Genomic DNA, 57,671 nt, shown 5'->3' with positions numbered 1-57,671 from the left:
TATTCCGAAAGATGTGAAGGTTCCTGATGTGGCTGGTATGAAATATACGACAGCTGTAAATACATTAGTTGAAAAAGGGTTTGAAGTTACTGAACCTAATCTTGTATATACAGATGATGTTGAAGCCGGAAAAGTGATAAAAACAGATCCTATAGCAGGAAGAGTAGTAAAAGAAAACTCTAAAATTACTATCTATCAATCAGGTGGAAAAAAGAAAAGTAAGATGCGTGATTTGACAGGAAAAGATTTCGAGAGTATAAGAGCTGAGTTAGAAGAAAAATATAAACAAGTTACAATAAATTATATTGAAAATGATAAGCGGAAAGGTGAAATTGTAGAGCAAATACCAACGCCTGATCAAATGGTTATAGAGGCGGAACAAGAACTGAAGGTTTGGGTAAGTAAAGGACCTTATCAAATAAGACCAAGTGATTTTTCAGGATGGACTGAAAATAGTGTAAAAGGTTATTTAAATGAAAGAAAGCTCGTTTCTGATATAAAAAGAGAGTATTCAGATACGGTTGATAAAGGCCTTGTTATTTCACAGTTACCAAAGCCTGGGACACCTTTAAAAGAAGGAGATAAAGTATCGATTGTTATCTCCGATGGTCCGAAGCCTAAAGTGACGAAAACGGTAAAAGTGGATAACATTTCTATCCCATATGAAGCTTCTGCAACAGGTGATAAAAAGCCGCAAACAATAGAAATTTATAAAGAAGATATGCAGCAAAAAATGGATAAACCAGTTGAAACGAGAACAATTACTGAGTCAGCGATTATTTCTTTAGAATTTGTAATTCAAGAAGGTGCAAAGGGACACTATAAGATTGTCCGAGATGGAGTAACGATTATGGACAAAGAAGTACCATATCCAGCTCAATAATAGTGAATTCCATCGTCCTTATATAGAAGATGGAATTCACTACTCTTGCCTGTTATGCTGTCTACATCGTGGACTGTATAACAGGCAAAAATATATGATTCAAAAAGCTGTAAAAGTGATACTGTTGTAAATAATATTTCAAATTTGATGGTAGATTAAATATATGAACCTGGATATATATTTGGTGGGTTTTGAAATAATTGTTTAAAGAACTCTAGTCTATTCATATTTAATTGCAGTTTCATTTTATACAAAATAAAGGAGAATTATATGCCAGAAGGAAAAATTGTAAAAGCTCTAAGTGGGTTTTATTATGTGCAGAATGAGGAAGGGATTACACAATGTCGCGGGCGTGGTGTATTTAGAAAGAATAAAATTACACCACTTGTAGGAGACCAAGTTGTTTTTCAAGCGGATAATCCGAATGAAGGTTATGTGTTAGAAGTATTTGATCGAAAAAATGAACTTGTTAGACCTCCTATTGCTAATGTTGATCAAGCTATTCTTGTTTTCTCTGCAGTAGAACCAGATTTTAATCCAGGACTGTTAGATCGATTTTTAGTATTGATTGAATATCATAACATTAAACCGATTATTTGTATTAGTAAGATGGATTTAGTAGATGAAAAAATGAGAGAAACTGTTGAATCTTATGCAAATGATTATCGTGAAATGGGTTATGATGTGTTGTTTACTTCTATAAATACATCGGAAAGTATTGATATTCTGAAACCATTCTTAGAAGGTTGTATTTCCGTCGTTGCAGGCCAATCTGGTGTTGGGAAATCTTCAATGCTAAACGTATTACGTCCAGATTTAGAATTGAAAACTAATGATATTTCTTCACATTTAGGACGTGGAAAGCATACGACAAGACACGTGGAATTAATTACAGTTGGAAGCGGACTTGTTGCGGATACACCTGGTTTTAGTTCGCTTGATTTCATAGATATAGAGGTAGAAGATCTTACATATTGTTTTCCAGAGTTGAAAGAAGCGAGCCAATACTGTAAATTTAGAGGGTGTACACACCTTGCTGAACCGAAATGCGCGGTGAAAGCTGCGATTGAAGAAGGAAAGATTACCGAATATCGTTATAAGAATTACAAACAATTCGTAGAAGAAATTAGAGAGAGAAAGCCGAGGTATTAGTCATGATTAAAATTGCACCATCGATTTTATCAGCAGATTTTTCAAGATTAGGGGAAGAGATTAAAGATGTAGAAAAAGGTGGAGCTGACTACATTCACGTCGATGTAATGGATGGACATTTCGTACCAAATATTACGATTGGACCATTAATTGTAGAAGCAATCCGTCCGATTACATCATTACCGTTAGATGTACATTTAATGATTGAAAATCCTGATAACTATATCCCAACTTTCGCAAAAGCAGGAGCTGATATTATTACTGTCCATGTAGAAGCTTGTCCACATCTACATCGTACAATTCAGTTAATTAAATCTCATGACATTAAAGCGGGAGTTGTATTAAATCCACATACTCCAGTTTCAACGATTGAGCATGTATTAGAAGATATAGACATGGTATTACTTATGACAGTAAATCCTGGATTTGGCGGACAGAAATTTATTCATTCTGTATTACCGAAAATCAAACAAGTTGCAGAAATGGTTAAAGAGCGAAATCTACAAGTGGAAATTGAAGTTGATGGTGGTGTCAACGCTGAAACAGCAAGACTTTGTATTGAAGCAGGAGCGAATGTTCTTGTAGCGGGATCAGCAGTATACAATCAAAAAGACCGCGGTGAAGCAATTCGTGTAATTCGCGGATAAAGAATGAACCGTTATCCTAGTGAAGCTTCTAGTTCATTAAGACTTCACTATTTATACATGTTAGAGTGGCAAATAAGGAGAAAGGCAATCTACCGAATGGCAGATTGCCTTTTTACAATAGAAGGGGAAGGAAAAATGATTATTCATATTTTAGCGGGAGGACCTGCAGAATACTGCGCAGATTTTTCTCGGTATGAAAATGAAGAAGTAGTTTGGGCGGCCGTTGATAGAGGAGTGTACCGTTTGTTGAAAAGGGGAATCACTCCGGCTGTTGCGTTTGGGGATTATGATTCAGTTACTGATGAGGAATTAGCATGGATGGGACAGCAGACAAATGAATTACATATTGTCCCGCGAGAAAAAGATCAAACAGATTTAGAAATTGCAATTAGCTGGGCTTTAGAACAGAAACCAAAGTTAATTCGTATTTTTGGTGCTACTGGTGGAAGACTTGATCATGGTTTAGCGAATATTCAGATGCTTTTAAAGGGATTAGAAGTAAACATAGAAATGTGTATTGTGGACAATAAAAATGAAATAATGGTGAAAAAGTTTGGTATGCATATAATTGAAGGAAACGAACATTTTCCATACGTATCATTTGTACCAGTTACTGAAAGGGTAGAAGGTATTACACTTCACGGTTTTAAGTACCCTCTTACTAATAAAACAATAGAGTGGGGATCGACACTTTGTATTAGTAATGAACTCATTGAGGAAAAAGGTAATTTTTCATTTACTTCTGGCATATTAATGATGATAAGAAGCACTGATTGAAGAAACAATTTTGCTCCTTGCATCATATAGTGAACAAGTGGAGTAATGGGGATTAGGAGGGAAACCATGAGATTTTATACAATTAAGTTACCTAAATTTCTTGGTGGAATTGTTCGTGCGATGTTAAATACCTTCAAAAAAGACTAAAAAAAGCACCTATTACCGGTGCTTTTTCCATTGGTATAATAAAAAAAGAGCCTAGCGGCTCTTTTTTTTATTATTAAACACGTTCGATTTTGCCAGATTTTAATGCTCTAGCAGAAACGTAAACACGTTGAACTTTTCCGTCGATGCGTACGCGAACTTTTTGAAGGTTAGCGCCCCATTTACGTTTTGTAGCGTTCATTGCGTGAGAACGAGAGTTACCAGAACGAGCTTTTCTTCCAGTGATAGCACAAACACGAGCCATTTATATTTCCCTCCCTTAACTACCGTAACATACGTAATTTTTCAATGTTAGCCTTTTATGCGATGCTAAAAACACTACTATAATTTAACACAACTAAAAAGAGAATGCAACACCGTAGGAAAAAGAAATCAAGAAAAAATACTTGACACTATATGTCAATGAAGAAAAGGTGAAATCAAGAAAAATTGCTTGACATATTATAGTGGTACATGTTGTATAATAACAATGGACTATTTTGCTCATCATAAAAAAATGTAATTTAAAACATAAAATATGAGAGTGAAAAAGAAAGAACGATGGAATTTTCTTTGAAAAGATTATATGATAGTAACTAAAGTAGTCTAGCTCACTTTCACCATTTATGAAGGGGGAAACGAGATGTCAATTGAAATTAAAACGAAGTACGGTCAAATTGATATTAGTACAGATGTAATTGCAACAATTGCTGGAGGTGCCGCAGTAGATTGCTACGGTATCGTAGGTATGGCATCAAAAAATCAGTTAAAAGATGGATTAACAGACATTTTACGAAAAGAAAACTTCACTAGAGGCGTTATTGTTCGTAAAGATGAAGATGAAGTACATATTGATATGTATATTATTGTGAGCTATGGTACGAAAATTTCAGAAGTAGCACATAACGTGCAGACTAAAGTGAAATATACATTAGATCAAACTGTAGGACTAGCAGTAGATTCTGTAAACATCTACGTACAAGGAGTTAAAGTAATAAACTTGTAATGTGCATTAAGGAGGAAAATCTGTGTCAATTCAAAAAATTGATGGAAAACGTTTATCACAAATGATCATTCAAGGAGCCAATAATTTAACAAATAATGTTCAGCTTGTTGATGCATTAAACGTATTTCCAGTTCCAGATGGCGATACCGGTACAAACATGAACTTATCAATGACTTCAGGCGCACGTGAAGTGAAAGCAAATCTTTCACAGCATGCTGGTAAAGTCGGCGTAAGTTTAGCCAAAGGATTATTAATGGGGGCTCGTGGTAACTCTGGGGTTATTTTATCTCAGTTATTCCGTGGTTTCTCTAAATCCATTGAACAAAAAGAAGAATTAACGACAGTTGATTTTGCTGCAGCTTTAGAAGCTGGAGTAGAGGCAGCTTACAAAGCGGTTATGAAACCAATTGAAGGAACGATTTTAACGGTTGCAAGAGAAACGGGTAAATATGCAGTGACAGTTGCGAAAAAACAGCGCGACTTTGTTTTGTTTATGGAAGACGTTGTAAAAGAAGCAAACGCATCGTTAAATCGTACGCCAGATTTATTACCTGTATTAAAACAAGTTGGCGTTGTAGATAGCGGTGGTAAAGGTCTTGTTGTTGTGTATGAAGGATTTTTAGCTGACTTAAAAGGAGAAACGATTTCTTCTAATATGCCTGCCCAACCATCTATGAATGACATGGTACGCGCAGAACATCACCGTAGTGTACAAAGCCAATTGAGTACAGAAGATATTAAGTATGGATATTGTACGGAATTCATGGTGAAATTAGAGCCTGAAAAAATGAAGGAACATAATTTCTCTGAACAAAAATTCCGTGAAGATATTAGTGTGTACGGAGATTCACTACTTGTTGTATCGGATGATGAGGTTGTAAAGGTTCATATTCATGCGGAACATCCTGGAGAACCTATGAACTATGGACAACGTTACGGTAGTCTAATTAAGATCAAAGTAGAAAATATGCGTGAACAGCATACTGCTTTATTAGATGAACCTACCATGGTGCCTGAACAAACGAATCAGCCAATAGAGAAACAACCGTATGGTATTGTAACTGTAGCTATGGGATCGGGTATTAAAACTTTATTTGAGAGCATTGGCGCAACGAAAGTTATCGAAGGTGGCCAAACGATGAATCCGAGTACGGAGGATATTGTGAAGGCGATTGAAGAGGCGAATGCTGAAAAAATCATCATCTTACCAAATAACGGGAATATCGTGATGGCAGCAGAACAAGCAGCGTCAGTTGTAGAACAAGAAGTTATTGTTATTCGTTCAAAAACAGTTCCTCAAGGTATGGCTGCAATGTTAGCATTTAATCCAGTTGGAACGCTAGAAGAGAATGAAGAAAACATGAAAGAAGCTTTAGCTCATGTGAAAACAGGTCAGATTACGTATGCTGTTCGTGATACGGAAATTGACGGTGTAGCGATTCAAAAAGATGATTTCATGTGTCTTGCAGATGGGAAAATTGTATCTACAAATGCTGAGAAAGTAGGAGCTGCAAAGCAATTACTAGAAGCGCTAATTGATGAGGATTCTGAAATCGTAACGATCCTACAAGGTGAAGATGCAACAGATGAAGAAGTGGCTGAATTAGTTGCATTTGTAGAAGAGAACTTTGAAGATGCAGAAGTAGAAGTACATGCAGGGAACCAACCGGTGTATTCTTTCATCTTCTCTGTAGAATAAGATTTGATTTGAAAATAAATGGGTTACTTACTTGCTAATGGATAAGAAATAGTGATATGAAATTTATTACTAGTTTTTATTCAAAAGGCTAGCATATTGATGATAGAAAAGAGCCTTGCTGCTAATAGTGAGGCTCTTTTCTTACGTATTGTACCACTTTGTTTTATCCCGCTATTTGTGGGCAGTAAAACTTCCACCCCTAAATTCGGCTGGGGCAAAGAAGTTAGGTGGGAGATAAACTGCCCGTAAACGCCCGATTGGTGAAGGCTAATAATCAGTGGGGGATGAACAAAACCCCCACTGATTATAGTTTCACTTTATACAGAGGGATTAGAGTAGTTTCTCTTAGAATGCCTATGATAGAATATATAAGGTGAAAGAGAGCAATTACAGATGTCAATGATATTAATGGATAATCAATAGAATGAATCAAAGAAAATAATGTGACGGAGCGTGAGAATCTTGAATGAAGTTGTACAAGTTCCTGTTACGGATGTAAAGGGAATCGGAGGAGAAACATCTGAGTTGTTACACGAGATGGGAATTTATACAGTTTCTCATCTATTAGAACATTTTCCGTACCGCTATGAAGACTATGCGATGAAAGATCTTGCTGAAGTAAAGCATGACGAGCGTGTAACAGTTGAGGGAAAAGTTCATAGTGCTCCTTTACTGCAATATTATGGGAAGAAGAAGTCACGTCTTACAGTTCGTGTTCTCGTCGGTCGTTATTTAATTACAGCTGTATGTTTTAATAGACCATACTATAAACAAAAGTTAAATCTAGATGAAACGGTAACGATTACTGGTAAATGGGATCAGCATCGCCAAACAATTGCTGTATCAGAACTGAATTTTGGACCGGTTGTACGACAACAAGAAGTAGAACCTGTATATTCAGTGAAAGGAAAACTGACAGTAAAACAGATGCGCCGTTTTGTTGCACAAGCATTTAAGGAGTATGGAGATTCTATAGTCGAAGTGTTACCAGGTGGTTTGTTAAGTCGATATAAATTATTATCACGCTATGAAGCGCTCAGAGGGTTACATTTTCCAGTGGGACAGGAAGACTTAAAGCAAGCGCGTCGCCGTTTTGTATATGAGGAGTTTTTCTTGTTTCAGTTGAAAATGCAAACATTACGGAAAATGGAAAGGGAAAACTCGAAAGGGACGAAAAAAGAAATTTCATTAGTAGAATTGCAAGAGTTTACTGATGCACTTCCGTTTCCGTTAACTGGTGCACAACGCCGGGTTGTAGATGAAATAATGAAAGATATGACATCTCCGTACCGAATGAATCGATTATTGCAAGGGGATGTAGGTTCTGGGAAAACAGTTGTTGCTGCGATTGCTCTTTATGCGGCGAAATTGGCTCATTATCAAGGTGCTTTGATGGTTCCTACAGAAATTTTAGCCGAACAACATTATCAGTCGCTCGCGGAGACGTTTTCACATTTCGGTATGAAGGTTGAATTGCTAACAAGTTCTGTTAAAGGTGCGAGACGTCGAGAAATTTTGTCGAGATTAGAACAAGGAGAGGTAGACATCCTTGTTGGGACGCACGCTTTAATTCAAGACGAAGTTATATTTCATAGGTTAGGTCTCGTTATTACCGATGAACAGCATCGATTTGGTGTGGCGCAGCGCCGGGTTTTACGTGAGAAAGGTGAAAGTCCAGATGTGTTGTTTATGACGGCGACCCCAATCCCGCGTACGTTAGCTATCACTGCATTTGGAGAGATGGACGTTTCTATTATCGATGAAATGCCAGCTGGTAGAAAGGTAATCGAAACGTACTGGGCAAAACATGATATGTTAGATCGTGTTCTCGGCTTTGTGGAGAAAGAGATAAAAAAAGGAAGGCAGGCATATGTTATTTGCCCTCTTATTGAAGAGTCTGAGAAGCTTGATGTACAAAATGCTATCGACTTACATAGCATGCTGACTCATCATTATCAAGGGAAATGCCAAGTTGGATTAATGCATGGGAGACTATCATCCCAAGAAAAAGAAGAGATAATGGGACAGTTTAGTGAAAATAAAGTGCAAATTCTTGTGTCGACAACAGTTGTTGAAGTAGGTGTGAATGTACCAAATGCGACTGTTATGGTTATTTATGATGCGGAACGTTTCGGTTTATCACAGCTCCATCAGCTGAGGGGGCGTGTTGGGCGTGGTAGTGAACAATCCTATTGCTTATTAATTGCGGACCCAAAATCAGAAACGGGAAAAGAAAGAATGCGCATTATGACTGAAACAAATGATGGATTTGTATTATCAGAAAAAGATTTAGAGTTACGAGGTCCTGGGGATTTCTTTGGAAGTAAGCAAAGTGGTCTACCAGAATTTAAGGTTGCTGATATGGTGCATGATTATCGGGCGTTAGAAACAGCAAGACAAGATGCGGCGATACTAGTTGATTCAGAAGCGTTTTGGCATAATGATCAGTATGCTTCGCTGCGTACTTATCTTAATGGGACAGGTGTGTTCCAGGGAGAGAAGCTCGATTAAAAGTAGTCTGCAAAAGTTTTTGTTGCATTCTACTTTTAATGATTATATACTACTTTTAGTACCTAGTCATAAAAAATGGATGGTGCGGTATGAAAAAAAGAAGAAGTAAAAAAGAAAGACAAGAATTATTACAACAAACAATAGAAACGAATCCTTTTATAACGGATGAAGATTTAGCGGAAAAATTTCAAGTGAGCATACAAACTGTTCGTCTTGATCGTATGGAATTATCTATTCCTGAATTAAGAGAACGAATTAAGCATGTGGCTACAAAACAACATGAAGAAGATGTGAAATCTTTACCGTTAGAAGAGGTTGTCGGAGAAATTATCGATATAGAATTAGATAGACATGCGATTTCTATCTTTGAAGTAAAGGTAGAACATGTATTTAAAAGAAATCAAATTGCTCGTGGGCATCATTTGTTTGCGCAAGCAAACTCACTAGCTGTTGCGGTTATTGATGAAGAATTAGCTTTAACTGCAAAGTCCACCATTCGATATATTCGTCCTGTAAAATTAGGAGAGCGTGTTGTTGCAAAAGCACGTGTTGAAGATGTAGAGAATGATAAAGGACGGACGGTTGTCAAAGTGCGTAGCTTTGTAGGAGAAGAACTTGTTTTTACAGGCACTTTTGAAATGTATCGATCTAGTAATTATAGTGAGGAAGGTAACAACTTATGAAAATCGCAATAGATGCAATGGGCGGCGATCATGCACCAAAGGCTGTAGTATTAGGAGCAATGAAAGCTATTAAGGAATACTCAGATTTACATATTACGTTAGTAGGGAAAGAAGAGGGAATTCGTCAATATTTAACGAGTGAAGAACGAATTACTATACTTCATACGGACGAAAAAATTGAATCGACAGACGAACCAGTAAGAGCGGTTCGTCGAAAAAAACAAGCTTCAATGGTACTAGCGGCGCAGCAAGTAAAAGACGGCGTAGCGGATGCTTGTATATCAGCAGGTAGTACAGGAGCTTTGATGGCAGCTGGATTGTTTGTTATTGGTCGTATGGAAGGAATTGAACGACCAGCTTTATCACCTACAATGCCAACTGTTGATGGAGAAGGTTTTGTTATGTTAGATGTTGGAGCCAACGTTGATGCAAAACCAATTCATTTATATCAATATGCAGTAATGGGCTCTGTTTACGCAGAGAAGGTAAGAGGGATTAAAAATCCACGCGTTGGACTTTTAAACGTTGGAACAGAGGATGGTAAAGGAAACGAGCTTTCAAAACAGGTCTTTGCTATGCTCAAGGATGCACCAATTAATTTCGTTGGAAACGTTGAATCAAGAGATTTATTGCAAGGTGTAGCAGACGTTGTTGTATGTGATGGTTTTACGGGTAATGTAGCGCTAAAATCATTAGAAGGAACAGCACTTGCGTTATTCTCTATGTTAAAAGAACAATTAATGAGTTCGTTTACGAGCAAATTAGCAGCAGCGGTATTAAAACCAAAACTTATGGTATTGAAAGATAAAATGGATTATTCGGAGTATGGAGGAGCGGCGTTGTTTGGATTGAAAGCTCCTGTCATTAAGGCTCACGGTTCTTCTAATGACCAATCGATATTTAGTGCGATTCGTCAAACGAGAGAAATGGTAGCGAAAGAAGTAATTCCTACAATTTCAAGTGTAATGGAGAAGGAGCCGCTTCAATAAGAGGAGGATTTGAAATGGGAAAAATAGCATTTCTTTTTCCGGGCCAAGGTTCACAGGCAGTTGGAATGGGTAGACAGTTAGCGGAGAATAATAAAGAGGTTGCGAAAGTGTTTGCAAAAGCGGATGAGGTTTTGCATGATTCTCTTTCAGAAGTGATTTTTGAAGGACCGCAGGAAAAGTTAACATTAACGACAAATGCGCAGCCGGCACTATTAACAACGAGCTTTGCAATTTTAACAGCTTTGAAGGAGTATGATATTACACCTGATTTTGTCGCAGGACATAGTTTGGGTGAATATAGCGCTCTTGTAGCTGCTGGTGCATTAACATTTGAAGACGCTGTATATGCTGTAAGGAAACGCGGGGAATATATGGAAGAAGCTGTTCCAGGCGGAGAAGGTGCAATGGCAGCTATTTTAGGTGCGGATCCGGATATGCTGAAACGAGTTACAGAAGAAGTAACAAGTGAAGGATACGCAGTACAAATTGCTAATATGAATAGTACGAAGCAAATTGTTATTTCTGGAACAAAGCAAGGAGTAGAACTTGCTTCTCAAAGAGCGAAAGAAAATGGCGCTAAAAGAGCAATTCCGCTCAAAGTAAGTGGACCGTTTCATTCCTCGCTTATGAAACCAGCTGCTGAGAAATTCCAAAGTATTTTAAATGAAATTACAATTCAAGACACGAATATTCCTATTATTGCAAATGTTACGGCGGATGTTATTACACGTGGTACAGATATTCAAGAAAAGCTAATTGAACAGCTCTATTCGCCTGTATTATGGTACCCATCTATTGAGTATATGGTGAATCAAGGGGTAGATACATTCATTGAAATCGGACCTGGAAAAGTACTTGCTGGTCTTATGAAGTCGATTGATTCTTCAGTGAAAGCATATGCGATATATGATGAAGAGACATTAAAAGATACCATTTCAAATTTGAGAGGAGAAAGCTGATGTTAAAAGGGAAAGTAGCATTAGTAACTGGTGCTTCACGTGGGATTGGTCGTGCGATTGCCATTGATTTAGCGAAACAAGGGGCAAATGTTGTAGTAAATTATGCTGGTAATGAGCAAAAGGCGAATGAAGTAGTTGATGAAATAAAGAAATTAGGTTCAGATGCCATTGCAGTAAGAGCAGATGTTGCAAATGCTGATGATGTTACAAGTATGGTGAAACAAACTGTAGATACGTTTGGACAAGTTGATATTCTTGTAAATAACGCTGGTGTAACAAAAGATAATTTATTAATGCGTATGAAAGAAGAAGAATGGGATACAGTTATTAATACAAACTTAAAAGGTGTTTTCTTATGTACGAAAGCAGTATCGCGCTATATGATGCGTCAACGTCATGGACGTATTATTAATATCGCTTCTGTTGTTGGTGTAACAGGAAACCCAGGACAAGCAAATTATGTAGCTGCTAAAGCTGGTGTAATTGGATTAACAAAAACATCAGCAAAAGAATTAGCGAGCCGAAATATTACTGTAAATGCAATTGCTCCAGGGTTTATTGCGACTGATATGACGGATGTATTAGATGAAAATATAAAAGCAGAAATGTTAAAATTAATTCCTGCGGCTCAGTTTGGAGAAGCACAAGATATCGCAAATACTGTAACGTTTTTCGCTTCTGATCAAAGTAAATATGTTACAGGTCAAACGTTAAATGTTGACGGCGGTATGGTAATGTAATAAAAGAATCGATTTCACCTAGTTTTTTTGGACAATATTTTATATAATATTTGAGGGGAGGTGAATAAAATGGCAGATGTTTTAGAGCGTGTAACAAAAATTGTCGTTGATCGTTTAGGAGTAGAAGAAACTGAAGTAGTACCAGCTGCAAGCTTCAAAGAAGATTTGGGCGCAGACTCCCTAGATGTAGTAGAACTTGTAATGCAATTAGAAGATGAATTCGAAATGGAAATTTCTGATGAAGATGCTGAAAAGATTGCTACTGTTGGCGATGCTGTGACTTACATAGAGAGTCATCTATAATGCTTAAGTGAAGTCCCGTTTTTTAACGGGGCTTCTCGGCTTATATCTGGAGGGACCTATGCCGTACCGAAAACATAGAGAAAAAAAATACGAAACAAAATATCGTGAAGCTTTTAAAGTATTTCAAGAAAAGATAGGTATTACGTTTACAGATGAAAAATTATTGATTCAAGCATTTACGCATTCATCGTATGTGAATGAGCATCGAAAAAAACCGCATGAGGACAATGAGCGTCTTGAATTTCTTGGCGATGCTGTATTGGAACTCACTGTATCACAGTATCTGTTTCAAAAATATCCGACAATGAGCGAAGGAGAGTTAACAAAACTACGTGCAGCTATTGTATGTGAGCCATCTCTTGTTCGTTTTGCAAACGAAATGTCATTTGGTAGCCTTGTTTTATTAGGAAAAGGTGAGGAAATGACGGGTGGACGTGAACGACCAGCTTTATTAGCGGATGTCTTTGAAGCGTTTATTGGTGCCCTTTATCTTGATCAAGGGCTAGAAACAGTTTGGGGATACTTAAAAGAAGTTGTATATCCAAAAATTAATGAAGGTGCTTTTTCTCATGTGATGGATTATAAGAGTCAATTGCAAGAATTGATTCAGCGTGATGGTAGTGGCAATATTGAGTATCAAATTTTGCAAGAAAAAGGACCGGCCCACAACCGAGAATTTGTGTCCCGTGTAACTTTAAATAATGAGGCATTAGGTCTTGGAAGTGGTAAGTCAAAAAAAGAGGCAGAGCAACAAGCTGCTGCAGAAGCATTGAAAAAATTAAAAGAACAATCATAAGGAATCCCCCTTTGAATGAGGGGGGTTCCTTATGCATAGAATGAAACTTTCCTTTTATTTATAAATAAAAGGAGTGGGAAATCCGTATAGTAGCTTGTTTTCGTACAGACAACATTTACAACAACGGAGAATAGGAGGAAGGCCTTTCGTGTTTTTAAAAAGATTAGAAATAGCAGGATTTAAATCTTTTGCTGAGCGTGTATCTGTCGATTTTGTTCCAGGTGTAACTTCTGTAGTAGGACCTAACGGGAGCGGGAAAAGTAATATTACTGATGCAATTCGCTGGGTACTTGGTGAACAATCTGCAAAGTCATTACGCGGTGCAAAGATGGAAGATATTATTTTTGCCGGCAGTGATACGAGAAGAGCGGTTAATGTTGCTGAAGTTACATTAACTTTAAATAATGAAGACCAACGCTTACCGATTGAATATAACGAGGTGTGTGTAACGCGTCGTGTATCTCGTTCGGGTGATAGTGATTTTTATATTAATAAACAATCTTGTAGATTGAAAGATATTATTGATTTATTTATGGACTCTGGTATGGGAAGAGAAGCTTTTTCAATTATTAGCCAGGGGAAAGTCGAAGAGATTTTGAGTAGTAAATCAGAAGAACGTCGTGGTGTATTTGAAGAAGCTGCGGGTGTGCTGAAATACAAACTTCGTAAAAAGAAAGCTGAAGGGAAATTGGCGGAAACACAAGAAAACTTAAATCGTGTACAAGATATTATTCACGAATTAAGTAGTCAAGTAGAACCACTAGAAAGACAAGCTTCTATTGCGAAAGATTATCTTGAGAAAAAAGAAGAATTAGAGAAAGTAGAAGCTGCGCTTATTGTACATGAAATTGAAGAATTACATGAAAAGTGGGAAGCGCTTCGAAATCAATTTGGGCATAATAAAGATGAAGAAGCTAAAATGTCGGCGAACTTACAAAAAAGTGAAGAAGAGCTTGAGGAATTACGCGGGCAATTACAAGCCGTTGATGAATCTGTAAATTCCTTACAAGAAGTTCTCCTTCTGTCTAGTAAAGAACTAGAAAAACTAGAAGGGCAACGCGAGCTGTTAAAGGAAAGAAAGCAAAATGCAACGACGCATTGTGCGCAGCTTGAAAAGCTAATTGTTGAGTTAACAGAGAAAGCTACAAGTTATGATGACGAAATTGAAACAAGTACAGAAGCGTTAATGCAATTTGTGAATCAAGTAAAAGAATTGGAGAAGAAATTGCATGATAACGAGCAATTACTTGCGACTTTTGCTGAGAATTTAGAGGAACAAATTGAGAATTTAAAAGGTGACTATATTGAACTTTTAAATCAACAAGCAAGTCTTCGTAATGAATTATCTATGATTGAAGAACAATCAAAACAGCAAAACTCTAAAAACGAACGACTTGATGAAGAAAATGAAAAGTATGTACAGATGCGTGTGGGAATTACAGCGAAAAAGGCGAAACTTGTAGAAAGTTATGAGCAAGCGAGAGAGAAAATAGCTGGCATTATTTCTAACATACAGAAGACAGAAACGGCACTTGGGAAATGTAAGTCACAGTATAGCGAAAATGAAACGAAACTGTATCAAGCGTATCAATTTGTGCAACAGGCGCGCTCTCGGAAAGAAATGTTAGAAGAGATGCAAGAGGACTATTCTGGCTTCTATCAAGGGGTACGTGAAGTATTAAAGGCTAGAGAAAATAGGCTACAAGGTATTGAGGGAGCTGTTGCAGAACTTCTGACTGTGCCGAAAGAATATGAAATCGCAATGGAAATCGCCCTTGGGGCAGCGATGCAACATATCGTAGTACAAACAGAAGAACATGCTCGTAATGCAATTGCATTTTTAAAGCAAAATAAACATGGCCGTGCAACGTTTTTACCTCAAGCTGTTATTAAAAGCCGATCGCTATCATTTGATCAATTACGCATTGTGAATCAGCATCCATCGTTTGTCGGTGTAGCGGCAGAACTTGTGCAGTACAATAATAAATATGAGAATGTAGTTTCCAGTTTATTAGGTACTGTTGTTGTTGCGAAAGATTTACGCGGAGCAAATGAGTTAGCGAAACAACTGCAATACCGCTATCGTATTGTAACACTCGAAGGTGACGTAGTGAATCCGGGTGGTTCTATGACGGGTGGAGCTGTAAAACAGGCGAAATCCTCTTTATTGGGACGTCAACGTGAACTTGAAGAGTGGACTAAAAAACTAACTGACATGGAAGAAAAAACAACGAAGCTAGAAAACTTTGTTAAAGCAGTAAAGCAAGAGATTCAAGAAAAAGAAGTACAAATACGAGAGCTACGCCAAGGTGTAGAGACCGAACGTGTAGATGAACAGAAGCTAAGAGAAGAAATTAATCGTTTAGAATTAGATGAACATCGTATTAATGATCGTTTATCGATTTACGATTTAGAGATTGAAGGATTTTTACAAGATCAAGTAAAAATGCAAGGGCGTAAAGAAGAGTTAGAAAAGATTTTAGCGACTCTTCAAGCGGAGATTGGGGAATTAGATAGCAAAATCGTCGTTTTAACGAAACAAAAAAGTGAACAACATTCTTCAAAAGAAAAAGTTCAGAAGGAAATGACGGAGCTAAAAGTACAAGCTGCTGAACAACAACAACGTTTGTCTAATCAAAAAGAAAAAGTCGAACGATTGACGAAGGAAAAAGAAGAGACTGATGCGACGCTTGTAAAAACGAAGGAAGATTTAGCGTTCTTAAAGCAAGAGATGACATCTAATTCAAGTGGCGAAGAACAAATTACGAATATGATTGAGAAGAAAGCGTATGATCGTAATCAAACTTCGGAGTTAATTCGTTCTCGTCGTGAACAACGCGTATCATTGCAAGAAAGAGTCGAGCATTTAGAGCGCGGTGCGAAAGAAACAATAGGTAAACATAAATATATTCTTGAGATGCTGAAAGATCAAGAAGTGAAAATTAACCGACTTGATGTAGAGCTGGAAAATAGATTGCAACATTTACGTGAAACATATACTATTTCATTTGAAGCAGCAAAACTTAAGTATACAATGATGATGCCGGCAGAAGATGCACGTAAAAAGGTGAAACTAATTAAACTATCCATCGAAGAGTTAGGCGCAGTAAATTTAGGGGCAATTGATGAATATGAACGTGTAGCAGAGCGCCATACATTCTTATTAGAGCAAAGAGATGACCTAGAAGAAGCGAAATCGACATTGCATCAACTTATTATGGAAATGGATGAAGAGATGAAAAAACGCTTTTCTACTACGTTCGAAGGGATTCGAACAGAGTTTCAATATGTATTCTCTGAACTATTCGGAGGTGGAAGAGCGGATTTAGTAATGACGAATCCAGAAGATTTACTAAATACTGGTATTGACATTGTAGCGCAACCACCAGGAAAGAAACTACAAAACTTAGGTTTACTTTCAGGGGGAGAGCGTGCTTTAACGGCAATTGCGCTCTTATTTGGTATTTTAAAAGTACGCCCAGTTCCATTCTGTGTACTAGATGAAGTAGAAGCAGCTCTTGATGAGGCAAACGTTGCTCGTTTTGCGCAGTATTTAAAGAAATTTAGTGATGAAACACAGTTTATTGTAATTACACACCGAAAAGGTACAATGGAAGAGTCTGATGTATTGTACGGTGTCACAATGCAAGAATCAGGGGTATCGAAGCTTGTTTCTGTTCGTTTAGATGATGGCGAAGAACTTGTTGCAAGTAGATAGGAAGGATGGGAAGTATGAGTTTTTTAAAAAAATTAAAAGAAAAAATTTCAAAACAAACGGATACGGTAACAGAGAAGTTTAAACAAGGATTAGAAAAAACGAGAAATTCATTTGCTGATAAAGTAAATGACTTAGTGTACCGTTACCGTAAAATAGACGAAGATTTCTTTGAGGAATTAGAAGAAATTTTAATTAGTGCGGATGTCGGAGTTTCGACAGTGATGGAATTAATTGATCAGTTGAAAGAAGAAGTGCAACGTCGTAACATTCAAGATCCGAAAGAAGTACAGGCTGTTATTTCTGAAAAGCTAGTGGGAATTTACAAAGGTGACAGCGACTTTAGTAATGAAGTTAATATACAAGAGGATCAATTAACAGTAGTTTTATTTGTTGGTGTTAATGGTGTGGGGAAAACGACGACGATTGGTAAGCTTGCACATAAATTTAAATCAGAAGGTAAGTCTGTCCTATTGGCGGCAGGAGATACATTCCGTGCTGGGGCGATTGAACAATTAGAAGTATGGGGCGATCGTGTTGGTGTAGAAGTAATTAAACAAGGATCAGGATCTGACCCAGCGGCGGTTATGTATGATGCTGTACAAGCGGCAAAGGCCCGTAAAGTGGATGTATTACTATGTGATACAGCAGGACGCTTACAAAATAAAGTAAACTTAATGAAAGAGTTAGAGAAAGTGAAGCGCGTAATTGAGCGTGAAGTACCAGGGGCTCCTCATGAAGTATTACTAGTTATTGATGCAACAACAGGACAAAATGGCTTAAGCCAAGCGAAAACATTCCGTGAAGCAACAAATGTTACTGGTATTGTTTTAACGAAGTTAGATGGAACTGCTAAAGGTGGTATCGTCTTAGCGATTCGTAACGAAATGGATGTTCCGGTGAAATTTGTTGGGCTAGGAGAGCAAATGGATGATCTGCAGCAGTTTGATCCAGAACAATATGTTTATGGTTTGTTTGCGAACTTAGTAGAAACAGAAGAAGTGTAAGTGAAAGAAGCGGTATTTCCGCTTCTTTTTCTATAAAAATATGTGATGTTAAGAAAAAAACTTGACACTCTTTTGTACTCCATGTAAACTAAATCATGTAAAGGGAAATCACTTAACAAAGGATGATCCAACATGCTCGAGAAAACAACGAGAATGAATTATTTATTTGATTTTTATCAATCGTTGTTAACGCAAAAACAAAGAAGTTATATGTCGCTTTATTATCTAGATGATTTATCTCTTGGTGAAATTGCGGAAGAATTTGATGTAAGTCGCCAAGCCGTGTATGATAACATTAAACGGACTGAAGCGATGCTTGAAGAATATGAAGATAAATTAGTATTACTTCAAAAGTTTCAAGAGCGACAGCGACTTGTTGCAAAGCTAAAACAGCTAATCAGCGAAGAAGAGCATGTGTATGAAGAAATGAAACAAGTTGTTGAAGCTATCGAAAAATTAGATTAGGAGGGCGGCAATATGGCATTTGAAGGATTAGCCGACCGACTTCAACAGACAATGCAAAAAATCCGCGGCAAAGGAAAAGTTTCTGAAGCCGATGTGAAAGAAATGATGAGAGAAGTTCGTCTAGCTCTTTTAGAAGCGGATGTGAACTTTAAAGTAGTAAAAGATTTTATAAAGCGTGTGTCTGAGCGTGCTGTCGGACAAGATGTAATGAAAAGTTTGACACCTGGACAACAAGTAATTAAAATCGTACAGGAAGAACTTACAGAACTTATGGGCGGAGAGCAAAGCAAAATTGCTGTTGCTAATAAGCCACCTACTGTTATAATGATGGTTGGTCTGCAAGGTGCGGGTAAAACAACGACGACAGGTAAGCTTGCGAATTTGCTTCGAAAAAAGCATAATCGTAAACCGATGCTTGTTGCAGCGGATATTTACCGTCCAGCAGCAATTAAACAGCTTGAAACATTAGGGAAGCAATTGGACATGCCTGTTTTCTCCTTAGGAGATCAAGTAAGTCCGGTTGAAATTGCGAAACAAGCGATTGCGAAAGCAAAAGAAGATCATCACGATTATGTTTTAATCGATACAGCGGGTCGCCTGCATATTGATGAAGAACTAATGGATGAATTAGCGAAAGTCAAAGAAGTTGCGAAACCGGATGAAATTTTCCTTGTTGTCGATGCGATGACAGGACAAGACGCGGTAAATGTAGCACAAAGTTTCCATGAACAGTTAGGATTAACAGGTGTTGTATTAACGAAATTAGATGGTGATACGCGCGGTGGTGCGGCATTATCTATTAAGGCTGTAACAAATACACCAATTAAATTTGCTGGTATGGGTGAAAAACTAGATGCAATTGAAGCGTTCCATCCAGAACGTATGGCATCCCGTATTTTAGGGATGGGTGACGTCTTAACATTAATTGAAAAAGCGCAAGCTACAGTTGATGAAGAGAAAGCAAAAGAACTTGAGCAAAAAATGCGTACGCTTTCGTTTACGCTTGACGATTTCCTAGAACAACTTGGACAAGTGCGTCAACTTGGACCGCTTGACGAATTGTTAGGAATGCTTCCTGGTGCAAATAAAATTAAAGGGCTGAAAAATGCACAAGTTGATGAAAAACAAATTGGGCATATTGAGGCAATTATTCGTTCTATGACTAAAGTAGAACGAGAACAACCGGAAATAATCAATGCTAGTCGTAAAAAGCGCATTGCCAAAGGTAGCGGTACAACGGTACAAGAAATCAATCGTCTAATCAAGCAATTTGATGATATGAAAAAAATGATGAAGACGATGACGGGAATGCAAAAAGGTAAGAAAAAAGGACTAGGTGGATTGAAGTTTCCATTCATGTAAGGAAAAAAGATGGCTCTGTTAAGAAAAAATACTTTACAAAGCAATAGTCTTTTTGCTAATATAATTATCTGTGTTAAATAAATTCGGAGGTGCTTTATAAATGGCAGTTAAAATTCGTTTAAAACGTATGGGAGCTAAAAAAACTCCTTTCTATCGTGTAGTTGTTGCAGATTCTCGTTCTCCTCGTGACGGACGTTTCATTGAGGAAATCGGTACTTACAATCCGGTTGCTCAACCAGCGGAAGTTAAGATCAACGAAGAAGCAGCATTAAAATGGTTAGGAAATGGTGCTAAACCGTCTGATACAGTTCGTAACCTTTTCTCTAACCAAGGTATCATGGAGAAATTCCACTTATCTAAACAAGGTAAGTAATTGAGGCAATGACAATGAAAATGTTAGTCGAGACAATTGTTAAACCTCTTGTGGATCATCCTGGAGATGTAAAAGTTACACAGGAACTTTGCAACGGAGAAATAAAGTATCGATTAACTGTACATCCTGAGGATGTTGGAAAAGTCATTGGAAAGCAAGGGAAAGTTGCGAAAGCGATTCGAATGCTCTTGTATTCAGTGGGACATCATAATGATGAGAACGTCACACTGGAAATTCAATAAACGTAAAAAGGGCGAGGAGTTATTTCCTCTCCCTTTTTTAACATTTAAAGAGAAATTGCATGTTCCATATATGAAATGGAAATGCTTAATTTATATAGAAACCAGGGGTGACATACTATTTATGACAAAATGGTTTAACGTAGGGAAAATTGTAAATACTCATGGCGTAAAAGGAGAAATTCGTGTTATTTCTCGTACTGATTTTCCAGAAGAGCGATATAAAGTAGGGAACACGTTATACATATGGGATGAGAAAGGTACAGACTATCTTACAGTGAAGGTAACTGCTCATCGTCAACATAAGACATTTGATTTATTAACATTTGAAGGATACAACAATGTAGATGAAGCAGAGAAGTTTAAAGGTTCTTTAATAAAAGTACCAGAAGAGCAGTTAGGCGAACTAGCTGAAGGTGAATACTACTACCATGAAATTATTGGTTGCAACGTTGTAACGGAAGAAGGAGAAGCATTAGGGACAATCAAAGAGATTCTATCTCCTGGTGCGAATGACGTTTGGGTGATTAAACGTCCAAAGGGTCAAGATCTGTTAATTCCTTATATTGATGACGTTGTACTTCAAGTTAACATTGAAAATAAATTAGTAACCATTCATGTAATGGAAGGGCTACTATAATGAAAATTGACATTTTAACATTGTTTCCAGATATGTTTACGGGTGTATTTGGGTCTTCAATTTTAAAGAAAGCACAAGAAAAAGAAGCGGTAGAGCTTCGTGTTGTCAATTTCCGTGAGTATACAACTAGTAAGCATAATAGTGTAGATGATTATCCGTATGGTGGGGGCGCTGGTATGGTATTAACCCCGCAGCCTATCTTTGATGCGGTAGAAGAGTTAACGAAGGAAACAGACCGTAAGCCGAGAATCGTCTTAATGTGTCCACAAGGAGAGCGTTTCACGCAGAAGAAGGCAGAAGAGCTTGCTGGAGAAGAGCATGTTATTTTTGTATGTGGCCATTATGAAGGATACGATGAACGAATTCGTGAGCATCTTGTAACAGATGAGATTTCTATTGGGGATTACGTATTAACGGGTGGAGAATTGGCTTCTATGGTAGTCACTGACAGTGTTGTACGTCTTTTGCCAGGAGTGCTTGGGAATCAAACGTCACAAGTGGAGGACTCTTTTAGCACAGGTTTGTTAGAGCACCCACATTATACACGTCCTGCTGATTTTCGTGGTATGAAGGTACCGGATGTACTAATGTCAGGAAATCATAAAAACATTGATGAATGGCGCCATAAAGAGTCACTACGTCGTACGTACACACGTAGACCGGATTTACTGGAAGAACGAGAATTATCTAAGCAAGAAGAGAAATGGCTGGAACAGATTAAAGAAGACCGATAAGGGCTTGATATATTTTCTATTGCAACAGTCCTAGCAATATGCTATTATAACATTTGTGCTACTGAAATCAGTAGCCGTATTAACGATGTTCCGCTGTAATTTAATAAGACTTTATAAGAGCATCTGTTTAAAGGAGAGAATTTAATATGCAACAATTAATCACAGAAATCACAAAAGGCCAATTGAAAACTGACCTTCCTTCATTCCGTCCTGGAGACACTTTACGTGTACACGTAAAAGTAGTTGAGGGAACTCGTGAAAGAATTCAGCTTTTCGAAGGTGTTGTAATTAAACGTCGTGGTGGCGGAATCAGTGAAACATTCACAGTTCGTAAGATTTCTTACGGTGTAGGTGTTGAGCGTACATTCCCAGTTCACACGCCAAGAATCGCGAACATCGAAGTACTTCGCCGTGGTAAAGTACGTCGTGCTAAGTTATACTACTTACGTAACCTTCGCGGTAAAAAAGCACGTATTAAAGAAATTCGATAAGACATGTATGGGAGCTTGTAAATACACAAGCTCCCTTTTTCCAATCTATATGAAATTTTGGTATAATACGAGCAGCTTACATAACTGTGGAGGGGAAAGCATGAAGAAAGAGAAGAGCTCACTTTGGGAATGGATCAAAGCAATTTTGATTGCTGTTGTATTAGCGGGCGTAATTAGACAGTTTTTCTTTGCCCCAATTCTCGTAGATGGTGTATCGATGTCGCCGACTTTACATGACCGTGATCGAATGATTGTTAATAAAATTGGCTATCACATAGGTGATCCGAAACGCTTTGATATTATTGTATTCCGAGCGACGGAAGAAAAAGATTATATTAAGCGTATTATTGGCCTGCCAGGCGACGAAATCGAATACCGTAATGATAAACTATATGTTAACGGGAAACCTTATGAGGAGCCGTATTTAGATAAGCAGAAAAAACAACTTGCTGACGGACCGCTTACATATGATTTTACTCTTGAAGAAATGACAGGAAAGAAAACTGTTCCAGAAGGTCAATTATTTGTTTTAGGCGATAATCGTCGTTTTAGTAAAGATAGCCGTTCGATTGGTACAATTTCAATGGACCAAGTGATTGGTAAAGCAAATATGCTATATTGGCCGTTAAAAGATGCACGTATTGTGAAATAAAAGAAAAAGAAGGTGGCAACATGGTAATCCAATGGTTCCCGGGACATATGGCAAAGGCTAGACGCCAAGTAACAGAAAAATTAAAGTTAATTGATGTTGTAATTGAGCTTGTAGATGCTCGATTACCTTTATCTTCTCGTAATCCAATGATTGATGAAATTATTACGCATAAACCAAGGCTTGTTGTTTTAAATAAAGCGGATATGGCGGATGATCGTCTTACAAAGCAGTGGATTGCATATTTTGATGAAAGAGGTCAAAAGGCAATTTCAATTAATGCACAAGCTGGACAAGGTATGAAAGAAATTGCAGCAGCTTGTAAAGTACTTGTCAAAGAAAAATTCGATAAAATGGTTGCTAAAGGCATTAGACCAAGAGCAATTCGTGCTTTAATTGTAGGTATTCCAAACGTTGGTAAATCTACACTGATTAATAAATTAGCGAAGAAGAATATAGCAAAAACAGGAGATCGTCCTGGTGTGACAACGGCCCAGCAGTGGATTAAAGTTGGGAAAGAAATGGAATTATTAGATACACCAGGTATTTTGTGGCCTAAATTTGAAGATGAATTAGTTGGTCTTCGTTTAGCGACGACGGGTGCAATTAAAGATTCTATATTAAATCTACAGGATGTAGCTATTTATGCGTTACGCTTTATGGAAAAACATTATCCAGAACGTTTAAAAGAGCGATATAATTTAAATGACATTCCAGAAGAAATTGTGGAGTTATTTGATGCAATTGGAAAAAACAGAGGTTGCTTAATGGGCGGCGGAATGATTGATTATGATAAAACATCTGAGCTTATACTTCGTGAGCTTCGTGGTGGAAGATTTGGGAAAATGACATTTGAAACACCAGAAGAGTTTGCAGAGCAGGTAGAAGATGTGGAAAAAGTAGAAGAAGTATAAGACGTGCGTTTGTACGTCTTTTCTTTTTGGTTACGTTTAAAAGGAGTGTAAATGAATGCAAAAAATGACTATTCAAGAAGCGGAATGTTTGCTGCAAGAAATTATGAGTGAAGAAGACGAGCATTTTCAAATGTTAGTGAAAGATGAGCGAAAAGGTGTTCAAAAACTAATTTTGAAGTGGTATAAACAAAAAGAGTTAGCACAAAAAGAAAGAGAAAAATTTCTAGAAATGTCAAAGTACGAAAATGAGTTACGTGAAAAAGGGCTCACGTACATTGCTGGCATTGATGAAGTGGGCCGTGGGCCGTTAGCAGGACCTGTTGTGACGGCGGCTGTCGTCCTTCCAGAAGATTTTTATATTCCAGGATTAAATGACTCGAAAAAATTAAGTGAAGCGAAACGTGAGCGTTTTTATGATGAAATTAAAGAGCATGCAATTGCGATTGGAGTGGGAATTGTATCACCACAAGTTATTGATGAAATAAATATTTATCAAGCGACGAAGCAAGCGATGTTAGATGCCGTTGCTAATTTATCATGTACACCAGAATATCTATTAATCGATGCGATGAAGCTTCCTACATCAATTCCGCAAACATCAATCATTAAAGGTGATGCGAAAAGTGTCTCTATTTCAGCTGCATCTATTATTGCGAAAGTCACGAGAGATCGCATGATGAAAGAGTTAGGAGGAAAGTATCCTGCATATGGATTTGAACAACACATGGGATATGGGACGAAACAGCATTTAGAAGCGATTGAAGTACATGGAGTATTAGAGGAACATCGAAAATCATTCGCGCCAATTAAAGATATGATTCAAAAATAAGCTGTATATTCACAGCTTATTTTTTATTTTGGTATATAAACATTATTATTTTCGAAAAAGAATAAAGCGATTTCAGTTTTCTGACACTTTATTGTAGACAGCGTGCCAATCATCTTATACAATGGCAATGTAATGTTTTTTAAACATTAAAAAACTTTTCGAGTAAAACAGGAAAACAGGGGAGGATGGGACCATGAATATCCATGAGTACCAAGGTAAGGCAGTCCTTAGAAGCTATGGGGTTAGCGTTCCGAACGGGAAGGTTGCATTTACAGTAGAAGAAGCTGTAGAAGCAGCGAAAGAATTAGGAACGGAAGTATGTGTAGTTAAAGCGCAAATTCACGCTGGTGGACGCGGCAAAGCTGGCGGTGTAAAAGTTGCGAAAAATTTAGAAGAAGTTCGTACATATGCAGAAAGCATTTTAGGAACTACACTTGTGACGCATCAAACAGGTCCTGAAGGTAAGGAAGTAAAACGCTTACTTATCGAAGAAGGTTGCGATATTAAAAAAGAATATTATGTAGGTCTTGTATTAGATCGTGCAACTTCTCAAGTTGTTTTAATGGCATCTGAAGAAGGTGGAACAGAAATTGAAGAAGTAGCAGAAAAAACGCCTGAAAAAATCTTTAAAGAATATATTGATCCAGCAGTAGGTTTACAAGGTTTCCAAGCGCGTCGAATCGCGTTTAACATCAATATTCCAAAAGAACTTGTAGGACAAGCTGTGAAGTTTATGATGGGCTTATACAGTGCGTTTATCGAAAAAGATTGCTCTATCGCTGAGATTAATCCACTTGTTACAACAGGTGACGGTAAAGTTATGGCGTTAGATGCAAAATTAAACTTTGATTCTAATGCGTTATATCGCAATAAAGATATTTTAGAACTTCGTGACCTTGAAGAAGAAGATTCAAAAGAAATTGAAGCTTCTAAATATGACTTAAACTACATTCCTTTAGATGGAAATATCGGTTGTATGGTTAATGGCGCAGGTTTAGCAATGGCTACAATGGATATCATTAAACATTACCATGGTGACCCAGCTAACTTCTTAGATGTTGGTGGCGGCGCAACAGCTGAAAAAGTTACAGAAGCATTCAAAATTATCCTTTCTGACAAAAATGTAAAAGGTATCTTCGTTAACATTTTTGGTGGCATTATGAAGTGTGATGTTATCGCAGAAGGTGTTATTGAAGCAACGAAGCAGGTAGGTCTTGAGTTGCCTTTAGTTGTACGTCTTGAAGGTACAAACGTAGAGTTAGGAAAGAAAATTTTAAATGAGTCTGGTTTAAATATTGTTGCAGCAGAATCTATGGCAGACGGTGCACAAAAAATTGTTTCACTAGTGGGCTAATAGAAAGCGGGGGAGAAAAATGAGCGTATTAGTTAATAAAGATACAAAAGTTATTGTTCAAGGTATTACAGGTTCTCAAGGGTTATTCCATACAAAGCAAATGATTGAATACGGTACGAAAATTGTAGGTGGTGTAACACCAGGTAAAGGTGGCACTGATATTGAAGGCGTACCAGTATTTGATACAGTAGAAGATGCTGTGAAAGCAACAGGCGCAAACGCTTCAGTTGTATACGTTCCACCCGCTTTTGCGGCTGATGCAATTATGGAAGCTGTTGATGCAAAGATTGATTTAGTAGTATGTATTACTGAAGGAATCCCTGTATTAGATATGGTAAACGTTAAGAGATACATGGCGGGTAAACATACACGTTTACTTGGACCAAACTGCCCTGGTGTTATTACACCTGACGAATGTAAAATTGGTATTATGCCAGGATATATTCACAAAAAAGGTCATGTTGGTATCGTATCTCGCTCTGGTACATTAACGTATGAAGCTGTACATCAGTTAACACAAGAAGGTATTGGCCAATCTACTGCTGTAGGTATCGGCGGAGACCCTGTTAATGGTACGGACTTTATTGATGCGTTAAAAGCATTTAATGAAGATGAAGAAACGCATGCTGTAATTATGATTGGTGAAATCGGCGGTACGGCAGAAGAAGAGGCAGCTGAGTGGGTACAAGCTAATATGACAAAACCAGTTGTAGGCTTCATTGGCGGTCAAACTGCGCCTGAAGGCAAACGTATGGGTCATGCTGGGGCGATTATTTCTGGCGGCAAAGGAACTGCTGCTGAAAAGATTAAAACAATGGAAGCTTGTGGTATTAAAGTAGCGGAAACACCAGCTGTTATGGGTGAAACATTAATCTCTGTTTTAAAAGAAAAGGGATTATTTGAGACTTGCAAAAACTACTAATCTTTTTGAAAGACACCTTCTTATTAGAGGGTGTCTTTTTACACATTTTCTGTTTACATAATAAAAATTATGGGTAAGGAGAATTGAGATGAAAAGAGAACGTTTATTGCACCTTCATTACATGTTGGCGGATCATTGGAAGGCGATGGAGAGACTACTATATGTTGATCCAGAACTGAAGGGAGTATACACTTTTAGTCCGAAACAATTTGAATATTACGCTGGAATATCCCCGAAAAAATCTTCAGAACTAGTAAATTTCCTTCAGACTTCAAATCTAAAGCAATATGTATCCTATTTAGAAAAAAATCGAATATTTTATATAACCATATGGGATGAGGATTATCCGCAACTATTGCAGGAAATACAAGATCCCCCTTTTGTTTTATACGGAAAAGGAGAGAGAGATTTTCTTGGCAAGATAAATAAATTAGCAATTGTTGGAACGAGAGAACCGTCTTTATATGGAAAGGAGAGTGTGAAGTTTATTTTACAACCTTTACTTGAAAAAGAATGGCTTATTGTTAGTGGGTTTGCAAGAGGGATAGATACAATTGCTCATGAAGTTACAGTAAGGCAGCATTGCCCGACTATTGCAATATTAGGACACGGATTATCTTATATGTATCCAAAGGAGAATAGAGGTTTATATGACACGTGGAAAGATTATATATTGTTATTGACAGAGTATCCGCCTCATTATGTGCCGAAAAAATGGTATTTCCCAAAAAGAAATCGAATTATTAGCGGTATAAGTAAAGGTGTTTTAGTTGTAGAAGCAAAAACGAGAAGTGGATCCCTTATTACTGCAGACCTTGCATTAGAACAAAATAGAGAGGTGTTTGCGCTTCCTGGACCTATATTTATAGAGAGTGTAGCGGGAACGAATCATCTAATTCAACAAGGCGCAAAGCTAGTAAGAAATGCGGAGGATATCCTTGAAGAAATTTTAAATTAACCATATATTTTCATGTTTTTATTAAACAATTATTGACAAATGGTAGATTGTCGCTGTATGGTATATTCATTCTTGATTGACAAAAACAAGAGAAATCAATAAGATTGATGAAGACTTGAATCCACCTCTTAAGGAGGCACTAGCATGTCAGATTACCTCGTAATCGTGGAGTCGCCTTCTAAGGCGAAGACCATTGAAAAATATTTAGGGAAAAAATACAAAGTCGTCGCGTCCATGGGACATGTCCGCGATTTACCTAAAAGCCAAATGGGGATAGAAGTAAAGAATAACTTCACCCCGAAGTATATTACCATTCGTGGTAAGGGTCCCGTTTTAAAAGATTTAAAATCAGCGGCAAAAAAAGCAAAGAAAGTCTATCTCGCGGCCGATCCGGATCGTGAAGGAGAAGCAATTGCTTGGCATTTAGCAAATACGTTAAATGTGGACGTTGAATCAGATTGCCGAGTTGTATTTAATGAGATTACAAAAGATGCAATAAAAGAATCATTTAAATATCCTCGTGCAATTAATATGGATTTAGTAGATGCACAACAGGCAAGGCGTATACTCGATCGTCTTGTTGGCTACAATATTAGTCCTTTATTATGGAAGAAAGTAAAAAAAGGATTAAGTGCAGGACGCGTACAATCTGTAGCAGTTCGTTTAATCATCGAACGTGAAAAAGAAATTCAAAGTTTTGAACCTGAAGAATTCTGGACAATTAAAACAGAATTTGTGAAAGGGAAAGACACATTTGAAGCAAGCTTTTACGGCGTAGATGGTGAAAAAGTTCAATTAACGAACGAAGCACAAGTGAACGAAATAATCGAAAAGATGAAAGACAATGCGTTTTCGGTTGAAAATGTAACGCGAAAAGAGCGAAAGCGTAACCCTGCATTACCGTTTACAACATCTTCCTTGCAACAAGAGGCAGCGCGTAAGTTAAATATGCGAGCAAAGAAAACAATGATGCTTGCACAGCAGCTGTATGAAGGGATGGATCTTGGAAAACAAGGGACTGTAGGTCTTATTACGTATATGAGAACTGATTCAACACGTATCTCAGAAACAGCTCAAACAGAGGCTCGTGATTACATTACTGAGGCGTTTGGTGCGGAATACATAGGAACAGAGAAGAAGAAAGAAACGAAAAAGTCGAAGGCACAAGATGCGCATGAGGCGATTCGTCCTACTTCGGTAATGAGAAAGCCAGAGGAACTAAAAAGTTTCTTAAGTCGTGATCAACTCCGTTTGTATAAACTGATTTGGGAGCGATTTGTTGCAAGTCAAATGGCATCTGCTATAATGGATACTGTTACAGCGAAACTCATTAATAACAATGTTCAGTTCCGTGCAAGTGGATCAGTTGTAAAGTTCCCAGGATTTATGAAAGTGTACGTAGAGTCGAAAGATGATGGTGCGGAAGAAAAGGATAAGATGTTGCCACCTTTAGAAGTAGGTGAAACTGTATTTTCAAAAGATATAGAACCGAAGCAACATTACACACAGCCTCCGCCGCGTTATACAGAGGCTCGTCTAGTAAGAACACTTGAAGAGCTTGGAATTGGGAGACCGTCTACTTATGTACCGACACTTGAAACAATCCAAAAACGAGGATACGTTGCTTTAGATAATAAACGCTTCGTTCCGACTGAGCTTGGTGGAATAGTAATCGAACTTATTTTAGAGTTTTTCCCAGAAATTATTAACATTGAATTTACTGCCAATATGGAGCAAAGCCTTGATGAAGTAGAAGAAGGAAATGCAAATTGGGTGAAAATTGTTGATGATTTCTACGTAGGATTTGAACCGCGCTTAGAAAAAGCGGAAAAAGAAATGCGTGAAGTGGAAATTAAAGATGAACCAGCTGGGGAAGACTGTGAATTATGTAGTCACCCGATGGTCTTTAAAATGGGTAAATATGGGAAGTTTATGGCTTGTTCGAATTTCCCGGAATGTCGTAATACAAAACCGATTGTAAAAGAAATCGGTGTTACTTGTCCGAAGTGTGATAAAGGGCAAATTATTGAACGCCGTAGTAATAAAAAGAAACGCCTTTTCTATGGATGCGGTACGTATCCAGAATGTGACTTTGTATCTTGGGACAAGCCGATTGGTCGTAAATGTCCGAAGTGTGAAAGTATGCTCGTAGAGAAAAAGTTGAAAAAAGGCGTGCAAGTACAATGTGTTTCGTGTGATTATGAAGAAGAACAACAAATGTGAGCGTAACTGCTCACATTTTTTTCGGGAAGAAAAGGAAAGGTGATATATATGACAACACAAGTAGTAAACGTCATTGGCGCAGGTCTTGCAGGAAGCGAAGCAGCTTACCAAATTGCAAAGCGTGGTGTCCAAGTAAAATTATATGAAATGAGACCAGTAAGGCAAACACCAGCTCATCATACAGATAAATTTGCTGAATTAGTATGTAGTAACTCACTTCGCGCAAACACATTAACAAATGCTGTCGGTGTTATTAAAGAAGAAATGCGCCTAATGGATTCTGTCATTATTCGTGCAGCTGATGAGTGCTCTGTACCAGCAGGAGGTGCTTTAGCTGTAGATCGTCATGAATTCGCGGCGAAAGTGACTGAATATGTGAAAAATCATCCGAACGTAACTGTAATGAATGAGGAAATCACTGAAATTCCAGAGGGGCCAACTGTTATTGCGACAGGTCCACTTACGTCTCCGGATCTTTCTGCACAATTAAAAAAACTAACAGGTGAAGATTATTTTTATTTCTATGATGCTGCAGCGCCAATCGTTGAGAAAGACAGCATTGACATGAATAAAGTATATTTAAAATCTCGTTATGACAAAGGTGAAGCGGCATATTTAAACTGTCCAATGACAGAAGAAGAGTTTGATCGCTTTTATGAGGCTTTAATTGCTGCTGAGACAGTGCCTTTAAAAGAATTTGAAAAAGAAATTTTCTTTGAAGGTTGTATGCCAGTAGAAGTTATGGCAAGTAGAGGAAGACAGACGTTAGTATTTGGACCGATGAAGCCTGTTGGGTTAGAAGATCCGAAAACAGGGAAAACACCGTATGCGGTTGTTCAGTTACGTCAAGATGATGCAGCAGGAACATTATACAATATTGTAGGCTTCCAAACACATTTAAAGTGGGGGCCACAAAAAGAAGTGTTACAACTAATTCCAGGACTAGAAAACGCAGAGATTGTACGTTATGGTGTAATGCATCGTAATACGTTTATTAATTCGCCTAATCTGCTTCGTCCAACATATCAATATAAACAACGTGATGATTTATTCTTCGCTGGTCAAATGACTGGGGTAGAGGGTTATGTTGAATCAGCAGCATCAGGATTATTAGCGGGTATTAACGCTGCTAGACTTGTACAAGGTGAAGAGCCAGTTGTATTACCACCTGTAACTGCAATGGGAAGTATGGCAAATTATATTACTGCGACAAATGCGAAAAACTTCCAGCCGATGAATGCAAACTTCGGTTTATTTACACCGTTAGAGAAGAAAATTAAAAAGAAACAAGAGCGAAATGAAGCATATGCTACACGCGCTTTGGAAACAATTCAAAATTTTGTAAATATTTAATTAAATTTCTTGCAAAGGCTACTAAGTTGTGATACGATTTAGTAGCCTTTATTGAGGTGAGTTATATGGATGTGAATGTGAAGAAATTGTTACAATTATTCGTTGGATATTTACAAATTGAAAGAAATTATTCAAAATATACAATTGCAAGTTATCAAAATGATTTAGAACATTTTGTGCAATTTATGGAGCGAGAAGGCATATCCTCTTTTTTAGATGTTACATACGCGGATGTTCGTTTATACTTGACGACGTTGCACGATCAGAAGTTAGCCCGTAAATCTGTCGCAAGGAAAGTATCAAGCTTACGAAGTTTATATCGTTTTTTGATGCGTGAAGGTTATCAAAAAGATAATCCGTTTGCACTTGCGTCACTTCCCAAGAAAGAATTGTCAATCCCAAAGTTTTTATATGCTGAAGAGTTAGAGGAATTGTTTGAAGTTTCTGATACAGGGGCGCCATTAGGTCAAAGGAATCAAGCTTTATTAGAGTTGATGTATGCAACTGGGATTCGTGTAAGCGAATGCGTTAATTTGCAACTTACCGACATTGACTTTGCAGTGGGAACAATTTTAGTGATGGGAAAAGGGAAAAAACAAAGATATATTCCGTTCGGAAGCTATGCACAAGATGCTTTAATTACTTATATAGAGAACGGGAGAAAACAGTTAGCTCAAAAGACTGAAGAACAATCTCATATGGTATTTTTAAATGCGAAAGGTAAGCCGTTAACTGATCAGGGTGTACGTTATGTTTTGAACGAACTCATTAAGAAAGCTTCACTTACAATGCGGATAAGTCCCCATATGTTAAGGCATACATTTGCTACACATATGTTGGATGAAGGAGCGGATTTACGTACTGTGCAGGAGCTATTAGGTCATGAGAATTTGTCAACGACACAAATTTATACGCATGTCTCTAAAGAAAGATTGCGTTCTGTGTACATGAAGCATCACCCGCGGGCATAAATTGCTTTTAAAGCCATAAAAACATATAAAGGAGTTTTTTCTATGGGAAATTTCCACGCTACAACGATATTTGCAGTTCATCATAATGGAGAATGTGCAATGGCTGGAGATGGTCAAGTAACGATGGGGAATGCTGTTGTAATGAAACATACAGCTCGCAAAGTTCGCAAACTTTTCCAAGGGAAAGTTTTAGCTGGTTTTGCAGGATCAGTTGCTGATGCATTTACTCTTTTTGAAATGTTTGAAGGGAAATTAGAAGAGTATAATGGCAACTTGCAGCGCGCTGCAGTTGAGATGGCGAAACAATGGCGTGGTGACAAAATGCTACGTCAGCTAGAAGCAATGCTCATTGTCATGGATAAAACAACGATGCTCCTTGTTTCAGGTACAGGAGAAGTGATTGAACCAGATGATGGTATTTTAGCAATTGGTTCAGGCGGACATTATGCACTTGCTGCTGGTCGTGCTTTAAAGCAACATGCAAGTGAACATTTAACAGCGAAACAAATTGCGAAGGCCAGTTTAGAAATTGCAGGCGATATTTGTGTTTATACGAACCATAACATAATTGTTGAAGAATTGTAGAATCGTAAGGGAGGCAGTTTATATGCATTTACATTTTACTCCGCGTCAAATTGTGGAAAAATTAGATCAATACATCATCGGTCAAAAAGATGCAAAGAAAGCGGTTGCTGTAGCTCTACGAAATCGATACCGTCGCAGTAAATTAGTTGAAAATTTACGTGATGAAATTGCACCTAAAAATATTTTAATGATTGGACCGACAGGTGTTGGTAAAACAGAGGTAGCACGGCGAATGGCGAAACTCGTTGGAGCACCTTTTATTAAGGTTGAAGCGACGAAATTCACAGAAGTTGGATATGTGGGTCGAGATGTAGAGTCGATGGTTCGCGATCTTGTTGAAACGTCCGTTCGCATTGTGAAAGAGGAAATGGTAGTTAAAGTTCAAGATAAAGCAGAAGAGCAAGCGAATCAACGTCTTGTTGAAATTTTAGTGCCGAGTCCGGAGAAACAATCTGGATTTAAAAATCCATTAGAAATGCTTTTTGGTGGTAATCAAAATTCAAACCAAACATCTGATGTAGAGGAAGATGATGAAATCGAAAAGAAACGTCAAGATGTGGAAAGAAAGCTTGCGGCAGGCCTTCTTGAAGATGAAGTGATATCGATCGAAGTGACGGAACAACAGTCTTCTATGTTTGATATGTTGCAAGGAACTGGCATGGAACAAATGGGAATGAATTTCCAAGATGCACTAGGAAGTATCATGCCGAAAAAAACGAAAAAACGTAAACTTTCTGTAAAAGAAGCAAGAAAACTCTTGACAAATGAAGAGGCACAGCGCTTAATTGATATGGATGAAGTTACACAAGAGGCTGTTTATCGTGCTGAACAGCTCGGGATTATTTTTATCGATGAAATTGACAAAATTGCTGGTAAGCAGTCGAATAGCGTAGATGTATCGCGTGAAGGTGTGCAACGTGACATTTTACCGATTGTAGAAGGATCGAATGTAGCGACAAAATACGGATCAGTAAAAACGGATTATATTTTATTTGTTGCAGCTGGAGCGTTCCATATGTCTAAACCGTCGGATTTAATTCCGGAATTGCAAGGGAGATTTCCGATTCGAGTAGAATTAACAAAATTATCGGCGGATGATTTTGTTAAAATATTAATCGAGCCTGACAATGCGCTAATTAAACAGTACATGGCGTTATTAGCGACTGAAGGTATAGAAATTGAATTTTCAGACGAAGCTATTCGTAAGATTGCTGAGATTGCTTATCAAGTTAATCAGGATACAGATAATATTGGAGCGAGAAGACTTCATACTGTTATGGAGAAGCTCCTTGAAGATTTATCGTTTGAGGCATCTGAAATTACGTTAGAGAAAATAACGATAACACCTCAATATGTTGAGGAAAAATTAGCGACAATAGCTAAAAATAAAGATGTGAGCCAGTTTATTTTGTAATAGTGTCATCAGGTGACTCGCCCTAGTTTCCAAGTGATGAAAAAATATGTAAGTAACATGTAGGAGGAAATTTTGAAATGGAATTATTAGCAAAAACGAGAAAATTAAATGCGTTATTACAGAGCGCAGCAGGAAAGCCTGTAAACTTTAGAGAGATGTCTGACACAATGTGTGAAGTAATTGAAGCGAACGTGTTCGTTGTAAGTCGTCGCGGTAAATTATTAGGATATGCGATTCACCAACAAATCGAGAACGAACGTATGAAGCACATGCTTGCAGAGCGTCAATTCCCAGAAGAGTATACGCAAAGCTTATTCCATGTTACAGAAACATCTTCAAATTTAGGTGTGGATAGTGACTACACAGCATTCCCAGTAGAAAATAGAGAATTATTCGGTCAAGGTTTAACTACAATCGTACCAATCGTTGGTGGTGGTGAGCGTCTAGGTACACTAGTATTAGCTCGTCTTGGTCAAGAGTTCTTAGACGATGATTTAATTCTTGCTGAATACAGCTCAACTGTAGTAGGTATGGAAATCTTACGTGAAAAAGCAGAAGAAATCGAAGAGGAAGCACGTAGTAAAGCTGTTGTTCAAATGGCGATTAGCTCATTATCTTACAGTGAGTTAGAAGCAATCGAGCATATCTTCGAAGAATTAAACGGAACAGAAGGTTTACTTGTTGCAAGTAAAATTGCTGATCGCGTAGGAATTACTCGTTCTGTAATCGTAAATGCACTACGTAAATTAGAAAGTGCTGGTGTTATTGAGTCTCGCTCTTTAGGTATGAAAGGAACATACATTAAAGTGCTAAACGACAAGTTTCTACAGGAACTTGCTAAATTGAAAACAAACTAATTTATAAAAAAACTCTCCTCGGTTGAGGAGAGTTTTTTGTTTTTTTAAGAGAATGATTTTGCTTACGTAAGGCGTCATAACAACGTTCATTAGAAAACTATTAATTAACCTTCAATTCCTTGCTTAAAGGAATTGAAGGTTGGTAATACTAGAATTTGAGCGTGAAAAAAAGAAAGTTTTACATTGTTCGCATTTTCGACTTGATTGTAATATTTCAGTATGATATAGTAAGCAGTGGTGTCAGTACAAAGTACACACGTTTACTGATTTAAGTGTTGGTGCTACGTCCGTAGTTTCGCTTAGAGATGAAGTAAACGGAGGATATCAAAAACCATTTAGGAGGAACTAAATTATGTCAGTAATTTCTATGAAACAATTGCTTGAAGCTGGTGTTCATTTCGGACATCAAACTCGTCGTTGGAACCCAAAAATGAAGCGTTACATCTTCACAGAGCGTAACGGTATCTACATCATCGACTTACAAAAAACTGTGAAAAAAGTTGAGGAAGCTTACAGAACGATGCGTGACATCGCTGCTGAAGGCGGAGACATCTTATTCGTAGGTACTAAAAAGCAAGCACAAGAAGCTATTAAAGAAGAAGCAACTCGTGCTGGTATGTACTTCGTTAACCAACGTTGGTTAGGTGGAACTTTAACAAACTTCCAAACAATCCAAAAGCGTATCAAGCGTCTTAAAGATATCGAAAGAATGCAAGAAGATGGTACTTTCGAAGTACTTCCTAAGAAAGAAGTTGTTCAACTTAAAAAAGAGTTAGAGCGTCTTGAGAAATTCTTAGGCGGTATTAAAGATATGAAAGGTCTTCCAAGTGCATTATTCGTAGTAGACCCTCGTAAAGAGCGTATTGCAGTTGCTGAAGCACGCAAATTACACATTCCAATCATCGGTATCGTTGATACAAACTGTGATCCGGACGAAATCGATCACGTTATTCCAGCAAACGATGATGCAATTCGTGCTGTAAAACTTCTTACATCTAAAATGGCAGACGCGATCCTTGAAACAAAACAAGGTGAAGAAACTGTTACTGCGTAACAAATTTGGAAAGGTGATAAGGGGTTCGGCCTTTTATCACCTTTTTTAAGGTATAAACACCTTTATAAAAGGTATAAATACATATTTTAGGAGGATGAAAAACATGGCAATCACTGCACAAATGGTAAAAGAACTTCGTGGAAAAACTGGCGCAGGTATGATGGACTGCAAAAAAGCTTTAACTGAAACTAATGGCGACATGGAGAAAGCAATTGACTTCTTACGTGAAAAAGGTATTGCGAAAGCTGCTAAAAAAGCAGACCGCATCGCTGCTGAAGGTTTAACTTTCATCGAAACAAACGGTAACGAAGGTTTAATCTTAGAATTAAACTCTGAAACTGATTTCGTTGCGAAAAACGAAGGTTTCCAAGCATTAATTAAAGAATTAGCTGCTCACTTATTAGCTAACAAACCTGCTAACGTTGAAGAAGCTATGGCTCAAACAATTGAAGGCGGCAAAACAGTAGAAGAGTACATCAATGAAGCAATCGCTAAAATTGGTGAAAAACTTACACTTCGTCGTTTCGAAATCGTATCAAAAACTGATGCAGATGCATTCGGCGCTTACCTACACATGGGTGGACGTATTGGTGTATTAACAGTTCTTGAAGGTTCTACTGATGAAGCAGCTGCTAAAGATGTAGCAATGCACATTGCAGCAGTTAATCCTAAATACATCGACCGCGATGCTGTAACAGCTGAAGAAGTTGAGCATGAGCGTCAAGTATTAACACAACAAGCTTTAAACGAAGGCAAGCCTGAAAAAATCGTTGCGAAAATGGTAGAAGGCCGTCTTGGCAAATTCTTTGAAGAGATTTGCTTACTTGACCAAACATTCGTTAAGAACCCTGATATGAAAGTTCGTCAATTCGTTGAGTCTAAAGGCGGAACATTAAAAGGATTCGTTCGCTACGCTGTTGGTGAAGGTATCGAAAAACGCGAAGACAACTTTGCTGAAGAAGTAATGAACCAAGTAAAAGGTAACAACTAATACAGATTAGGGAACACATTGTGTTCCCTTTTTTAAAATAAAGATGTAAGCAATTGGAGGTTCATTATGAGTAAACCGAAATATGATCGTGTTGTTTTAAAGCTAAGCGGAGAAGCTTTAGCTGGCGAGCAAGGATTTGGAATTAACCCAGCTGTTATTAAGTCAGTTGCGGAACAAGTGAAAGAAATTGCAGAACTTGATGTAGAGGTTGCTGTTGTTGTTGGTGGCGGTAACATTTGGCGTGGGAAAATTGGAAGCGAAATGGGCATGGATCGTGCAGGAGCAGATTACATGGGCATGTTGGCAACAGTTATGAATTCATTAGCTCTTCAAGATAGCTTAGAGAATATTGGAATTCAAACTCGCGTACAAACTTCCATTGAGATGCGTCAAGTGGCAGAGCCTTACATTCGTCGTAAAGCAATTCGTCACTTAGAGAAAAAACGTGTTGTTATCTTTGCTGCAGGTACTGGTAACCCATACTTCTCTACAGATACAACAGCAGCATTACGTGCAGCTGAAATCGAAGCGGACGTTATTTTAATGGCGAAAAATAATGTGGATGGCGTATATAGTGCAGATCCATCTATTGACCCAACAGCTACGAAATACGAAACACTTACTTACTTAGATGTACTAAAAGCAGGTTTAGGTGTAATGGATTCTACAGCTTCTTCTTTATGTATGGATAATGATATTCCATTAATTGTATTCTCGGTTATGGAAAAAGGTAACATTAAACGTGCCGTTTTAGGCGAAAATATTGGAACAGTTGTAAGGGGGAAATAAATTATGGGACAACAAGTATTGAAGTCTTCAAATGAAAAAATGGAAAAAGCAGTTGCTGCTTATTCTCGTGAATTAGCAACAGTTCGCGCTGGTCGTGCAAGCTCGTCTGTATTAGATAAGGTACAAGTTGATTACTATGGTGCACCAACACCAGTTGTGCAATTAGCGAACATTACAGTTCCAGAAGCACGTTTGCTTGTAATTCAACCTTATGATAAAACTTCTATCGGTGATATTGAAAAAGCAATTTTAAAAGCAGATTTAGGCTTAAACCCTTCTAATGATGGAACTGTAATTCGTATTGCATTCCCTGCATTAACAGAAGAGCGTCGTCGTGATCTTGTAAAAGTTGTGAAAAAATATGCTGAGGAAGCAAAAGTTGCTGTTCGTAACGTACGTCGTGACAGTAATGATGACCTTAAGAAGCTTGAAAAAGCTGGCGACATTACAGAAGATGATTTAAGAGGATATACTGAAGATATCCAAAAAGAAACAGATAAATATATTGCAAAAGTTGACGAAATCGCAAAAAACAAAGAAAAAGAAATTATGGAAGTGTAATAGCGATAATTTCGCAAATATGACCCTCTTCTTAAGGGGGTCTTTTTACACTTTTAGGCATACGTCTGCTTGTTGGAGGGTATGAATGATGTTTAAAAAGTTTCCTTTTTTTAAAAGTAAAAAGGTCACATCGTTTGATCATCTCATTGAAAAAGTGAAAAAAGGATATATCCCAGAACATATTGCTATTATTATGGATGGTAATGGAAGATGGGCAAAGAGAAGAGCCATGCCTCGCATTGCTGGTCATCATGAAGGTATGCAAGTTGTGAAGAAAATCACAAAATTTGCAAGTAAGCTTGATGTGAAAGTATTAACTCTTTATGCTTTTTCGACTGAGAACTGGAAAAGACCGAAAAAAGAAGTTGATTATTTGATGAAGCTTCCAGAAGAATTTTTAGGTGCATTTTTACCAGAGTTGATTGAAGAAAATGTACAAGTCCGAGTAATAGGGCAAAAAGATCGTCTTCCTACGCATACGCGCAGAGCGATGGAAAAAGCCATGGAAGATACGAAAGAGAATACGGGATTAATTCTTAATTTCGCGTTAAACTATGGAAGTCGAGATGAAATCGTTTCTGCTGTGCAACATATGATGAAAGATAGTGAGGAAGGAAAAATTCGTTCGGAAGAAATAAGTGAAGAAATGATTTCTTCTTACTTAATGACGAGTTCTTTACCTGATCCAGAGCTGTTAATCCGTACAAGCGGAGAGTTACGTATTAGTAATTTCATGTTATGGCAAATTGCTTATTCGGAATTTTGGTTTACAGATGTGTATTGGCCAGATTTTACCGAGGAACATTTGCTAAATGCGATTACAGACTTTCAACATAGAGGGCGCAGATTCGGAGGCGTGTAGAAAGAGAGGGTTTGGTAGTGAAACAGAGAATTATTACTGGAGTGATTGCTGCCGCGCTATTCATTCCCATCGTAATTTACGGTGGCGTGCCTTTTACAGTTTTAGTGTATGCACTTGCTTCTATAGGTTTATATGAATTAATTCGTATGAACAAGCTTACGCTTATTTCGGTACCAACAGTTTTAGCTGCAGTATTATTGTGGATTATTTTAATTCCGAGTAGTGCATCAGAACTGTTTACGTGGATTGGATTAGGTAAATTAGAAATCACATTTGTGATTGTTTTATTACTTTTATCATATACAGTCCTTTCTAAGAATACATTTACTTTTGACAATGCTTCATTTTTACTTATGGCAACGACATATGTTGGAATGGGATTCTTATATTTAAATGAAACGAGAATATTAGGAATCAAATATGTGTTCTGTGCACTATTTGTCATATGGGCAACTGATTCAGGTGCCTATTTCATAGGAAAAGCATTTGGAAAAAGAAAATTGTGGCCAGAAATTAGTCCGAATAAAACGATTGAAGGTTCATTAGGCGGAATTGTTTGTGGAATTGTTGTTGCACTTGTTTATAACATGTTCTTCCCAGTTGAAGCGAATGTAGGAATTTTAATCGTTCTGACGATTATCATTTCTATTTTTGGACAAATTGGTGATTTAGTGCAATCTGCCTTTAAACGCCATTATGGTGTAAAGGATTCCGGTACAATCTTACCTGGACATGGTGGTATTTTAGATCGAACAGATAGTTGGTTATTTGTGTTACCAATTCTATACTTCTTATTACAATACAATTAATAAATGAACGAGGGGTTGGAGTCATGAAAAACATTAGTTTACTAGGTGCAAGCGGATCAATCGGTACACAAACATTAGATGTGTTACGCTCGCACCCAGACCAATTCCGTCTCGTTGCTTTTTCTGTAGGGAAAAATGTTGATTATGCAGTAAAGGTAATTCAAGAATTTTCTCCGCAAATTGTCTCTGTGCAAAGAGAGGAAGATGTTTTAAAATTACAAGCTGTTTCTGGTAATACAAAAGTAGTATATGGTAGCGAAGGCTTATTAGAAGTAGCGCTACACCCAGATACAGAAATTGTAGTGAATGCTGTTGTAGGTAGCGTAGGGTTGTTACCGACACTCCGCGCAATTGAGGCGAAAAAAACAATTGGAATTGCAAATAAAGAAACGTTAGTAACTGCAGGGCATCTTGTAATGGAAGCAGCACGAAAACATAATGTATCGTTACTTCCAGTAGACAGTGAACATTCAGCTATTTTTCAATGCTTGAATGGTGAAAATGAAAAAAGAATCTCTCGCTTAATTATAACTGCTTCAGGCGGAAGTTTTCGTGATAAAACGAGAGATGAATTGCATCAAGTGACCGTAGAAGATGCACTTCGTCATCCAAACTGGTCAATGGGTTCGAAAATTACAATTGATTCTGCTACAATGATGAATAAGGGGCTAGAAGTAATTGAAGCACACTGGCTTTTTGGTATCCCTTATGAGCAAATCGATGTTGTTCTACATAAAGAAAGTATTATTCATTCTATGGTTGAATTTGAAGATCGTAGTGTAATGGCACAGCTTGGCTCACCTGATATGCGAGTACCGATTCAATACGCGCTTACATATCCTGATAGATTACCTCTTTCAGACACGAAACAGTTAAATTTATGGGAAATGGGAACATTGCATTTTGAGAAAATGAATCAAGAGCGTTTCCGTTGTCTACGTTTTGCGTATGAAGCTGGAAAGACAGGTGGAAGTATGCCGGCTGTAATGAATGCGGCAAATGAAGTAGCTGTTGAAGCTTTTTTACAAAAGAGAATTGGTTTCTTAACAGTGGAAGACCTCATTGAAAAAGCAATGCACCATCACACTGTCATTGCACGTCCGAGCTTAGAGGAAATTCAGGAAATTGACGCAGCCACAAGACGGTTTGTGATGGAACAAATTTAGCAAAGGTGGTTATGGAATTGAATACAGCGATTGCCTTTATATTAATTTTCGGTGCACTCGTATTTTTCCATGAGCTAGGGCATCTATATTTCGCAAAAAGAGCAGGTATTTTGTGCCGCGAGTTTGCGATTGGTTTTGGTCCAAAAATATTCTCATTTGAAAAGAATGAAACGGTGTATACGATTCGATTACTGCCCCTTGGTGGCTATGTAAGAATGGCTGGCGAGGATGCGGACACAGTTGAGTTAAAACCTGGAAAAAAGGTTGGGCTTGTATTAAATGAAAAAGACGAAGTTGTGAAATTAGTTTTTGACGGACATGAAAAATATCCAAATGTTCGTGTCATTGAAGTCGAACAAGCTGATTTAGAGCATAATCTTACAATTTCGGGTTATGAAGAGTACGAGGAAGAGCTGCAAACGTTCCGAGTGAATGAAAAAGCTCGTATCATTTCTGCGGGAGAAGAAATTCAAATCGCTCCGTATAATAGACAATTTGGCTCTAAAAAATTGGGTCAACGCGCTCTAACAATCTTTGCAGGTCCTGCAATGAACTTTATTCTAGCATTTGTTATTTTTGTGATTCTTGGATTTGTACAAGGAGTTCCTGTTGACAAACCGATGGTTGGAAAAGTAATGGGGAATAGTGCTGCAGAACAAGCTGGATTAAAAGAAAACGATACAATTCAAGCAATCAATGGTAAGAACACTAGTACATGGAAAGATGTTGTAACGATTGTACGTGAAAACCCAAATAAAGAAATTACGTTACATGTAAAGCGTGATAGTGAGCAATTTAATGTGAAAGTAACACCAACGCTTGATAAAGAAGGAAAAGACGAAGTTGGTAGAATTGGTGTTTATTCTCCTGTAGAGAAAACAGTGATGGGTTCTATTAAATCAGGATTTGAACAAACATACGAATGGACGAAACTAATTTTTGATTCTCTTGTGAAATTAGTAACGGGTCAATTTTCTATTAATGAGTTGTCAGGTCCAGTAGGAATTTATAATCTAACAGATCAAGTTGTAGATTATGGATTTACGCGTGTACTAAGTTTAGCGGCAGTTTTAAGTATTAACCTTGGTTTATTTAATTTATTACCAGTCCCAGCTTTAGACGGTGGACGTTTGTTCTTCTTCTTAATTGAAGCGTTACGAGGAAAACCAATTGATCGTCAAAAAGAAGGAATGGTTCACTTTATTGGGTTTGCATTATTAATGTTGCTTATGTTAGTTGTAACATGGAATGACATCCGTAAGTTTTTCTTGTAAAATAAGAAGAAGTTTATAATGAAATAGAGCTCGTAGAATAAAATCCCTCACCTAACTCGAGGTGAGGGATTTTATTGCGTGTAAGAGTAAAATGAAGAGGTGCGAATAAATGAAACAAAGTATGGTATTCAGTCCTACATTACGTGAAGTTCCAGCAGATGCTGAAATTAAGAGTCATCAATTATTACTTCGCGCAGGGTTTATGCGTCAAAATGCTTCTGGTATTTATAGTTTTCTACCATTTGGTTTAAAAGTGTTACACAAAGTAGAACGTATTGTTCGTGAAGAAATGGAGCGCGCAGGGGCAGTAGAACTATTAATGCCAGCTATGCAAGCTTCTGAATTATGGCAAGAATCAGGCCGTTGGTATTCTTACGGATCAGAATTAATGCGTATGAAAGATCGTAATGCACGCGAGTTTGCGCTAGGGGCAACTCATGAGGAAGTAATTACAGATCTTGTACGTGATGAAATTAAATCATACAAAAAACTACCATTAACATTATATCAAATTCAAACAAAATTCCGTGATGAGCAAAGACCACGTTTCGGTTTATTACGCGGAAGAGAATTTTTAATGAAAGATGCGTATTCTTTCCATGCAACACAAGAAAGTTTGGATGAAGTATATAGCGGTTTATACAAAGCGTATTCTAATATCTTTGCTCGTTGTGGTTTGAATTTCCGTGCAGTTATCGCTGATTCTGGAGCAATGGGCGGAAAAGATACACACGAATTTATGGTGTTATCTGATGTAGGTGAAGATACAATTGCGTATTCTGATACATCTGATTATGCGGCAAATATTGAAATGGCTCCTGTTGTTGCTACGTATACGAAGAGTGATGAAGCCGAAAAAGCACTTGAAAAAGTAGCAACTCCAGATCAAAAAGCTATTGAAGAAGTATCTGCATTCTTAAATATTGCAGCGGAAAAATGCATTAAATCTATGGTGTTTAAAGTAGATGAGAAATTAGTAGTAGTACTTGTTCGTGGCGATCATGAAGTCAATGATGTAAAAGTGAAGAATGTATACGGAGCTTCAGTCGTTGAGCTTGCTTCACATGAAGAAATAAAAGAGTTATTAAACTGTGAAGTGGGTTCTTTAGGACCGATTGGTGTTACAGGGGATATCGAAATTATCGCTGACCATGCTGTAGCATCAATTGTCAACGGATGTTCAGGAGCGAACGAAGAAGGATTCCATTATGTAAATGTAAATCCAGAACGTGACTTTAAAGTAAGTCAATATACAGATTTACGCTTCATCCAAGAAGGAGACCAATCTCCAGATGGAAATGGAACAATTCTTTTCGCACGTGGAATTGAAGTTGGTCATGTATTCAAATTAGGAACTCGTTATAGTGAAGCAATGAACGCAACGTTCCTAGATGAAAACGGAAAAACAAAACCACTTATTATGGGTTGTTACGGTATCGGTGTATCTCGTACAGTGGCAGCAATTGCAGAGCAGTTTAATGATGAGAATGGTTTAGTTTGGCCAAAAGCTGTTGCACCGTTCCATGTGCATGTAATTCCAGTAAATATGAAATCTGATGCACAACGTGAAATGGGTGGAAATATCTACAACTCATTACAAGAGCAAGGATACGAAGTATTACTAGATGATCGTGCAGAACGTGCAGGTGTTAAATTTGCAGATGCAGATTTATTCGGTCTTCCAGTTCGTGTTACAGTTGGTAAAAAAGCAGATGAAGGTATTGTAGAAGTGAAAGTACGTGCTACAGGCGAGTCTGAAGAAGTGAAAGTAGAAGAACTTCAAACATATATTGCTAATATTTTAAAATAAGAAGAGGTACCTCGTAATGAGGTACCTTCTCTTTCTTTGTAAACATATTTTGTAAAAGAAGAAGGGAGAAATCTTCCTTTGTAGTACGTTTCAATTTATAATAGCAAATGGAAGGAGAGTGCTTATGTCATTAACAAATGAACAACAAGAGCGATTTCAAATTTTGCTCCAACAGTTGCAAATACCAGAAGACCTTATAAATCAATATTTACATGGCGGTGGAATTGAAAAGCTAGTTATTGATAAAGCGAATAAAAGTTGGCATTTTGACTTACAAGTGCCACGTATTTTGCCGACAGAATTATATGAGTTGCTAGAAACAAAGCTTAAGCAATCATTTTCTCATATTGCAAGAACAACATTTGCATTAGAAACAGAGAATAAACAATTTACAGAAGAAGAAGTGAAGGCATATTGGCCGCTTTGTACAGAACGAATTACATTTTCACCTATGTTCGCGTACTTAAAGAAGCAACTTCCGCAGGTCAATGGCGTGAAGTTGCTAGTAAATGTGAATAATGAGCTGGAATCTACTGCTTTAAAGAAAAACGTTGCGAAACCAGTAGGGGATCAATACGAAGCTTTTGGATTCCCACGTTTTCAGTTAGACACACATATAAAGCAAAATACAGAAGAAATGCAAAAGTTTCGTGAGCAAACACAGGAAGAAGATCGTCAACGAGTTATACAGGCTATGGAAGAGATGGCTAAAAAGCAAGCTGAAGAAAGTGATGTTGTTCATGAAGGACCAGTTGTGCTTGGTTATCTTATTAAGCCAGATGAAGAGATTACGCCGCTGCGTGAAATTCAAGATGAAGAAAGAAGAAAAACGGTTCAAGGGTATGTTTTCCATGTAGAGACGAAAGAACTTCGTAGTGGACGTACGCTATTAACTTTAAAGATAACGGACTATACGAACTCTATTATGATTAAGATGTTCTCACGTGATAAAGAAGACATCCCGATGTTACAATCCTTGAAAAAAGGAACGTGGGTAAAAGCGCGTGGTTCAGTTCAAAATGATACATTCGTGCGTGATTTAGTTATGATCGCAAATGATATAAATGAAATAACGGGGCCTTCTCGTAAAGATAAAGCAAAAGAAGGGGAAAAAAGAGTAGAACTTCATCTTCATACTCCAATGAGTCAAATGGATGCTGTTACTTCTGTTTCTAAGCTCGTTGCCCAAGCAGGAAAATGGGGGCATGAGGCTATTGCAGTTACAGACCATGCTGTTGCACAGTCATTCCCAGAAGCATATTCTGCTGGTAAAAAGGCTGGAGTTAAAGTTCTATATGGTGTAGAAGCAAATTTAGTTAATGATGGTGTGCCGATAGCGTATAACGAAGCACATCGTCTACTTGCAGAAGAAACATATGTTGTCTTTGACGTTGAGACAACAGGGTTATCTGCTGTATATGATACAGTCATTGAGTTAGCTGCTGTAAAGATAAAAGGTGGCGAAATTATTGATCGCTTTGAATCTTTCGCAAATCCTCATCAACCATTATCGGCGACGATTATTGAATTAACAGGTATTACAGATGATATGTTAACTGATGCACCAGAAGTGGACGAAGTGTTTAAAAAGTTTGAGGAATGGATGGGTGACCATACACTTGTTGCTCATAACGCAAGCTTCGATATGGGCTTTATTAACGTAGGTTTTAAAAAGGCTGGGATAGAAAAAACGAAAAATCCAGTTCTTGATACGTTAGAACTTGCACGTTTCTTATTCCCGGAAATGAAAAATCATCGATTAAATACGATGTGTAAAAAGCTTGATATTGAATTAACGCAACATCACCGTGCGATTTATGATACAGAAGCAACGGGATATTTACTTGTGAAGATGTTAAAAGATGTAATTGAAAAGGGATTTGAATATCACGATCAACTAAACGATAGTATGGGACAAGGGGATGCATATAAACGTGGGCGTCCAAGTCATATGACATTACTTGCCACATCAGATGTTGGGTTGAAAAATTTATATAAACTTGTTTCATATTCTCACTTGAATTACTTTTATCGTGTACCACGTGTACCACGATCACTATTAAAAAAATATCGTGAAGGCATTATAGTAGGAACAGCTTGTGACAAAGGTGAAGTGTTTGAAGCTATGATGCAAAAAGCGCCTGAAGAAGTAGAAGAAATTGCGCAGTTCTACGATTATATTGAGGTCATGCCTCCAGAAGTGTTACGTCATTTAGTAGAACGTGAACTCGTTCGAGATGAAGGACAGTTAAAAACAATAATTTCTAACCTAGTAAAACTAGGTGAGACGTTAGATAAGCCAGTTGTTGCTACTGGGAATGTGCATTATTTAGATCCAGAGGACGCGATATATCGGAAAATTTTAGTCAGTTCGCAGGGCGGAGCTAATCCGTTAAATCGCCATTCATTACCGTCTGTACATTTCCGTACAACAAATGAAATGCTAGATTGTTTTTCATTCTTAGGTGAAGACAAAGCAAAAGAAATTGTTGTGACAAATACACACAAGATTGCATCATTAATTGGTGATGTTCATCCAGTAAAAGATGATTTATATACACCGAAAATTGAAGGTGCCGATGATGAAACACGTGATATGAGCTATGTAATGGCACGAAGTATCTATGGAGATGAACTACCGGAAATTGTAGAAGCTCGTTTGGAAAAAGAATTGAAAAGTATTATTGGACATGGATTCGCCGTTATTTATTTAATTTCACATAAGCTTGTGAAAAAATCGTTAGTAGACGGTTATTTAGTAGGTTCGCGTGGATCGGTAGGTTCATCATTTGTTGCAACGATGATGGAAATTACAGAAGTAAATCCATTACCACCACACTATGTATGTCCAAATTGTAAACAATCAGAGTTCTTTAATGACGGTTCTGTAGGTTCTGGTTTTGATTTGCCAGATAAAGAATGCCCAACATGTAATGTTCCATATGTGAAAGATGGGCATGATATTCCTTTCGAAACGTTCCTTGGATTTAAAGGGGATAAGGTGCCGGATATCGATTTGAATTTCTCCGGAGAATACCAACCACGCGCCCATAACTATACGAAATTACTGTTCGGTGAAGATTATGTATACCGCGCAGGAACAATTGGTACGGTTGCGGAAAAAACCGCTTATGGGTATGTGAAAGGTTATGCTAATGATCATAACTTAACAATTCGAAATGCAGAGATTGATCGCTTAGTTGCGGGATGTACAGGTGTAAAGCGTACGACCGGACAGCATCCAGGTGGTATTATCGTTGTACCAGATTACATGGATATTTTTGACTTTTCACCAATTCAGTTTCCGGCTGATTCAATAGGTGCTGAGTGGAGAACAACGCACTTTGACTTCCACTCAATTCATGATAATTTATTGAAACTTGATATATTAGGACACGATGATCCGACTGTTATTCGTATGCTTCAAGATTTAAGTGGTATTGACCCGAAAACAATCCCAACGGATGATCCAGAAGTAATGAAGATTTTCTCTGGTCCAGAATCTTTAGGGGTAACGGAAGAACAAATTAACTGTAAAACAGGTACACTTGGTATACCAGAGTTTGGTACGAAATTCGTAAGACAAATGTTAGAAGAAACGAAACCAACGACGTTTTCAGAGCTTGTCCAAATTTCTGGACTGTCCCATGGTACAGATGTATGGTTAGGTAATGCGAATGAATTAATTTATAACGGTACGTGTACACTGAGTGAAGTTATCGGTTGTCGTGATGACATCATGGTATATTTAATTTATCAAGGCTTGGATCCATCATTAGCCTTCAAAATCATGGAGTCGGTGCGTAAAGGTAAAGGTGTACCAGAAGAATGGGAAGAGGAAATGAGAAATAACAATGTACCAGGTTGGTATATTGATTCATGTAAGAAGATTAAGTACATGTTCCCTAAAGCCCATGCGGCTGCTTACGTACTTATGGCTGTACGTATCGCATACTTTAAAGTACATTTCGCACTTTTATTCTATGCGGCATATTTTACAGTTCGTGCAGATGACTTTGATGTAGAGGCGATGGCGAAAGGTTCAGCATCCATACGTGTAAAAATTGATGAAATTGCACAAAAGGGATTGGATGCAGCACCGAAAGAGAAGAGTTTATTAACGGTACTAGAAATGACACTTGAAATGTGTGAGCGTGGTTATTCATTCCAAAAGGTTGATTTATACCGCTCGCATGCAACCGAATTTATAATTGATGGGGATACTTTAATTCCTCCATTTAATGCAGTGCCTGGTCTTGGTACAAACGCAGCTTTCAGTATTGTTGAAGCTCGTAAAAATGGTGATTTCTTATCAAAAGAAGACTTACAGCAGCGCAGTAAGGTTTCTAAAACGATTATTGAGTATTTAGATGGTCAAGGTTGTCTAGGAGATTTACCGGATCAAAACCAATTGTCACTGTTCTAATAGGTAGGAAAAGTCTTTGCAAATCAATATTTGCTATGGTATACTATAAACCGAGATAACCATGTCATGTATATTTTGTGAAAAAGAGAGTGGGGAAACCCACTCTTTCGTGTTACTATCTACATTTTGTCTATGTAGATAGTAAAGATATTTCTGTCGTATATACATATTTTGTTACAAGTTTTACTTCTTAAATTTGGTAATACTAGGACAGATATTCCCTGCTTAACGGCAGGGGCTTTTGTTAGCTAACGAGAAAGAATAAGATAGACCGTCTTTATGAACGGGATCTTTTCTTGTAAATGGTACATGGCGGCAGGAAGGAGGCTGTTTATGGATAAGAAAGTCACAGAAGTTGTAGAAGCATTTGCGCAGCCAATCGTTGAAGAGTTAAATCTTGAACTTGTAGATGTAGAGTATGTGCAAGAAGGACAAGACTGGTTCTTACGCGTATTCATCGATTCTGAAAAGGGAGTCGACATTGAAGAATGCGGTGCGGTAAGTGAACGTTTAAGCGAAGCTTTAGATAAAGAGGATCCAATTCCTCATCTTTACTTTTTGGATGTATCATCTCCTGGAGCGGAACGCCCATTAAAGAAAGAGAAAGACTTCCAGCAAGCGGTAGGAAAACAAGTGGCAATTAAAACATATGAGCCGATTGATGGTGAGAAGATGTTTGAAGGAAAGCTACTTTCCTACGACGGTACTACAATTACACTACTATTAACAATTAAAACACGTAAAAAAGAAATCCAAATTCCAATGGATAAAGTTGCAAATGCGCGACTTGCTGTTACGTTTTAGTAAGAAGGGGGATCTTCATGAGCACTGAGTTGTTAGATGCTTTGCTCGTATTAGAGTCAGAAAAAGGTATTAGTAAAGATATTATTATTGATGCGATTGAAGCAGCATTAATCTCTGCTTATAAACGCAATTTCAACCAAGCACAAAACGTTCGTGTGAGCTTTAACCCAGAAGTGGGAACAATTCAAGTTTTAGCACGTAAGGACGTTGTGGATAATGTATTTGATCCACGTCTTGAAATCTCTGTAGAAGAGGCAAGACAAATTAATCCAAACTACCAAGATGGCGATGTACTAGAAATTGAAGTAACGCCAAAAGATTTTGGTCGTATTGCAGCGCAAACTGCAAAACAAGTTGTAACACAGCGAGTTCGTGAGGCGGAACGTGGTGTTATTTATTCAGAATTTAGTGATCGTGAAGAAGACATTATGGTTGGTATTGTACAGCGCCAAGATGCTCGTTTCATCTATGTAAGCTTAGGTAAAGTAGAAGCTTTATTACCTGTAAGTGAGCAAATGCCAAATGAGCAATATAAACCACATGATCGTATTCGCGTATTTATTACAAAAGTAGAAAAGACAACAAAAGGACCACAAATTTACGTATCACGTACACATCCTGGTCTTTTAAAACGTTTATTCGAAATGGAAGTTCCAGAAATTTATGATGGAACTGTAGAAATTCGCTCTGTAGCACGTGAAGCAGGCGACCGTTCTAAAATTTCTGTATATGCAGAGAATATCGATGTTGATCCAGTAGGTTCTTGTGTAGGACCAAAAGGACAACGTGTACAACGCGTTGTAGATGAACTAAAAGGTGAAAAGATTGACATCGTTCGCTGGTCGAATGACCCAGTTGAATATGTTGCAAATGCTTTAAGTCCATCACAGGTTGTTAAAGTACTTGTAGATGAAGCAGAGAAAGCAACAACTGTTGTTGTTCCAGACCACCAGCTTTCATTAGCGATTGGTAAGCGTGGACAAAATGCGCGTCTTGCAGCTAAATTAACAGGCTGGAAAATTGATATTAAAAGTGAGTCTGATGCGAAACAACTTGGTATTGTGACAGAAGAAGATAACGTAATCGCATTCGGATTCGATTCAGCTGAAGACGAAATCGAATAGAGGTGATGAGTATGAGCAATCGAAAAGTTCCGTTACGAAAATGTATTGCGACGCAAGAGATGAAATCAAAACGAGAGCTAGTTCGCATTGTTCGTTCCAAAGAGGGCGAAGTGTCTATTGATTTATCAGGAAAAAAATCAGGACGAGGTGCATATTTATCAAAAGATAAAGAAAGCATTATTCAAGCTCAAAAGAAAAACATTTTGGAACATCATCTAAAAGCGAAAATCGACAGTTCTCTGTACGAAGAGCTTCTTGAGCTTGTTGAGAAGGAGTCGAAATAAGTGTCTGATTGGAAATCATTTTTAGGACTAGCAAACCGCGCTCGAAAAATTATTTCGGGTGAAGAACTCGTTTTAAAAGAAGTACGAAGTGGCAAAGCAAAGCTAGTATTGCTTTCTGAAGATGCGTCAGCGAACACTACAAAACGCATCATTGATAAAACCACGTACTACAACATACCAATGAGAAAAGTCGAAAATCGACAACAATTAGGGCATGCGATTGGGAGAGACGAGCGAGTCGTCGTAGCTGTGTTAGATGAAGGCTTTGCGAAAAAGCTACGTAGCATGCTCGATACAAATTACCGGGGGTGAAGGTATGAGTAAAATTCGAGTACATGAATATGCAAAAAAAAATAATATCTCAAGTAAAGATCTTATGACAAAACTAAAAGAGATGAATATCGAGGTTTCGAATCATATGACAATGTTAGAAGATGAAGTAGTAAACAAATTAGATAATCAATATAACACTGGAGCAGAAAAACCTTCTGTTGCAGATGAGTTTGAAGTAGAAGAAAAAGTTGTTCGCAGTAAAAAGAACAGCAATAAGAATAAGAAAAAAGGCAAAGCAAATGAAGACAAACGTCAAGATAACTTTGCTGGAAGACAACAAACACAAATAGTAGAAACGCCAGATAAAATCACTTTCTCTGGAAGCCTTACAGTAGGTGACCTTGCTAAAAAGTTAAGCAAAGAGCCATCTGAAATTATTAAAAAGCTCTTCATGCTAGGAATTATGGCAACAATTAACCAAGACTTAGATAAAGATACAATTGAGTTAATTGCAACTGATTACGGTATTGAAGTAGAAGAAGAAGTAGTTGTAAGTGAAACTGAATTTGAAACATTCATCGATGAGCAAGATGATGAAGAAAACTTAAAAGAACGTCCAGCTGTTGTTACAATTATGGGACACGTTGACCATGGTAAAACAACATTGCTTGACTCTATCCGTAATTCAAAAGTAACTGCTGGCGAAGCTGGTGGAATTACTCAGCATATCGGTGCATACCAAGTTGATGTAAATGATAAGAAAATTACGTTCTTAGATACACCAGGTCACGCGGCATTTACAACAATGCGTGCTCGTGGTGCACAAGTAACAGATATTACAATTCTTGTTGTTGCAGCTGATGACGGTGTTATGCCACAAACAGTTGAAGCGATTAGCCATGCGAAAGCAGCTGGAGTACCAATTATTGTTGCTGTGAATAAAATGGATAAACCAGCGGCAAATCCTGATCGTGTAATGCAAGAATTAACAGAATATGAATTAGTTCCAGAAGCTTGGGGCGGAGACACGATTTTCGTACCAATTTCTGCGATTCAAGGCGAGGGAATTGACAACTTACTAGAAATGATCCTTCTTGTGAGTGAAGTAGAAGAATATAAAGCAAATCCAAATCGCTATGCAGCTGGTACTGTAATTGAAGCACAGCTTGATAAAGGTAAAGGAACTATCGCGACATTACTTGTTCAAAACGGTACACTTCGAGTTGGAGATCCAATTGTTGTTGGAACATCATTCGGTCGTGTTCGTGCAATGGTAAGTGATATTGGTCGTCGTGTAAAAGTTGCTGGTCCATCAACTCCTGTTGAAATTACAGGTTTAAATGAAGTGCCACAAGCGGGAGATCGTTTCATGGCATTCGCTGATGAGAAGAAAGCTCGTCAAATCGGTGAATCACGTGCACAAGAAGCGTTAGTTGCACAACGTGGTGAGAAATCTAAATTCAGCCTGGAAGATTTATTCCAACAAATCCAAGAGGGCGATGTAAAAGAAATTAACTTAATTGTGAAAGCAGACGTACAAGGTTCTGTAGAAGCAATGGCAGCATCACTTCGTAAAATTGATGTTGAAGGCGTAAAAGTGAAAATTATCCATACAGGCGTAGGTGCGATTACAGAATCTGATGTTATTTTAGCTTCTGCATCTAATGCAATTGTAATTGGATTTAACGTACGCCCTGATGTAAATGCGAAGCGTACAGCTGAATTAGAGAAAGTTGATGTTCGTTTACACCGTATTATCTATAAAGTAATCGAAGAAATTGAATCAGCAATGCAAGGTATGCTGGATCCAGAATTCGAAGAAAAAGTAATCGGTCAAGCGGAAGTTCGTCAAACATTCAAAGTAACAAAAGTTGGAACAATCGCAGGTTGTTACGTAATAGACGGTAAAATCACACGTGATAGTGGCGTTCGTATTATCCGTGATGGCGTAGTAGTCTTCGAAGGAAAACTTGATACGTTAAAACGTTTCAAAGACGACGTAAAAGAAGTTGCACAAAACTATGAGTGTGGTATTACAATTGAGAGATATAATGATCTTAAAGAAGGGGACATCATTGAAGCATACGTTATGGAAGAAGTGAAGCGATGATTATCGCTTCACTCTCATTCGAGTGTATGATTTACGATGTGCATTCTTTAAAAGAGAAACGAGCAATTTTGCAACGTGTGTTAACTCGTGTGAAACAGCGCTATAATGTAGCTGTTTCTGAAGTTGGGCATCAAGATGTATGGCAACGTACAGAAATTGCAATTGTTTCCGTATCCTCAAATCGTGTTGTCTGTGAAAAAGAAATGAATCGTGTACTTGAGTATATCGATTCATTTCCTGAAATTGAACGTACGATAACACATTTGGAATGGTATTGAATGAGGTGAAGAGTTATGAAATTACGTGCGAACCGTGTGGGCGAGCAAATGAAAAAAGAATTAGGCGACATTATCAGTCGTAAAATTAAAGACCCACGTATTGGATTTGTTACAGTAACAGATGTACAAGTAAGTGGAGATTTACAAATTGCTAAAGTATATATTTCTGTTTTAGGTGACGAAGAACAGAAAGAAAATACATTAAAAGGTTTAGCGAAGGCAAAAGGCTTTATTCGTTCAGAAATTGGCCAACGTATTCGTCTTCGTAAAACACCGGAAATTTCCTTCGAGTTTGATGAGTCTATCGGATATGGTCATCGAATTGATACACTTTTACATCAAATTAATAAAGACGGTAAACGTGAAGAATAATGGATAGACATTTGTCTATCCATTTTTTCCATGTAAAATAAGTTTTGCATAATTGCAATTACTACAAAAGAATAACGATGAGGTGAATATATGGAAGGTGTAGTATTATTACATAAGCCAAAGGGAATGACATCACATGATTGTGTGTTCAAATTAAGAAAGATATTGCGTGAGAAACGAATTGGTCATACAGGGACACTGGATCCAGATGTAACAGGAGTATTACCTATTTGCGTTGGGCGTGCAACAAAAATCGCGCAATTTTTGACAAGTGAAACAAAAACATACGAAGGTGAAGTGACATTAGGATTTTCAACAACAACAGAAGATGCTTCTGGTGAAGTTGTGGAGAAACAAGATGTAAATCGTGTCATTACACGTAAAGAAGTAGAAGAGGTACTAGCGGAACTAACAGGGACAATTGAACAAATGCCACCGATGTTCTCAGCTGTAAAAGTTAACGGAAAAAAACTATACGAATATGCAAGGGCAGGACAAGAAGTTGAACGTCCAGTTCGTACAATTACAATTCATGAATTTGTATTACTTGATGAACGTGAAGTTTTTGAAGGAGAAAACATTTCATTTCGTTTCCGTGTAACGTGTAGTAAAGGAACATATGTAAGAACACTAGCAGTAATGATTGGTGAAAAACTTGGATTTCCATCACATATGTCTCACCTTGTAAGAACAGCATCTGGTGAATTTTTACTAGAAGATTGCATATCATTTGAAGAAATTGAAGAAAGCGTGCAAAATGGAACAGTAGAGTCTATTTTCATCTCAATCGATGAGGCGCTAAGTAAGTTTCCAAAAATGGTTGTAGATGAAAAGCAAGCTGAAAAAATAAAGAATGGCATGTTCTTAAAGAATGAATTAGAAACAACAGCACCATTTATTACAGTATTTGATAAAAATGATAGTTGCTTAGCAATTTATGAGCATCACCCAAAACACCCTGGCATGCTAAAGCCAATGAAAGTACTTGTGAATAATCAAGAACTAAAGCTATAATGAATTATTGGAAGGATTATTACAGAAAAAGGTGAATTCAAGCGTGAAACTTATTCATTTAACTCATCCACATGAACAAAATAAAATAGAATTACCACCTACTGTAATGGCATTAGGATATTTTGATGGCATTCATTTAGGACATCAACGTGTGATTCGAACAGCGAAAAAAATAGCGGATGAAAGAGGATGTAAAAGTGCTGTCATGACGTTCCATCCACACCCATCTGTTGTATTAGGGAAAAAAGAAGCGCATGTGGAGTATATTACACCGATGCGTCTTAAAGAAGAAATCATCGCAAGTTTAGGAATTGATATCTTATATGTGGTGAAATTCGATGAGCCATTTGCTGGATTATTGCCACAACAGTTTGTCGATGAGTATATTATTGGTTTAAATGTAAAGCATGTAGTAGCAGGCTTTGATTATTCATATGGACGTTTAGGAAAAGGGAAGATGGAGACTTTACCATTTCATGCAAGAGGGGAGTTTACACAAACCGTGATCGAAAAAGTTGAATATCAAGAAGAAAAAGTAAGTTCTACTTCATTACGAAAGTTAATTCGAAACGGTGAAATGGAACAAATTCCATCTATTTTAGGGAGAGCTTACACGGTAGAAGGAACAGTTGTACACGGTGATAAGCGTGGACGTCAAATTGGTTTTCCAACTGCAAATATAGGTTTAAGTGATGAATATCTGTTGCCACCTGTAGGTGTATATGCGGTAAGGTTAAAGGTCCATGATGAATGGCATGATGGTGTATGTAATATCGGATATAAACCAACTTTCAAAGAGAATGAGCGTCAATTATCTATTGAAGTGCATCTATTTGAATTTAATAAAGACATATACGATCAATGTGTTACAGTGGAGTGGCACATGCGTATAAGAGAAGAAAAAAAGTTTAATGGAATTGATGAGTTAGTTGCGCAAATCGCTCAAGATAAAAAGGTTGCCCAAGAATATTTTGCGAGCGTAAAGAATATACTTGCTTTTTCAAATGAAAAGTAGTATTCTATGTTATGTACTTTATGACAACCATTACTTGGCATTGCGACTCACCGATGCTTGCTAGGTAACTGGGGGTTAATTATTAGGAGGTGAAATAGGATGGCTTTAACACAAGAGCGTAAAAATGAAATCATTGCACAATTTAGAACTCATGAGACTGATACTGGTTCTCCAGAGGTTCAAATTGCTGTCCTAACGGAGCAAATTAACACTCTAAACGAGCACTTACGTACTCACAAGAAGGATCATCATTCACGTCGTGGTCTATTAAAGATGGTTGGTAAACGTCGTAACTTACTTACTTACCTTCGTAATAGCGATATCACACGTTACCGTGAATTAATCACAAAGCTTGGCTTACGTCGATAGTCAAAGAAGCGGGAATATTCCCGCTTTTTTGTTAGGTAAAAATATATCTTCTACTCTTTATAGCTTACTTAATTTTCGGCAATACTAGAGGAAAGAATATTGTGATATACTATCCATTTACATAGAAGAATTGAATATTTTAAATTGAGAGGGGTACTTAAATGAGTCAGGAAAAGCAAGTCTTCTCGATAGATTTAGCTGGTCGTCAGCTAACAATTGAAACAAGTCAGCTTGCAAAACAAGCAAACGGAGCAGTATTAGTAAGATATGGCGACACAGCAGTTCTATCTACAGCAACTGCATCAAAAGAGCCAAAAAATGTAGATTTCTTCCCGCTTACAGTAAACTATGAAGAGCGTTTATATGCAGTCGGAAAAATCCCAGGCGGTTTTATTAAGCGCGAAGGCCGTCCAAGTGAAAAAGCAATTTTAGCAAGTCGTTTAATTGACCGTCCAATCCGTCCACTTTTCGCAGATGGTTTCCGTAATGAAGTACAAGTTGTCAGCATCGTAATGAGTGTTGATCAAGACTGTTCTTCTGAGATGGCAGCTATGCTTGGTTCTTCATTAGCATTATCTATTTCAGATATTCCATTTGAAGGTCCAATCGCAGGCGCGACAGTTGGTCGTATTAATGGCGAGTTCGTTATTAATCCAACAGTAGAACAGCAAGAACAAAGTGATATGCACCTTGTTGTAGCTGGTACGAAAGATGCAATTAACATGGTTGAAGCAGGAGCGGATCAAGTACCTGAAGAAACAATGTTAGAAGCAATTATGTTCGGACACGATGAAATTAAACGTCTAATTGCATTCCAAGAAGAGATTGTACAAGCTGTCGGTAAAGAGAAAACAGCAGTGAAACTTTATGAAGTGGATGCTGATTTGAACCAAGCTGTACGTGAAATGGCTGAGACAGATATGCATTCTGCAATTCAAGTGC

57 protein-coding genes (2 of these 57 cut by a window edge) are annotated in these 57,671 nt (G+C 37.6%); 56 read left to right on the top strand and 1 reads right to left on the bottom strand.

Going from position 1 to position 57,671, the window contains the following annotated elements; genetic code table 11:
• From pknB to spoVM, 5 genes are all read left to right on the top strand, one after another.
• Positions 1 to 883 carry the end of a Stk1 family PASTA domain-containing Ser/Thr kinase gene (gene pknB, locus JTF23_RS05160; protein ID WP_204208237.1) on the top strand. 1,091 nt of this gene lie to the left of the window's left edge, so the window shows 883 of its 1,974 coding nt (coding positions 1,092-1,974); the start codon falls outside the window, past its left edge; its stop codon occupies positions 881 to 883.
• A 270-nt stretch (positions 884 to 1,153) separates the two neighbouring features.
• Complete coding sequence (gene rsgA, locus JTF23_RS05155; RefSeq protein ID WP_016106007.1) at positions 1,154 to 2,035, top strand: ribosome small subunit-dependent GTPase A; 882 nt, start codon at positions 1,154 to 1,156, stop codon at positions 2,033 to 2,035.
• A gap of 2 nt (positions 2,036 to 2,037) precedes the next feature.
• Entirely contained in the window at positions 2,038 to 2,682 is a 645-nt protein-coding gene (gene rpe / locus JTF23_RS05150) for a ribulose-phosphate 3-epimerase (RefSeq protein WP_002111395.1), read from the top strand.
• A gap of 96 nt (positions 2,683 to 2,778) precedes the next feature.
• Entirely contained in the window at positions 2,779 to 3,459 is a 681-nt protein-coding gene (locus JTF23_RS05145) for a thiamine diphosphokinase (RefSeq protein WP_204208260.1), read from the top strand.
• Positions 3,460 to 3,525: 66 nt separating this feature from the next.
• On the top strand, positions 3,526 to 3,606 hold the full coding sequence (gene spoVM, locus JTF23_RS05140) for a stage V sporulation protein SpoVM (RefSeq protein ID WP_001213599.1): 81 nt from the start codon (positions 3,526 to 3,528) through the stop codon (positions 3,604 to 3,606).
• A 73-nt stretch (positions 3,607 to 3,679) separates the two neighbouring features.
• Here the strand turns inward: spoVM and rpmB are convergent, their stop codons facing one another.
• Complete coding sequence (gene rpmB / locus JTF23_RS05135) at positions 3,680 to 3,868, bottom strand: 50S ribosomal protein L28 (protein ID WP_000124776.1); 189 nt, start codon at positions 3,866 to 3,868, stop codon at positions 3,680 to 3,682.
• A 378-nt stretch (positions 3,869 to 4,246) separates the two neighbouring features.
• Here rpmB and JTF23_RS05130 point away from each other — a divergent pair, with 378 nt between their 5' ends.
• The 51 genes from JTF23_RS05130 to pnp all read left to right on the top strand — a co-directional run.
• Positions 4,247 to 4,609 (top strand): Asp23/Gls24 family envelope stress response protein, encoded by a 363-nt coding sequence (locus JTF23_RS05130; protein WP_000021109.1) that lies wholly within the window; start codon positions 4,247 to 4,249, stop codon positions 4,607 to 4,609.
• Positions 4,610 to 4,631: 22 nt separating this feature from the next.
• On the top strand, positions 4,632 to 6,308 hold the full coding sequence (locus JTF23_RS05125) for a DAK2 domain-containing protein (RefSeq protein WP_002160728.1): 1,677 nt from the start codon (positions 4,632 to 4,634) through the stop codon (positions 6,306 to 6,308).
• A 462-nt stretch (positions 6,309 to 6,770) separates the two neighbouring features.
• Positions 6,771 to 8,819, top strand: coding sequence for an ATP-dependent DNA helicase RecG (gene recG / locus JTF23_RS05120; RefSeq protein WP_204208236.1), 2,049 nt, complete (start codon positions 6,771 to 6,773; stop codon positions 8,817 to 8,819).
• Positions 8,820 to 8,908: 89 nt separating this feature from the next.
• Positions 8,909 to 9,502, top strand: a complete 594-nt coding sequence (fapR, locus tag JTF23_RS05115) for a transcription factor FapR (RefSeq protein WP_000747352.1) — start codon at positions 8,909 to 8,911, stop codon at positions 9,500 to 9,502.
• The gene (plsX, locus tag JTF23_RS05110; RefSeq protein ID WP_002160729.1) at positions 9,499 to 10,491 is read left to right on the top strand and encodes a phosphate acyltransferase PlsX; all 993 of its coding nucleotides are present in this window, start codon (positions 9,499 to 9,501) and stop codon (positions 10,489 to 10,491) included. The genes fapR and plsX overlap by 4 nt, the downstream gene beginning before the upstream one ends.
• A 14-nt stretch (positions 10,492 to 10,505) precedes the next feature.
• A complete protein-coding gene (gene fabD, locus JTF23_RS05105) occupies positions 10,506 to 11,450 on the top strand; it encodes an ACP S-malonyltransferase (protein ID WP_204208235.1) in 945 nt (314 codons plus the stop codon).
• On the top strand, positions 11,450 to 12,190 hold the full coding sequence (gene fabG, locus JTF23_RS05100) for a 3-oxoacyl-[acyl-carrier-protein] reductase (RefSeq protein WP_016106004.1): 741 nt from the start codon (positions 11,450 to 11,452) through the stop codon (positions 12,188 to 12,190). Before fabD ends, fabG begins: the two co-directional genes overlap by 1 nt.
• A 69-nt stretch (positions 12,191 to 12,259) precedes the next feature.
• On the top strand, positions 12,260 to 12,493 hold the full coding sequence (gene acpP / locus JTF23_RS05095; protein WP_002014515.1) for an acyl carrier protein: 234 nt from the start codon (positions 12,260 to 12,262) through the stop codon (positions 12,491 to 12,493).
• A 58-nt stretch (positions 12,494 to 12,551) separates the two neighbouring features.
• Entirely contained in the window at positions 12,552 to 13,289 is a 738-nt protein-coding gene (gene rncS / locus JTF23_RS05090) for a ribonuclease III (protein ID WP_002146086.1), read from the top strand.
• Between the two features lie 148 nt (positions 13,290 to 13,437).
• Positions 13,438 to 17,007, top strand: a complete 3,570-nt coding sequence (gene smc, locus JTF23_RS05085) for a chromosome segregation protein SMC (RefSeq protein WP_002160732.1) — start codon at positions 13,438 to 13,440, stop codon at positions 17,005 to 17,007.
• A 14-nt stretch (positions 17,008 to 17,021) separates the two neighbouring features.
• Positions 17,022 to 18,011 carry a signal recognition particle-docking protein FtsY gene (gene ftsY / locus JTF23_RS05080; protein WP_002160733.1) on the top strand — a complete coding sequence of 330 codons (990 nt, stop codon included), beginning with the start codon at positions 17,022 to 17,024 and terminating at the stop codon, positions 18,009 to 18,011.
• Between the two features lie 132 nt (positions 18,012 to 18,143).
• Positions 18,144 to 18,476 carry a putative DNA-binding protein gene (locus tag JTF23_RS05075; RefSeq protein ID WP_002160734.1) on the top strand — a complete coding sequence of 111 codons (333 nt, stop codon included), beginning with the start codon at positions 18,144 to 18,146 and terminating at the stop codon, positions 18,474 to 18,476.
• A 12-nt stretch (positions 18,477 to 18,488) separates the two neighbouring features.
• The gene (gene ffh / locus JTF23_RS05070; RefSeq protein ID WP_002111383.1) at positions 18,489 to 19,838 is read left to right on the top strand and encodes a signal recognition particle protein; all 1,350 of its coding nucleotides are present in this window, start codon (positions 18,489 to 18,491) and stop codon (positions 19,836 to 19,838) included.
• 100 nt (positions 19,839 to 19,938) lie between these two features.
• Positions 19,939 to 20,211: a 30S ribosomal protein S16 gene (gene rpsP / locus JTF23_RS05065; RefSeq protein WP_000268750.1), complete on the top strand. Its 273-nt coding sequence runs from the start codon at positions 19,939 to 19,941 to the stop codon at positions 20,209 to 20,211.
• A 14-nt stretch (positions 20,212 to 20,225) separates the two neighbouring features.
• Positions 20,226 to 20,453, top strand: coding sequence for a KH domain-containing protein (locus tag JTF23_RS05060; protein ID WP_002088196.1), 228 nt, complete (start codon positions 20,226 to 20,228; stop codon positions 20,451 to 20,453).
• 121 nt (positions 20,454 to 20,574) lie between these two features.
• Positions 20,575 to 21,090: a ribosome maturation factor RimM gene (gene rimM / locus JTF23_RS05055; protein WP_033710827.1), complete on the top strand. Its 516-nt coding sequence runs from the start codon at positions 20,575 to 20,577 to the stop codon at positions 21,088 to 21,090.
• Positions 21,090 to 21,824 carry a tRNA (guanosine(37)-N1)-methyltransferase TrmD gene (trmD, locus tag JTF23_RS05050; protein WP_002014522.1) on the top strand — a complete coding sequence of 245 codons (735 nt, stop codon included), beginning with the start codon at positions 21,090 to 21,092 and terminating at the stop codon, positions 21,822 to 21,824. The genes rimM and trmD overlap by 1 nt, the downstream gene beginning before the upstream one ends.
• Positions 21,825 to 21,970: 146 nt before the next feature.
• Entirely contained in the window at positions 21,971 to 22,315 is a 345-nt protein-coding gene (gene rplS / locus JTF23_RS05045; RefSeq protein ID WP_002014524.1) for a 50S ribosomal protein L19, read from the top strand.
• A gap of 100 nt (positions 22,316 to 22,415) precedes the next feature.
• Positions 22,416 to 22,967, top strand: a complete 552-nt coding sequence (lepB, locus tag JTF23_RS05040; protein WP_002066791.1) for a signal peptidase I — start codon at positions 22,416 to 22,418, stop codon at positions 22,965 to 22,967.
• Positions 22,968 to 22,987: 20 nt separating this feature from the next.
• The gene (ylqF, locus tag JTF23_RS05035; protein WP_002088188.1) at positions 22,988 to 23,878 is read left to right on the top strand and encodes a ribosome biogenesis GTPase YlqF; all 891 of its coding nucleotides are present in this window, start codon (positions 22,988 to 22,990) and stop codon (positions 23,876 to 23,878) included.
• A gap of 55 nt (positions 23,879 to 23,933) precedes the next feature.
• Complete coding sequence (locus JTF23_RS05030) at positions 23,934 to 24,707, top strand: ribonuclease HII (RefSeq protein ID WP_002146092.1); 774 nt, start codon at positions 23,934 to 23,936, stop codon at positions 24,705 to 24,707.
• 193 nt (positions 24,708 to 24,900) lie between these two features.
• Positions 24,901 to 26,061 carry an ADP-forming succinate--CoA ligase subunit beta gene (gene sucC / locus JTF23_RS05025; protein WP_002014529.1) on the top strand — a complete coding sequence of 387 codons (1,161 nt, stop codon included), beginning with the start codon at positions 24,901 to 24,903 and terminating at the stop codon, positions 26,059 to 26,061.
• A gap of 19 nt (positions 26,062 to 26,080) precedes the next feature.
• The gene (gene sucD / locus JTF23_RS05020) at positions 26,081 to 26,983 is read left to right on the top strand and encodes a succinate--CoA ligase subunit alpha (RefSeq protein ID WP_000115186.1); all 903 of its coding nucleotides are present in this window, start codon (positions 26,081 to 26,083) and stop codon (positions 26,981 to 26,983) included.
• An 88-nt stretch (positions 26,984 to 27,071) separates the two neighbouring features.
• Positions 27,072 to 27,941 (top strand): DNA-processing protein DprA, encoded by an 870-nt coding sequence (dprA, locus tag JTF23_RS05015; RefSeq protein WP_002160735.1) that lies wholly within the window; start codon positions 27,072 to 27,074, stop codon positions 27,939 to 27,941.
• 144 nt (positions 27,942 to 28,085) lie between these two features.
• Complete coding sequence (gene topA, locus JTF23_RS05010; RefSeq protein WP_002160736.1) at positions 28,086 to 30,164, top strand: type I DNA topoisomerase; 2,079 nt, start codon at positions 28,086 to 28,088, stop codon at positions 30,162 to 30,164.
• A gap of 48 nt (positions 30,165 to 30,212) precedes the next feature.
• A complete protein-coding gene (trmFO, locus tag JTF23_RS05005) occupies positions 30,213 to 31,517 on the top strand; it encodes an FADH(2)-oxidizing methylenetetrahydrofolate--tRNA-(uracil(54)-C(5))-methyltransferase TrmFO (protein WP_002066796.1) in 1,305 nt (434 codons plus the stop codon).
• Between the two features lie 71 nt (positions 31,518 to 31,588).
• Positions 31,589 to 32,488: a tyrosine recombinase XerC gene (xerC, locus tag JTF23_RS05000; RefSeq protein ID WP_078175468.1), complete on the top strand. Its 900-nt coding sequence runs from the start codon at positions 31,589 to 31,591 to the stop codon at positions 32,486 to 32,488.
• A gap of 42 nt (positions 32,489 to 32,530) precedes the next feature.
• Positions 32,531 to 33,073, top strand: a complete 543-nt coding sequence (hslV, locus tag JTF23_RS04995; RefSeq protein ID WP_002014538.1) for an ATP-dependent protease proteolytic subunit HslV — start codon at positions 32,531 to 32,533, stop codon at positions 33,071 to 33,073.
• A 22-nt stretch (positions 33,074 to 33,095) separates the two neighbouring features.
• Positions 33,096 to 34,487: an ATP-dependent protease ATPase subunit HslU gene (gene hslU, locus JTF23_RS04990; protein ID WP_002111373.1), complete on the top strand. Its 1,392-nt coding sequence runs from the start codon at positions 33,096 to 33,098 to the stop codon at positions 34,485 to 34,487.
• A 77-nt stretch (positions 34,488 to 34,564) separates the two neighbouring features.
• Positions 34,565 to 35,344, top strand: coding sequence for a GTP-sensing pleiotropic transcriptional regulator CodY (gene codY, locus JTF23_RS04985; RefSeq protein WP_002160737.1), 780 nt, complete (start codon positions 34,565 to 34,567; stop codon positions 35,342 to 35,344).
• 352 nt (positions 35,345 to 35,696) lie between these two features.
• Positions 35,697 to 36,398, top strand: coding sequence for a 30S ribosomal protein S2 (gene rpsB / locus JTF23_RS04980; RefSeq protein WP_078172935.1), 702 nt, complete (start codon positions 35,697 to 35,699; stop codon positions 36,396 to 36,398).
• A 103-nt stretch (positions 36,399 to 36,501) separates the two neighbouring features.
• Positions 36,502 to 37,389: a translation elongation factor Ts gene (tsf, locus tag JTF23_RS04975; RefSeq protein ID WP_002160738.1), complete on the top strand. Its 888-nt coding sequence runs from the start codon at positions 36,502 to 36,504 to the stop codon at positions 37,387 to 37,389.
• Positions 37,390 to 37,455: 66 nt separating this feature from the next.
• Positions 37,456 to 38,178 carry a UMP kinase gene (gene pyrH / locus JTF23_RS04970; RefSeq protein ID WP_002146098.1) on the top strand — a complete coding sequence of 241 codons (723 nt, stop codon included), beginning with the start codon at positions 37,456 to 37,458 and terminating at the stop codon, positions 38,176 to 38,178.
• Positions 38,179 to 38,181: 3 nt separating this feature from the next.
• Positions 38,182 to 38,739 (top strand): ribosome recycling factor, encoded by a 558-nt coding sequence (gene frr, locus JTF23_RS04965; protein ID WP_000531506.1) that lies wholly within the window; start codon positions 38,182 to 38,184, stop codon positions 38,737 to 38,739.
• Positions 38,740 to 38,824: 85 nt separating this feature from the next.
• Complete coding sequence (uppS, locus tag JTF23_RS04960; RefSeq protein ID WP_002111371.1) at positions 38,825 to 39,601, top strand: undecaprenyl pyrophosphate synthase; 777 nt, start codon at positions 38,825 to 38,827, stop codon at positions 39,599 to 39,601.
• Between the two features lie 17 nt (positions 39,602 to 39,618).
• Entirely contained in the window at positions 39,619 to 40,410 is a 792-nt protein-coding gene (gene cdsA / locus JTF23_RS04955) for a phosphatidate cytidylyltransferase (protein ID WP_002160739.1), read from the top strand.
• Between the two features lie 23 nt (positions 40,411 to 40,433).
• Positions 40,434 to 41,576 carry a 1-deoxy-D-xylulose-5-phosphate reductoisomerase gene (gene dxr / locus JTF23_RS04950; RefSeq protein WP_002014547.1) on the top strand — a complete coding sequence of 381 codons (1,143 nt, stop codon included), beginning with the start codon at positions 40,434 to 40,436 and terminating at the stop codon, positions 41,574 to 41,576.
• A gap of 17 nt (positions 41,577 to 41,593) precedes the next feature.
• Positions 41,594 to 42,850, top strand: a complete 1,257-nt coding sequence (rseP, locus tag JTF23_RS04945) for an RIP metalloprotease RseP (protein ID WP_002160740.1) — start codon at positions 41,594 to 41,596, stop codon at positions 42,848 to 42,850.
• Between the two features lie 109 nt (positions 42,851 to 42,959).
• Entirely contained in the window at positions 42,960 to 44,660 is a 1,701-nt protein-coding gene (locus JTF23_RS04940) for a proline--tRNA ligase (RefSeq protein WP_002160741.1), read from the top strand.
• 124 nt (positions 44,661 to 44,784) lie between these two features.
• The gene (locus tag JTF23_RS04935; RefSeq protein ID WP_131230710.1) at positions 44,785 to 49,086 is read left to right on the top strand and encodes a PolC-type DNA polymerase III; all 4,302 of its coding nucleotides are present in this window, start codon (positions 44,785 to 44,787) and stop codon (positions 49,084 to 49,086) included.
• A gap of 333 nt (positions 49,087 to 49,419) precedes the next feature.
• Positions 49,420 to 49,890 (top strand): ribosome maturation factor RimP, encoded by a 471-nt coding sequence (rimP, locus tag JTF23_RS04930; RefSeq protein WP_000359098.1) that lies wholly within the window; start codon positions 49,420 to 49,422, stop codon positions 49,888 to 49,890.
• 17 nt (positions 49,891 to 49,907) lie between these two features.
• Complete coding sequence (gene nusA, locus JTF23_RS04925) at positions 49,908 to 51,014, top strand: transcription termination factor NusA (RefSeq protein WP_002111366.1); 1,107 nt, start codon at positions 49,908 to 49,910, stop codon at positions 51,012 to 51,014.
• An 11-nt stretch (positions 51,015 to 51,025) separates the two neighbouring features.
• Complete coding sequence (gene rnpM / locus JTF23_RS04920) at positions 51,026 to 51,298, top strand: RNase P modulator RnpM (protein ID WP_002088161.1); 273 nt, start codon at positions 51,026 to 51,028, stop codon at positions 51,296 to 51,298.
• Complete coding sequence (locus JTF23_RS04915) at positions 51,299 to 51,610, top strand: YlxQ family RNA-binding protein (protein ID WP_001286519.1); 312 nt, start codon at positions 51,299 to 51,301, stop codon at positions 51,608 to 51,610.
• A gap of 4 nt (positions 51,611 to 51,614) precedes the next feature.
• On the top strand, positions 51,615 to 53,681 hold the full coding sequence (infB, locus tag JTF23_RS04910; RefSeq protein WP_002111364.1) for a translation initiation factor IF-2: 2,067 nt from the start codon (positions 51,615 to 51,617) through the stop codon (positions 53,679 to 53,681).
• Entirely contained in the window at positions 53,678 to 53,959 is a 282-nt protein-coding gene (locus tag JTF23_RS04905; protein WP_002088157.1) for a DUF503 domain-containing protein, read from the top strand. The genes infB and JTF23_RS04905 overlap by 4 nt, the downstream gene beginning before the upstream one ends.
• 15 nt (positions 53,960 to 53,974) lie before the next feature.
• Positions 53,975 to 54,331: a 30S ribosome-binding factor RbfA gene (gene rbfA / locus JTF23_RS04900; protein ID WP_002146104.1), complete on the top strand. Its 357-nt coding sequence runs from the start codon at positions 53,975 to 53,977 to the stop codon at positions 54,329 to 54,331.
• A 90-nt stretch (positions 54,332 to 54,421) separates the two neighbouring features.
• Positions 54,422 to 55,345 (top strand): tRNA pseudouridine(55) synthase TruB, encoded by a 924-nt coding sequence (truB, locus tag JTF23_RS04895; protein WP_002160743.1) that lies wholly within the window; start codon positions 54,422 to 54,424, stop codon positions 55,343 to 55,345.
• 43 nt (positions 55,346 to 55,388) lie between these two features.
• Entirely contained in the window at positions 55,389 to 56,360 is a 972-nt protein-coding gene (ribF, locus tag JTF23_RS04890) for a bifunctional riboflavin kinase/FAD synthetase (protein WP_204208234.1), read from the top strand.
• Positions 56,361 to 56,459: 99 nt separating this feature from the next.
• Entirely contained in the window at positions 56,460 to 56,729 is a 270-nt protein-coding gene (gene rpsO, locus JTF23_RS04885) for a 30S ribosomal protein S15 (protein ID WP_001229392.1), read from the top strand.
• Between the two features lie 161 nt (positions 56,730 to 56,890).
• A protein-coding gene (pnp, locus tag JTF23_RS04880; RefSeq protein WP_002033682.1) for a polyribonucleotide nucleotidyltransferase crosses the window boundary here: on the top strand, positions 56,891 to 57,671 show its 5' portion. It continues 1,373 nt past the right edge of the window; only the first 781 of its 2,154 coding nucleotides appear in the window; the start codon lies at positions 56,891 to 56,893; its stop codon lies beyond the right edge, outside the window.

This window comes from Bacillus sp. RIT 809, from assembly GCF_016892495.1.
Lineage (GTDB): Bacteria > Bacillota > Bacilli > Bacillales > Bacillaceae_G > Bacillus_A > Bacillus_A cereus_U.
Note: the sequence above shows the minus strand (reverse complement) of the source record. Positions and strands in the feature narration are given on the sequence as shown.

Bases quoted from the DNA above. Each gene is read 5' to 3' on its own strand.
- rncS (WP_002146086.1), top strand. From the start codon at position 12,552: ATGCCGTACCGAAAACATAGAGAAAAAAAATACGAAACAAAATATCGT.
- fapR (WP_000747352.1), top strand. From the start codon at position 8,909: ATGAAAAAAAGAAGAAGTAAAAAAGAAAGACAAGAATTATTACAACAA.
- JTF23_RS05030 (WP_002146092.1), top strand. From the start codon at position 23,934: ATGCAAAAAATGACTATTCAAGAAGCGGAATGTTTGCTGCAAGAAATT.
- hslV (WP_002014538.1), top strand. From the start codon at position 32,531: ATGGGAAATTTCCACGCTACAACGATATTTGCAGTTCATCATAATGGA.
- JTF23_RS05060 (WP_002088196.1), top strand. From the start codon at position 20,226: ATGAAAATGTTAGTCGAGACAATTGTTAAACCTCTTGTGGATCATCCT.
- sucC (WP_002014529.1), top strand. From the start codon at position 24,901: ATGAATATCCATGAGTACCAAGGTAAGGCAGTCCTTAGAAGCTATGGG.
- fabD (WP_204208235.1), top strand. From the start codon at position 10,506: ATGGGAAAAATAGCATTTCTTTTTCCGGGCCAAGGTTCACAGGCAGTT.
- trmFO (WP_002066796.1), top strand. From the start codon at position 30,213: ATGACAACACAAGTAGTAAACGTCATTGGCGCAGGTCTTGCAGGAAGC.
- trmD (WP_002014522.1), top strand. From the start codon at position 21,090: ATGAAAATTGACATTTTAACATTGTTTCCAGATATGTTTACGGGTGTA.
- rpmB (WP_000124776.1), bottom strand. From the start codon at position 3,868: ATGGCTCGTGTTTGTGCTATCACTGGAAGAAAAGCTCGTTCTGGTAAC.
- JTF23_RS05075 (WP_002160734.1), top strand. From the start codon at position 18,144: ATGCTCGAGAAAACAACGAGAATGAATTATTTATTTGATTTTTATCAA.
- hslU (WP_002111373.1), top strand. From the start codon at position 33,096: ATGCATTTACATTTTACTCCGCGTCAAATTGTGGAAAAATTAGATCAA.
- rimM (WP_033710827.1), top strand. From the start codon at position 20,575: ATGACAAAATGGTTTAACGTAGGGAAAATTGTAAATACTCATGGCGTA.
- ylqF (WP_002088188.1), top strand. From the start codon at position 22,988: ATGGTAATCCAATGGTTCCCGGGACATATGGCAAAGGCTAGACGCCAA.
- rpsP (WP_000268750.1), top strand. From the start codon at position 19,939: ATGGCAGTTAAAATTCGTTTAAAACGTATGGGAGCTAAAAAAACTCCT.
- topA (WP_002160736.1), top strand. From the start codon at position 28,086: ATGTCAGATTACCTCGTAATCGTGGAGTCGCCTTCTAAGGCGAAGACC.
- plsX (WP_002160729.1), top strand. From the start codon at position 9,499: ATGAAAATCGCAATAGATGCAATGGGCGGCGATCATGCACCAAAGGCT.
- ffh (WP_002111383.1), top strand. From the start codon at position 18,489: ATGGCATTTGAAGGATTAGCCGACCGACTTCAACAGACAATGCAAAAA.
- JTF23_RS05145 (WP_204208260.1), top strand. From the start codon at position 2,779: ATGGCAGATTGCCTTTTTACAATAGAAGGGGAAGGAAAAATGATTATT.
- tsf (WP_002160738.1), top strand. From the start codon at position 36,502: ATGGCAATCACTGCACAAATGGTAAAAGAACTTCGTGGAAAAACTGGC.
- rnpM (WP_002088161.1), top strand. From the start codon at position 51,026: ATGAGCAATCGAAAAGTTCCGTTACGAAAATGTATTGCGACGCAAGAG.
- fabG (WP_016106004.1), top strand. From the start codon at position 11,450: ATGTTAAAAGGGAAAGTAGCATTAGTAACTGGTGCTTCACGTGGGATT.
- dxr (WP_002014547.1), top strand. From the start codon at position 40,434: ATGAAAAACATTAGTTTACTAGGTGCAAGCGGATCAATCGGTACACAA.
- sucD (WP_000115186.1), top strand. From the start codon at position 26,081: ATGAGCGTATTAGTTAATAAAGATACAAAAGTTATTGTTCAAGGTATT.
- JTF23_RS05130 (WP_000021109.1), top strand. From the start codon at position 4,247: ATGTCAATTGAAATTAAAACGAAGTACGGTCAAATTGATATTAGTACA.
- JTF23_RS04905 (WP_002088157.1), top strand. From the start codon at position 53,678: ATGATTATCGCTTCACTCTCATTCGAGTGTATGATTTACGATGTGCAT.
- rimP (WP_000359098.1), top strand. From the start codon at position 49,420: ATGGATAAGAAAGTCACAGAAGTTGTAGAAGCATTTGCGCAGCCAATC.
- uppS (WP_002111371.1), top strand. From the start codon at position 38,825: ATGATGTTTAAAAAGTTTCCTTTTTTTAAAAGTAAAAAGGTCACATCG.
- acpP (WP_002014515.1), top strand. From the start codon at position 12,260: ATGGCAGATGTTTTAGAGCGTGTAACAAAAATTGTCGTTGATCGTTTA.
- ftsY (WP_002160733.1), top strand. From the start codon at position 17,022: ATGAGTTTTTTAAAAAAATTAAAAGAAAAAATTTCAAAACAAACGGAT.
- dprA (WP_002160735.1), top strand. From the start codon at position 27,072: ATGAAAAGAGAACGTTTATTGCACCTTCATTACATGTTGGCGGATCAT.
- spoVM (WP_001213599.1), top strand. From the start codon at position 3,526: ATGAGATTTTATACAATTAAGTTACCTAAATTTCTTGGTGGAATTGTT.
- JTF23_RS04940 (WP_002160741.1), top strand. From the start codon at position 42,960: ATGAAACAAAGTATGGTATTCAGTCCTACATTACGTGAAGTTCCAGCA.
- infB (WP_002111364.1), top strand. From the start codon at position 51,615: ATGAGTAAAATTCGAGTACATGAATATGCAAAAAAAAATAATATCTCA.
- rpe (WP_002111395.1), top strand. From the start codon at position 2,038: ATGATTAAAATTGCACCATCGATTTTATCAGCAGATTTTTCAAGATTA.
- rbfA (WP_002146104.1), top strand. From the start codon at position 53,975: ATGAAATTACGTGCGAACCGTGTGGGCGAGCAAATGAAAAAAGAATTA.
- rsgA (WP_016106007.1), top strand. From the start codon at position 1,154: ATGCCAGAAGGAAAAATTGTAAAAGCTCTAAGTGGGTTTTATTATGTG.
- nusA (WP_002111366.1), top strand. From the start codon at position 49,908: ATGAGCACTGAGTTGTTAGATGCTTTGCTCGTATTAGAGTCAGAAAAA.
- JTF23_RS04935 (WP_131230710.1), top strand. From the start codon at position 44,785: ATGTCATTAACAAATGAACAACAAGAGCGATTTCAAATTTTGCTCCAA.
- rpsB (WP_078172935.1), top strand. From the start codon at position 35,697: ATGTCAGTAATTTCTATGAAACAATTGCTTGAAGCTGGTGTTCATTTC.
- lepB (WP_002066791.1), top strand. From the start codon at position 22,416: ATGAAGAAAGAGAAGAGCTCACTTTGGGAATGGATCAAAGCAATTTTG.
- rplS (WP_002014524.1), top strand. From the start codon at position 21,971: ATGCAACAATTAATCACAGAAATCACAAAAGGCCAATTGAAAACTGAC.
- truB (WP_002160743.1), top strand. From the start codon at position 54,422: ATGGAAGGTGTAGTATTATTACATAAGCCAAAGGGAATGACATCACAT.
- pyrH (WP_002146098.1), top strand. From the start codon at position 37,456: ATGAGTAAACCGAAATATGATCGTGTTGTTTTAAAGCTAAGCGGAGAA.
- codY (WP_002160737.1), top strand. From the start codon at position 34,565: ATGGAATTATTAGCAAAAACGAGAAAATTAAATGCGTTATTACAGAGC.
- rpsO (WP_001229392.1), top strand. From the start codon at position 56,460: ATGGCTTTAACACAAGAGCGTAAAAATGAAATCATTGCACAATTTAGA.
- frr (WP_000531506.1), top strand. From the start codon at position 38,182: ATGGGACAACAAGTATTGAAGTCTTCAAATGAAAAAATGGAAAAAGCA.